The organism is Paenarthrobacter sp. NPDC091669 (genome assembly GCF_044756725.1).
GTDB classification, from domain to species: domain Bacteria; phylum Actinomycetota; class Actinomycetes; order Actinomycetales; family Micrococcaceae; genus Arthrobacter; species Arthrobacter bambusae_C.
The window spans coordinates 1-54983 of the sequence record NZ_JBIVTK010000005.1; the positions used below are offsets into that span (position 1 = coordinate 1).

At 63.9% G+C, this 54983-nt stretch carries 58 protein-coding genes and 1 riboswitch (1 of these 59 running past the window's edge); of the genes, 31 read left to right on the forward strand and 27 right to left on the reverse strand.

Annotated features, from left to right (window positions below; translation table 11 throughout):
* Nucleotides 1-41: 41 nt before the first annotated feature.
* Together ACIQLI_RS09735 and galE are read right to left on the reverse strand one after the other, a co-directional pair.
* Nucleotides 42-341 (reverse strand): SIP domain-containing protein, encoded by a 300-nt coding sequence (locus ACIQLI_RS09735; protein ID WP_400387597.1) that lies wholly within the window; start codon nucleotides 339-341, stop codon nucleotides 42-44.
* A gap of 517 nt (nucleotides 342-858) precedes the next feature.
* A complete protein-coding gene (gene galE / locus ACIQLI_RS09740; protein WP_400387599.1) occupies nucleotides 859-1911 on the reverse strand; it encodes a UDP-glucose 4-epimerase GalE in 1053 nt (350 codons plus the stop codon).
* Between the two features lie 80 nt (nucleotides 1912-1991).
* Between galE and ACIQLI_RS09745 the strand changes: the two genes are divergently transcribed.
* Both ACIQLI_RS09745 and ACIQLI_RS09750 read left to right on the forward strand, forming a co-directional pair.
* Complete coding sequence (locus ACIQLI_RS09745; RefSeq protein ID WP_400387601.1) at nucleotides 1992-2618, forward strand: TetR/AcrR family transcriptional regulator; 627 nt, start codon at nucleotides 1992-1994, stop codon at nucleotides 2616-2618.
* Between the two features lie 88 nt (nucleotides 2619-2706).
* A complete protein-coding gene (locus tag ACIQLI_RS09750) occupies nucleotides 2707-3318 on the forward strand; it encodes a hypothetical protein (protein WP_089595694.1) in 612 nt (203 codons plus the stop codon).
* A 7-nt stretch (nucleotides 3319-3325) separates the two neighbouring features.
* Here the strand turns inward: ACIQLI_RS09750 and ACIQLI_RS09755 are convergent, their stop codons facing one another.
* Both ACIQLI_RS09755 and dapD read right to left on the reverse strand, forming a co-directional pair.
* Entirely contained in the window at nucleotides 3326-4168 is an 843-nt protein-coding gene (locus tag ACIQLI_RS09755) for a hypothetical protein (protein WP_400387604.1), read from the reverse strand.
* 13 nt (nucleotides 4169-4181) lie between these two features.
* The gene (gene dapD, locus ACIQLI_RS09760; RefSeq protein WP_400387607.1) at nucleotides 4182-5207 is read right to left on the reverse strand and encodes a 2,3,4,5-tetrahydropyridine-2,6-dicarboxylate N-succinyltransferase; all 1026 of its coding nucleotides are present in this window, start codon (nucleotides 5205-5207) and stop codon (nucleotides 4182-4184) included.
* An 85-nt stretch (nucleotides 5208-5292) separates the two neighbouring features.
* Between dapD and dapE the strand changes: the two genes are divergently transcribed.
* Nucleotides 5293-6417, forward strand: a complete 1125-nt coding sequence (gene dapE, locus ACIQLI_RS09765) for a succinyl-diaminopimelate desuccinylase (RefSeq protein ID WP_400387610.1) — start codon at nucleotides 5293-5295, stop codon at nucleotides 6415-6417.
* Nucleotides 6418-6493: 76 nt separating this feature from the next.
* Here the strand turns inward: dapE and ACIQLI_RS09770 are convergent, their stop codons facing one another.
* The 4 genes from ACIQLI_RS09770 to ACIQLI_RS09785 form a co-directional block, all read right to left on the reverse strand.
* Nucleotides 6494-7387, reverse strand: a complete 894-nt coding sequence (locus tag ACIQLI_RS09770; protein ID WP_354228022.1) for an amino acid ABC transporter permease — start codon at nucleotides 7385-7387, stop codon at nucleotides 6494-6496.
* Complete coding sequence (locus ACIQLI_RS09775) at nucleotides 7384-8034, reverse strand: amino acid ABC transporter permease (protein WP_354228024.1); 651 nt, start codon at nucleotides 8032-8034, stop codon at nucleotides 7384-7386. Before ACIQLI_RS09775 ends, ACIQLI_RS09770 begins: the two co-directional genes overlap by 4 nt.
* Before the next feature lie 91 nt (nucleotides 8035-8125).
* Entirely contained in the window at nucleotides 8126-9001 is an 876-nt protein-coding gene (locus ACIQLI_RS09780; RefSeq protein ID WP_026539963.1) for a glutamate ABC transporter substrate-binding protein, read from the reverse strand.
* Nucleotides 9002-9076: 75 nt separating this feature from the next.
* Nucleotides 9077-9832, reverse strand: coding sequence for an amino acid ABC transporter ATP-binding protein (locus tag ACIQLI_RS09785; protein ID WP_026539964.1), 756 nt, complete (start codon nucleotides 9830-9832; stop codon nucleotides 9077-9079).
* Nucleotides 9833-9995: 163 nt separating this feature from the next.
* Between ACIQLI_RS09785 and ACIQLI_RS09790 the strand changes: the two genes are divergently transcribed.
* From ACIQLI_RS09790 to ACIQLI_RS09805, 4 genes are all read left to right on the forward strand, one after another.
* Entirely contained in the window at nucleotides 9996-10835 is an 840-nt protein-coding gene (locus tag ACIQLI_RS09790; RefSeq protein WP_354228029.1) for a TIGR00730 family Rossman fold protein, read from the forward strand.
* Nucleotides 10836-10861: 26 nt separating this feature from the next.
* Nucleotides 10862-11188 carry a DivIVA domain-containing protein gene (locus ACIQLI_RS09795; RefSeq protein ID WP_400387616.1) on the forward strand — a complete coding sequence of 109 codons (327 nt, stop codon included), beginning with the start codon at nucleotides 10862-10864 and terminating at the stop codon, nucleotides 11186-11188.
* A 77-nt stretch (nucleotides 11189-11265) separates the two neighbouring features.
* Complete coding sequence (locus ACIQLI_RS09800) at nucleotides 11266-12483, forward strand: hypothetical protein (protein ID WP_400388176.1); 1218 nt, start codon at nucleotides 11266-11268, stop codon at nucleotides 12481-12483.
* A 227-nt stretch (nucleotides 12484-12710) separates the two neighbouring features.
* On the forward strand, nucleotides 12711-12878 hold the full coding sequence (locus ACIQLI_RS09805; protein WP_089595685.1) for a DUF3117 domain-containing protein: 168 nt from the start codon (nucleotides 12711-12713) through the stop codon (nucleotides 12876-12878).
* Between the two features lie 63 nt (nucleotides 12879-12941).
* Here the strand turns inward: ACIQLI_RS09805 and ACIQLI_RS09810 are convergent, their stop codons facing one another.
* Nucleotides 12942-13574 (reverse strand): O-methyltransferase, encoded by a 633-nt coding sequence (locus tag ACIQLI_RS09810; RefSeq protein WP_354228033.1) that lies wholly within the window; start codon nucleotides 13572-13574, stop codon nucleotides 12942-12944.
* 238 nt (nucleotides 13575-13812) lie between these two features.
* Between ACIQLI_RS09810 and sigE the strand changes: the two genes are divergently transcribed.
* From sigE to ACIQLI_RS09825, 3 genes are read left to right on the forward strand one after another with little or no spacing between them, the layout of a single operon-like run.
* Nucleotides 13813-14436: an RNA polymerase sigma factor SigE gene (sigE, locus tag ACIQLI_RS09815; protein WP_400387621.1), complete on the forward strand. Its 624-nt coding sequence runs from the start codon at nucleotides 13813-13815 to the stop codon at nucleotides 14434-14436.
* A 7-nt stretch (nucleotides 14437-14443) separates the two neighbouring features.
* Entirely contained in the window at nucleotides 14444-15358 is a 915-nt protein-coding gene (locus ACIQLI_RS09820; protein ID WP_400387624.1) for a hypothetical protein, read from the forward strand.
* Between the two features lie 31 nt (nucleotides 15359-15389).
* On the forward strand, nucleotides 15390-15794 hold the full coding sequence (locus ACIQLI_RS09825) for a Sec-independent protein translocase TatB (protein ID WP_354228038.1): 405 nt from the start codon (nucleotides 15390-15392) through the stop codon (nucleotides 15792-15794).
* Nucleotides 15795-15831: 37 nt separating this feature from the next.
* Here ACIQLI_RS09825 and ACIQLI_RS09830 read toward each other — a convergent pair whose 3' ends face one another.
* Genes ACIQLI_RS09830 through ACIQLI_RS09840 form a run of 3 tightly spaced genes read right to left on the reverse strand, consistent with a single transcriptional unit; the run spans nucleotide 15832 to nucleotide 18959 of the window.
* Entirely contained in the window at nucleotides 15832-16959 is a 1128-nt protein-coding gene (locus ACIQLI_RS09830) for an Mrp/NBP35 family ATP-binding protein (protein ID WP_400387627.1), read from the reverse strand.
* 4 nt (nucleotides 16960-16963) lie between these two features.
* Nucleotides 16964-17695 carry a DUF1003 domain-containing protein gene (locus ACIQLI_RS09835; RefSeq protein ID WP_400387630.1) on the reverse strand — a complete coding sequence of 244 codons (732 nt, stop codon included), beginning with the start codon at nucleotides 17693-17695 and terminating at the stop codon, nucleotides 16964-16966.
* Entirely contained in the window at nucleotides 17676-18959 is a 1284-nt protein-coding gene (locus ACIQLI_RS09840; protein WP_011775428.1) for a magnesium transporter MgtE N-terminal domain-containing protein, read from the reverse strand. Before ACIQLI_RS09840 ends, ACIQLI_RS09835 begins: the two co-directional genes overlap by 20 nt.
* Nucleotides 18960-19035: 76 nt before the next feature.
* On the opposite strand from ACIQLI_RS09840, the gene ACIQLI_RS09845 reads away from it, so the two are divergent.
* Nucleotides 19036-19872, forward strand: a complete 837-nt coding sequence (locus ACIQLI_RS09845) for a general stress protein (RefSeq protein ID WP_400387633.1) — start codon at nucleotides 19036-19038, stop codon at nucleotides 19870-19872.
* A gap of 101 nt (nucleotides 19873-19973) precedes the next feature.
* Here ACIQLI_RS09845 and ACIQLI_RS09850 read toward each other — a convergent pair whose 3' ends face one another.
* Nucleotides 19974-21548, reverse strand: coding sequence for an aminopeptidase P family protein (locus ACIQLI_RS09850; RefSeq protein ID WP_400387636.1), 1575 nt, complete (start codon nucleotides 21546-21548; stop codon nucleotides 19974-19976).
* Nucleotides 21549-21628: 80 nt separating this feature from the next.
* Between ACIQLI_RS09850 and ACIQLI_RS09855 the strand changes: the two genes are divergently transcribed.
* Together ACIQLI_RS09855 and ACIQLI_RS09860 are read left to right on the forward strand one after the other, a co-directional pair.
* Nucleotides 21629-22474 (forward strand): PHP domain-containing protein, encoded by an 846-nt coding sequence (locus tag ACIQLI_RS09855; RefSeq protein ID WP_400387639.1) that lies wholly within the window; start codon nucleotides 21629-21631, stop codon nucleotides 22472-22474.
* Between the two features lie 13 nt (nucleotides 22475-22487).
* Entirely contained in the window at nucleotides 22488-23096 is a 609-nt protein-coding gene (locus ACIQLI_RS09860; RefSeq protein ID WP_089595676.1) for a MarC family protein, read from the forward strand.
* A gap of 19 nt (nucleotides 23097-23115) precedes the next feature.
* Here the strand turns inward: ACIQLI_RS09860 and ACIQLI_RS09865 are convergent, their stop codons facing one another.
* The 4 genes from ACIQLI_RS09865 to ACIQLI_RS09880 all read right to left on the reverse strand — a co-directional run bounded on the left by ACIQLI_RS09865 (nucleotide 23116) and on the right by ACIQLI_RS09880 (nucleotide 28548).
* On the reverse strand, nucleotides 23116-23994 hold the full coding sequence (locus tag ACIQLI_RS09865) for a DNA-methyltransferase (protein ID WP_400387642.1): 879 nt from the start codon (nucleotides 23992-23994) through the stop codon (nucleotides 23116-23118).
* 8 nt (nucleotides 23995-24002) lie between these two features.
* Entirely contained in the window at nucleotides 24003-25721 is a 1719-nt protein-coding gene (locus ACIQLI_RS09870; protein ID WP_400387644.1) for a DEAD/DEAH box helicase, read from the reverse strand.
* A gap of 277 nt (nucleotides 25722-25998) precedes the next feature.
* Complete coding sequence (locus ACIQLI_RS09875) at nucleotides 25999-27495, reverse strand: RNB domain-containing ribonuclease (protein ID WP_400387647.1); 1497 nt, start codon at nucleotides 27493-27495, stop codon at nucleotides 25999-26001.
* 111 nt (nucleotides 27496-27606) lie between these two features.
* Entirely contained in the window at nucleotides 27607-28548 is a 942-nt protein-coding gene (locus tag ACIQLI_RS09880) for a TM2 domain-containing protein (protein WP_400387650.1), read from the reverse strand.
* A 156-nt stretch (nucleotides 28549-28704) separates the two neighbouring features.
* Here ACIQLI_RS09880 and ACIQLI_RS09885 point away from each other — a divergent pair, with 156 nt between their 5' ends.
* Complete coding sequence (locus tag ACIQLI_RS09885) at nucleotides 28705-29373, forward strand: ferritin-like fold-containing protein (protein WP_354228060.1); 669 nt, start codon at nucleotides 28705-28707, stop codon at nucleotides 29371-29373.
* A gap of 61 nt (nucleotides 29374-29434) precedes the next feature.
* Here ACIQLI_RS09885 and thiE read toward each other — a convergent pair whose 3' ends face one another.
* Nucleotides 29435-30118: a thiamine phosphate synthase gene (thiE, locus tag ACIQLI_RS09890; protein ID WP_354228062.1), complete on the reverse strand. Its 684-nt coding sequence runs from the start codon at nucleotides 30116-30118 to the stop codon at nucleotides 29435-29437.
* A 27-nt stretch (nucleotides 30119-30145) separates the two neighbouring features.
* Nucleotides 30146-30264: riboswitch (TPP riboswitch) on the forward strand.
* On the opposite strand from thiE, the gene thiO reads away from it, so the two are divergent.
* The 4 genes from thiO to ACIQLI_RS09910 all read left to right on the forward strand — a co-directional run bounded on the left by thiO (nucleotide 30259) and on the right by ACIQLI_RS09910 (nucleotide 32928).
* Nucleotides 30259-31524: a glycine oxidase ThiO gene (thiO, locus tag ACIQLI_RS09895; protein WP_400387654.1), complete on the forward strand. Its 1266-nt coding sequence runs from the start codon at nucleotides 30259-30261 to the stop codon at nucleotides 31522-31524. It overlaps the preceding riboswitch by 6 nt.
* On the forward strand, nucleotides 31521-31757 hold the full coding sequence (thiS, locus tag ACIQLI_RS09900; RefSeq protein ID WP_400387657.1) for a sulfur carrier protein ThiS: 237 nt from the start codon (nucleotides 31521-31523) through the stop codon (nucleotides 31755-31757). Before thiO ends, thiS begins: the two co-directional genes overlap by 4 nt.
* A 4-nt stretch (nucleotides 31758-31761) precedes the next feature.
* The gene (locus ACIQLI_RS09905) at nucleotides 31762-32559 is read left to right on the forward strand and encodes a thiazole synthase (RefSeq protein WP_400387659.1); all 798 of its coding nucleotides are present in this window, start codon (nucleotides 31762-31764) and stop codon (nucleotides 32557-32559) included.
* 33 nt (nucleotides 32560-32592) lie between these two features.
* Complete coding sequence (locus tag ACIQLI_RS09910) at nucleotides 32593-32928, forward strand: 4a-hydroxytetrahydrobiopterin dehydratase (RefSeq protein ID WP_400387662.1); 336 nt, start codon at nucleotides 32593-32595, stop codon at nucleotides 32926-32928.
* Nucleotides 32929-33017: 89 nt separating this feature from the next.
* On the opposite strand, the gene ACIQLI_RS09915 is transcribed toward ACIQLI_RS09910, so the two are convergent.
* The 3 genes from ACIQLI_RS09915 to ACIQLI_RS09925 are packed head-to-tail and all read right to left on the reverse strand — an operon-like array spanning nucleotide 33018 to nucleotide 34365.
* The gene (locus ACIQLI_RS09915) at nucleotides 33018-33320 is read right to left on the reverse strand and encodes a hypothetical protein (protein WP_400387665.1); all 303 of its coding nucleotides are present in this window, start codon (nucleotides 33318-33320) and stop codon (nucleotides 33018-33020) included.
* Between the two features lie 35 nt (nucleotides 33321-33355).
* The gene (locus tag ACIQLI_RS09920; RefSeq protein ID WP_026539987.1) at nucleotides 33356-33580 is read right to left on the reverse strand and encodes a DUF3107 domain-containing protein; all 225 of its coding nucleotides are present in this window, start codon (nucleotides 33578-33580) and stop codon (nucleotides 33356-33358) included.
* A 50-nt stretch (nucleotides 33581-33630) separates the two neighbouring features.
* The gene (locus ACIQLI_RS09925; RefSeq protein WP_089595665.1) at nucleotides 33631-34365 is read right to left on the reverse strand and encodes a TetR/AcrR family transcriptional regulator; all 735 of its coding nucleotides are present in this window, start codon (nucleotides 34363-34365) and stop codon (nucleotides 33631-33633) included.
* 6 nt (nucleotides 34366-34371) lie between these two features.
* On the opposite strand from ACIQLI_RS09925, the gene moeB reads away from it, so the two are divergent.
* Nucleotides 34372-35574 (forward strand): molybdopterin-synthase adenylyltransferase MoeB, encoded by a 1203-nt coding sequence (moeB, locus tag ACIQLI_RS09930; protein ID WP_400387669.1) that lies wholly within the window; start codon nucleotides 34372-34374, stop codon nucleotides 35572-35574.
* 76 nt (nucleotides 35575-35650) lie between these two features.
* On the opposite strand, the gene ACIQLI_RS09935 is transcribed toward moeB, so the two are convergent.
* On the reverse strand, nucleotides 35651-36973 hold the full coding sequence (locus ACIQLI_RS09935) for a glutamyl-tRNA reductase (RefSeq protein WP_354228077.1): 1323 nt from the start codon (nucleotides 36971-36973) through the stop codon (nucleotides 35651-35653).
* A gap of 158 nt (nucleotides 36974-37131) precedes the next feature.
* Here ACIQLI_RS09935 and hemE point away from each other — a divergent pair, with 158 nt between their 5' ends.
* From hemE to hemL, 9 genes are all read left to right on the forward strand, one after another.
* Nucleotides 37132-38247: a uroporphyrinogen decarboxylase gene (hemE, locus tag ACIQLI_RS09940; RefSeq protein ID WP_354228079.1), complete on the forward strand. Its 1116-nt coding sequence runs from the start codon at nucleotides 37132-37134 to the stop codon at nucleotides 38245-38247.
* Between the two features lie 5 nt (nucleotides 38248-38252).
* Nucleotides 38253-39722, forward strand: a complete 1470-nt coding sequence (gene hemG / locus ACIQLI_RS09945; RefSeq protein WP_400387673.1) for a protoporphyrinogen oxidase — start codon at nucleotides 38253-38255, stop codon at nucleotides 39720-39722.
* A gap of 72 nt (nucleotides 39723-39794) precedes the next feature.
* Complete coding sequence (gene hemQ, locus ACIQLI_RS09950) at nucleotides 39795-40496, forward strand: hydrogen peroxide-dependent heme synthase (RefSeq protein WP_089595661.1); 702 nt, start codon at nucleotides 39795-39797, stop codon at nucleotides 40494-40496.
* Nucleotides 40493-41716 carry a ferrochelatase gene (locus tag ACIQLI_RS09955; RefSeq protein ID WP_400387676.1) on the forward strand — a complete coding sequence of 408 codons (1224 nt, stop codon included), beginning with the start codon at nucleotides 40493-40495 and terminating at the stop codon, nucleotides 41714-41716. Before hemQ ends, ACIQLI_RS09955 begins: the two co-directional genes overlap by 4 nt.
* Nucleotides 41713-42711 (forward strand): hydroxymethylbilane synthase, encoded by a 999-nt coding sequence (gene hemC, locus ACIQLI_RS09960; protein ID WP_400387679.1) that lies wholly within the window; start codon nucleotides 41713-41715, stop codon nucleotides 42709-42711. Before ACIQLI_RS09955 ends, hemC begins: the two co-directional genes overlap by 4 nt.
* Complete coding sequence (locus tag ACIQLI_RS09965; RefSeq protein WP_400387682.1) at nucleotides 42698-43576, forward strand: uroporphyrinogen-III synthase; 879 nt, start codon at nucleotides 42698-42700, stop codon at nucleotides 43574-43576. Before hemC ends, ACIQLI_RS09965 begins: the two co-directional genes overlap by 14 nt.
* A complete protein-coding gene (gene hemB, locus ACIQLI_RS09970) occupies nucleotides 43573-44553 on the forward strand; it encodes a porphobilinogen synthase (RefSeq protein WP_354228090.1) in 981 nt (326 codons plus the stop codon). Before ACIQLI_RS09965 ends, hemB begins: the two co-directional genes overlap by 4 nt.
* Complete coding sequence (locus tag ACIQLI_RS09975) at nucleotides 44553-45629, forward strand: LLM class flavin-dependent oxidoreductase (protein WP_354228092.1); 1077 nt, start codon at nucleotides 44553-44555, stop codon at nucleotides 45627-45629. Before hemB ends, ACIQLI_RS09975 begins: the two co-directional genes overlap by 1 nt.
* Nucleotides 45630-45701: 72 nt before the next feature.
* Complete coding sequence (gene hemL / locus ACIQLI_RS09980; RefSeq protein WP_400387686.1) at nucleotides 45702-47021, forward strand: glutamate-1-semialdehyde 2,1-aminomutase; 1320 nt, start codon at nucleotides 45702-45704, stop codon at nucleotides 47019-47021.
* Nucleotides 47022-47119: 98 nt separating this feature from the next.
* Here hemL and ACIQLI_RS09985 read toward each other — a convergent pair whose 3' ends face one another.
* Complete coding sequence (locus ACIQLI_RS09985; RefSeq protein ID WP_400387689.1) at nucleotides 47120-47365, reverse strand: hypothetical protein; 246 nt, start codon at nucleotides 47363-47365, stop codon at nucleotides 47120-47122.
* On the opposite strand from ACIQLI_RS09985, the gene ACIQLI_RS09990 reads away from it, so the two are divergent.
* Nucleotides 47337-48410, forward strand: coding sequence for a glycoside hydrolase family 3 N-terminal domain-containing protein (locus ACIQLI_RS09990; RefSeq protein ID WP_400387691.1), 1074 nt, complete (start codon nucleotides 47337-47339; stop codon nucleotides 48408-48410). The genes ACIQLI_RS09985 and ACIQLI_RS09990 overlap by 29 nt on opposite strands.
* Before the next feature lie 63 nt (nucleotides 48411-48473).
* Here ACIQLI_RS09990 and ACIQLI_RS09995 read toward each other — a convergent pair whose 3' ends face one another.
* The 4 genes from ACIQLI_RS09995 to ACIQLI_RS10010 form a co-directional block, all read right to left on the reverse strand.
* Nucleotides 48474-49211, reverse strand: coding sequence for an amino acid ABC transporter ATP-binding protein (locus ACIQLI_RS09995; protein ID WP_207594071.1), 738 nt, complete (start codon nucleotides 49209-49211; stop codon nucleotides 48474-48476).
* On the reverse strand, nucleotides 49208-49972 hold the full coding sequence (locus ACIQLI_RS10000; RefSeq protein ID WP_105690693.1) for an amino acid ABC transporter permease: 765 nt from the start codon (nucleotides 49970-49972) through the stop codon (nucleotides 49208-49210). Before ACIQLI_RS10000 ends, ACIQLI_RS09995 begins: the two co-directional genes overlap by 4 nt.
* A gap of 12 nt (nucleotides 49973-49984) precedes the next feature.
* Nucleotides 49985-50935 carry an ABC transporter substrate-binding protein gene (locus tag ACIQLI_RS10005; RefSeq protein ID WP_354228103.1) on the reverse strand — a complete coding sequence of 317 codons (951 nt, stop codon included), beginning with the start codon at nucleotides 50933-50935 and terminating at the stop codon, nucleotides 49985-49987.
* Between the two features lie 323 nt (nucleotides 50936-51258).
* Nucleotides 51259-51969 (reverse strand): 3'-5' exonuclease, encoded by a 711-nt coding sequence (locus ACIQLI_RS10010; RefSeq protein WP_400387694.1) that lies wholly within the window; start codon nucleotides 51967-51969, stop codon nucleotides 51259-51261.
* A 66-nt stretch (nucleotides 51970-52035) separates the two neighbouring features.
* On the opposite strand from ACIQLI_RS10010, the gene ACIQLI_RS10015 reads away from it, so the two are divergent.
* Complete coding sequence (locus ACIQLI_RS10015) at nucleotides 52036-52452, forward strand: MGMT family protein (RefSeq protein ID WP_400387696.1); 417 nt, start codon at nucleotides 52036-52038, stop codon at nucleotides 52450-52452.
* Nucleotides 52449-54983: the 5' portion of an ATP-dependent helicase gene (locus ACIQLI_RS10020; protein WP_400387698.1), read on the forward strand. Its footprint extends 816 nt past the window's final position; 2535 of the gene's 3351 nt are visible here — the first part of the coding sequence; the start codon lies at nucleotides 52449-52451; its stop codon lies beyond the right edge, outside the window. Before ACIQLI_RS10015 ends, ACIQLI_RS10020 begins: the two co-directional genes overlap by 4 nt.

Below are 54983 nucleotides of genomic sequence, written 5' to 3' on the forward strand. Positions count from 1 at the left end.
GATCCTGCCCTGCAGGTCCCGAGTGCCGCGCCATCCCCGGTTCAGCGGCCGTACTCGAATGCGAGCGCCTGCAGCACCGCGGGATCTGTCACGTCTCGTCCCGCTGCACGTGCAGCGACGAATGCGGGCAGAGACGCCTCGAACGCGTGATCCCATTCCCGGCCCGCTGTCCAGTACGCACTCGCGTGGACATCGTCCGGGTGGAGGTAACCGTCGGAGAGGAGCCTACGACGCACGGCGGAAGCGGTGGAGTGTTCCGCTCCGATCCAGGCGGTATCGAACCCCTGCGCAGAAGCGGTGACGGCGTCGAGGAACTCGTCGACGGAGGAGAAGCAGGTCACTGATGCGCAGGCCGGCAGGCGCGCAAACCTGTCACTCCCACGCGATCACCGACGCGGAGAGTACGTATCCATCGCGAGAGCGCCCCGGTCGAGCGCCGCAGGATCTCGACGCGCACCGTCCCCGAAGAAGCGGCGGTGACGTGCGCGGTCACGCATCGGATCGGAGGTGCCTCCACGCCTGCCGGGAGCACGACGCGGCCGTCAGCACCATAGGACGGCAGCGGGACGGGGAGCCCGTCGGTCGCGGGAAGATGCAACTTGATCGCATCCACCGGTCGCATCCGCGCCTGCCGGAGTCCGTCCGAATGCAACCAGACACCCGTGTATGCCTCCGAGATCTGTCGCAGAGCGGTGACCGTCGCGAGATCACAGACGAATCGCCCGGCCGAGTCGCGCAGGATCGCGCGGAGTCGGGCACGTTGCGACGACGGCCGCGGGGGGGGGGGGCCGCCCACCCCCCCCCCCCCCCCCGCGGGGGGGGCGCCCGCCGTCGTTAATGACTGAGGAGTAGGTAACCTCAGCGGCCGGTCGCCTGGACGTTCGCCGCGGCCGGCTCGGCAGCGTTGTACCCGTAGGGGTTGTTTTTCTGCCAGCGCCAGTGGTCCTCGCACATCTGGTCCACGTTCTTGGTGGTGGACCAGCCGAGGTCGGCCAAGGCGGAGGAAGCGTCTGCCCAGAAAGCGGGGAGGTCGCCCGCGCGGCGGCCTGTGATCTCGTACGGAATCGGCTGGCCGACGGCCCTCTCAAAGGAGCGCAGCACTTCCAGCACTGAGGAGCCGCGGCCGGAGCCAAGGTTCCAGCGTCGGACGCCCGCGCGCGCGGCGATATAGTTCAGGGCTGCTACGTGGCCGTCGGCCAGGTCCACCACGTGGATGTAGTCGCGCTGTGCGGTGCCGTCAGGGGTGTCGTAGTCGCCGCCGAAGACCATGAGCTTCTCGCGGCGTCCCACAGCCACCTGTGCGATGAACGGCACGAGGTTGTTGGGAATGCCCTGGGGGTCCTCGCCGATGCGGCCGGACGGGTGTGCGCCCACCGGGTTGAAATAGCGCAGCAGTGCGATATGCCAGCGGTCGTCCGCGTTGCCCAGGTCCGAGAGGATGTCCTCGATCTGTTCCTTGGTGCGGCCGTAGGGGTTGTTGGCGCCGATTTCCATCTTTTCGATGTACGGGATGGGGTTGTGCTCGCCGTACACCGTGGCTGAAGAGCTGAAGACGATGGAGCGCACATTGTGCTTGTCCATGGCGCGGAGCAGGTTCAGGGTGCCAACGATGTTGTTGTAGTAGTAGGCGAGGGGCTCCTGGACGGACTCTCCTACGGCCTTCAAGCCAGCGAAGTGGATCACGGCGTCGATCTGGTGCTGGTCGAACACGGCCTCGACTGCGGGCTCATCCACCAGGTCAACCTTGTGGAACGCGGCGGTCTTGCCGGTGAGCTCCGAGACCCGGCGGAGGGATTCCTCGCTGGAGTTCACCAGGTTATCAAGCACGACGACGTCGTGGCCGGCTTCCTGAAGGGACAAAACGGTGTGGGAACCGATATAGCCGGTGCCACCCGTGACAAGAATTTTCATGATCACTACGCTAGCGGAAATTGGAGCCACGCCGCTCTGTGTTGAGCGGTGTTGAAGCACGTTCGTGCTAAAAACTACTGGTGCCCAAAATTGTTGATGCCGAAGCCCGGCGCCAGGAAGTTGTCCAAGCCGTATTCCGGATCATTGCCAGCGATGGCCTGGAACGGGCATCCCTCCGGGAAGTGGCGGATGAAGCCGGACTGGCAGTGGGCTCCGTCCGGCACTACTTTGCCAGCAGCGACGACCTCCTGGTGTTTTCCTTTGGCGCTGTGATTGACCGGATTGCCGGCCGGCTTGAGTCCTCAATGGCAGCTGTGGAACAGGAAGCGCCGGACAGCCCGGAACAGCAAGCTGCAGTATTGAACCTTCTGGGCCAATTCCTGCCTCTGGACGAGGAACTGGCCGTGGATGCGTGCGTATGGATGGCATTCAGGCATGCCGCCCGCATCAAACCCGTCCTCGCAGCCGAAGCCGAGCGAAGCCACCGCACTGTAGCGGCCGTCGTCGGGCGTCTGATCATGCACCTGAGCCCCGGGGGAGCCGATGCGCAACAAACCCTCGTCGCAGAGGCGGAGCGGCTCCTGGCGACCATGGACGGCTTGTGCATGCACGCGCTGTTGCAGCCCGAGTGGATGACTGCCGAGATGTGCAGCGATGTCCTCACAGCCCATCTGCGGTCCCTTGCCGGCATGCCAGCTGCCCACTGAGGGAGATGCAGGGAGCCACGCCCCTACCGTCCTGAGCCAACGGGAATAGACTGGGAGATGTCGGGAACCTGCCAAGGGAGGAATTCGGATGCACGAGTCAGGCGGCCCGGGATGGCGCATCACCATGGACACGTCCGGGCCGATGCTCATCGCCTTGTACTTGCGGGACGTCGCCGGATTGGATGGTGCCGGCAGACCGAGCCTGTCCCACGCAGCCCCCAAAGTCCGGCATGCCGACCACAGCCACCTGACCTCCGATGTCGGGGGTATCCACGCCCTCAAGACCGAGTGGGAAGCCTGGTGGGAAAGCCTGGTCAAGTCCTACCCCAAGCCGGCCTCGGAACTGGCGCCACCCAGTTTCAAGGCCTTCGGCAACTCGCCGGCGCTCCAACGTGTCCTACAGGCCCATTTCGGTTCGGCCCTGGGATGGGCCACCGACAGGATCGATGAGTACGCCGACCTCGAAGCTGCCCGTGAAGCCAACGGTGTGACCCAGGTCCTGAACGAGATGGTGGAGGACCGCCTGCTGGAAGTCGGGCGCAGTTCCCGCGATTTCGAACTGACCATCATTGAGCTGCCCTTGAACGAACCACGTGCCTGGTACCTGGAGCCCAGCACGATGATCATGAGCCACAGGCTGCTGTCCGAGCCCGACGTCTTCCGCAGCTACGTTCAGCCGGTGGTGGAGATCCTCGCCTGACGTAAAGTCACGTGGCGGGGGCTGAGACGGTGATGGTGACGGTCTCTGCAGGTGCCGTCGACGATTGCCATCCGTCACGTTTCTCCCGGTTCCAGGCGCGGCCGCCAACATCCACCTGGGTGATGGAGAGCGTCTTGGCGTTGGCCACGGCCCAGTGGGCCACGGCCCACGCCTGCGTCCCCGTGATGTCCAGCTGCACCGAGCGGCCCTGTACGGTAGCCGCTTGGGTGCCGAACGCCGTCGTAAGTTCATCGACGACGGCGGCAGGGTCACCCGCCGCTTCGGGCATGCGCAGTTCGCAGTTCAGCGCAGCCTCGGAGTGTCCCGTGAGTGCGGAAGCGAAGGCCCTGGCCATGCCTTCATGCTGGGCGTAGGCGCGGGGGAAGGCTGAGCGTTGGACCGCTTGGGCTGCCTGGGTGATCTCCATGGACTCGTAGCCGGGGACTTTGACCAAGCCGTCAAAGAACGCATTGGCGGCGTAGACGGGGTCCATGACCTGGGCTTCCGTGCCCCAGCCTTGCGACGGCCGCTGCTGGAAAAGCCCGCGGGAGTCGGGACCGGCGTCGTCACCGTAGTTGATGTTCCGCATCCGGGATTCCTGCATGGCGGTGGCGAGGGCAATGCTCGCGGCCCGGGGAGGCAGCCCGCGCTGGACGGAAATGGCGGTGATGAGGGAAGCATTCGCCGCCTGGTCCGTGGCGAGTTCATGGCTTTCAGAGCCGACGACGGCGACGCAGCGCTCCGTGACCAAGGTCTCGGAGCGCTGCAGCACTGCAACGATCGCGTAGATGGCACCTGCTACGAGGGCCAAAGCCAGCACCGCAACGATGGCGCGGCGGAACCGGCGCACGGAAGTCCTCCTGCTAGTTGGCGTGAAGGGCCTCGTTCAGCTCCACCGTCTGGCCCTTGCGCGGAAGGACTTCCACGCCGCCGGTGGTGGAGTTGCGGCGGAACAGCAGGTTGGGGACCCCGGAAAGTTCCACGGCCTTGATGATCTTGCTGGTGTCCTCGCCGTTCTCGTCCTTGGGACCCGGAACGCGGACGCGGGTACCGGCGGTGACGTACAAGCCGGCTTCCACAACGGAGTCGTCACCGATGCTGATGCCCACGCCGGAGTTGGCGCCGAGCAGCACCCGCTCACCCAGGGCAATTTTTTCCTTGCCGCCACCGGAGAGCGTGCCCATGATGGATGCTCCGCCGCCAACGTCGGTGCCGTCTCCGGCTACGACGCCGGCAGAGATGCGGCCTTCCACCATGGAAGTTCCCAGGGTGCCGGCGTTGAAGTTCACGAAGCCTTCATGCATGACGGTGGTGCCTTCGGCCAGGTGGGCACCCAGGCGGACCCGGTCGGCGTCGGCAATGCGCACGCCTGTGGGAACAACGTAGTCAACCATGCGCGGGAACTTGTCCACGCCGTAAACCACTACGTTGCCGCGCTTGCGCAGGCGGGCGCGGGTCAGTTCGAAACCGTCCACGGCTGCGGGACCGAAGTTGGTCCACACCACGTTGGGAAGCTTGCCGAAGACGCCATCGAGGTTGATGCTGTTCGGCTTGACCAAACGGTGCGAGAGGAGGTGCAGGCGCAGGTAAGCGTCGGCGGTGTCTGCCGGTGCGGCGTCGAGGTCGATCTGCGCGAAAACCACTTTCTGCTCCGTACCGCGGTCGGCGTCCTTGCCGTCGTTGGCCAGTGCAGTGAGCGCGGGGTCAGCGTTTTCAACGTCGCGCAGGGTCTCGGCCGCAACGCCCAACGCGGGAGCCGGGTACCAGACATCCAGCACGGTTGCTTCCCCGGAGGCCGGGGTAGCGATGGTGGCGAGGCCGAATCCGTAGGCTGATCGGAGGTTGGCGGGCGCGTCTGTGGGCACAGCAGAGGAAGCAGTTTCAGTCATGGGGCAAGTGTATCCAGCACCCGGAGGTCGGTTAAAACCCGTCTCATGCCATGGAGGTCGCATTTGCGGGCATTAGGCTGGACAGGTGACCCTGAACCCTGCTCCCGCCCTCCTTGACCTGCGCCAGGACGTTGCCCTGCTGACCGCCGCGATTATCGACTTCAACAGCGTCTCCGGCAATGAGACCGAGCTCGCCGACGCCGTCGAGTCCGCCCTGCGGGCCATGCCCGCCTACACGGTGGTCCGCGACGGCGACGCCATCATTGCCCGCACCGAACTTGGCCTCTCGGAGCGCGTCATCCTGGCTGGACATCTGGACACTGTGCCCCTGCCCACCGTGGAGGGATCGCTGGGCACCGTTCCGGCCACCTGGGAATCCGGTATTCCCGGTGAAGGCGTGCTGTATGGCCGCGGGACCACGGACATGAAGGGCGGCGTCGCGGTGCAGCTTGCGTTGGCGGCAACACTGTTCGACGACGGTCGGCAGCCGGACAAGGACGTTACCTTCGTCTTTTACGACCATGAGGAAGTAGAAGCGGTCAAGAGCGGCCTCGGAAGATTGGTCCGCAACCACGGTGACCTGCTGCAGGGCGATTTCGCGATTCTTTTGGAGCCGACCCACGGCACAGTGGAAGGCGGCTGCAACGGGACAAGCCGTTTTGAGGCCACCACGATCGGCGAAACAGCCCACTCCGCGCGGGCATGGATGGGCATCAATGCCATCCACGGCGCTGCCCCCATCCTGGCGCGGCTCGCCGCCTACGAGCCGCAGACCATCAACGTGGACGGCCTCGACTACCGCGAGAGCCTGAACGCAGTAAAGATCAACGGTGGAACTGCGGGCAACGTCATACCGGACCGCTGCGTGGTGGAGATCAACTACCGCTTCGCCCCGGACAAGACACCGGACCAAGCCGAAGTCCACGTCCGTGAATTGCTGGAAGGATTCGACGTCGTCCGCACCGACGCCGCTGCCGGCGCTCGGCCCGGATTGAACCACCCCGCGGCCGCGTCCTTCGTGGCCGCAGTCGGTGCCGAGCCCAAGCCCAAATACGGCTGGACCGACGTCGCGCGGTTCAGTGAACTGGGAATCCCGGCGGTGAACTTTGGACCTGGCGACCCCCTGCTGGCGCACAAGGACAACGAACACGTCGACGCCGATGCCATCCGTGAGTGCCTGCGGGCACTGAGGACGTGGCTGACGCCGTAGTCCGGGAGATTCTGCCCGGTAATGGGAGAAGGTCCGCAACCTGGTGGCTGCGGACCTTCTCCATGATGGTGCAGGACTACGCTTTGTTCGGGCCTTCGATGGAGTCCTTGGCGATGGGGTCGTTACCGCCCACCACGAGCCCAGTCCGGAGGCTGGGGGGAGCCACGCCGCCGGCGGCCTTCTTGGAACCGCGGCGCTCAATCATGATCGCAATCCGTGACACGGTCAGGTTGATCAGGATGTAGATCGCTGCACCGACGAAGAAGGCCGGGAACAGGAAGTCCGGACCCAGGAAGTCGGCCATGATCTGGATCTTCCGCAGGAGTTCCTCATAGCCCACGATGTAGCCAAGCGAGGTGTCCTTGAGCAGGACCACCAGCTGGGCGACCAACGAGGGCAGCATCCGGCGGACTGCTTGCGGGAATTCGATGGACATCCGCGACTGGAAGCTCCGCAGGCCAATGGCCAGGCCGGCTTCGCGTTGACCCTTGGGCAGCGACTGGATGCCGGCACGGAGGATTTCGGCGAAAATGGCGGCGTTGTAGAGCGTCAAGCCCACCACCACGGCCTGGAACTGACCGGTTGCGAAGACCAGCAGCACGAACAACATCATGAGCACCACCGGCATGCCGCGGAGGAACTCGAGGACCACCTGGGTGGGAATGCGGATCCAGGCGATCAGGGAGATCCTTAGCAGGCAGAGCGCGATGCCCAACGGGAAGGCAATGACTGCTGCGACTGCGGCCGCGGCCAGCGTGGACAGGATGCCTTGGCCGATCAGGCTCCAAACATCCGGAGCCATGGGGCCGTAGAAGATCACCCAACGGTCGGCGTCGAAAATTCCCTGCTGCGCGAGGGTCATGACCGCAATGGCGAGGATGCCAAGGATGATCAGGATGCCCGCTGCGGAGCCGATGAGCGAATAAAGGCGGGCCTTGGGCCCGGGGACGTCGTACAGGACCGAAGTCATCGGGCAATCGCCACCTTTCGTTCAACAAAGTGCGCCAGCAGGCCCAACGGAACCGTGATCAGGAGGTAGAAGAAGGCCACCCCGAGGAGGATCCAGAGGACTTGGTCACCGTAGTCGTTGGAGAGCTTGCGACCGTAGCCAAAAAGCTCGAGGACGAAGAATGCGCCGGCCACCGAGGAGTTCTTCACCAATGCGATCAGGATGTTGATCAACGGCGGGATAACGGTACGGACGGCCTGGGGAAGGACAATGAAGCCCAGGACCTGGGTAAAGGTCATGCCGATACTGCGGGCAGCCTCTGCTTGGCCCACGGGCACGCTGTTGACACCGGAACGGACGGCTTCGGCGATGAAGGCGGCCGTGTAACTGCTCAGCGCGATGATGGCGGCAACTTCGAATTGCTCGAACTTGACGCCCAGCCGGGGGAGAACGATGGCTGCGAAGAAGAAAATAATGGTCAACGGGGTGTTACGCGCGACTTCAACATAAAACATGCTGAAACCGCGGAGTGCAGCCACGGGGGAAACCCTCATGGCCGCCAGGAGTGTGCCGACAAGGAGGGCAATGATTCCTGAAATTACGGAGAGATAAAGGGTTCGGAGAAATCCGTCCCAGTATTCGGGGAGGCTTGCTATGACGGCGTCCATGGCTTCCTTTGGCTGCAGCTAATCAGGGAACAGGGTCCTGGAGTCGTCAACTGCCGCCGCCCGGTGGGCGGCGGCAGTCAACGGATCCCGACTAGTAGCGGTTGATCGCAGGAAGTTCAGGAGTGGTCTTGATGACCTTGCCTGCAGTGGCTTCCCAAGCCTTCTTGTAATCGCCGTCCTTCTGGAATGCCTCGAGCTGGTCGTTGATCCAGTTGCGGAAGACGGTGTCGTCCTTCTTCAGGCCGATGCCGTAAGGCTCCTTGGTGAAGGTTTCATCCGAAGCAAGCTTGAAGGCATCCGGTTCCTTGTCCACGTAGCCGGCAAGGATCACGTTGTCCGTGGTGACTGCGACAACCTGCTTGTTGCGCAGCGGCTCCAGGCAAGCGGTGTAGGTTGCAGCGGGAACAACTTCAGCGCCGTACTTCTCCGCGATGGTCTTGGCGGGGGTGGACCCGGTGACGGAGCAGACCTTCTTGCCCTTGACGTCTTCAGGCTTGGTGATGGAGTTGTCGTCCTTGTTCACCAGCAGCGCCTGGCCTGCTTCGTAGTACGGTCCCGCGAAGGCGACCTTTTCCTTGCGGGCGTCGTTGATGGTGTAGGTGGCGATGACCAGGTCAACGCGGCCCTGCTCGATGAACGATTCGCGGTTCTGGGAGACGGTCTCTACCCATTCGATCTTGTCCGGAGCGATTCCCAGCTTGGCGGCGATTGCCTTGCCCATTTCAACGTCGAAACCGACAGGCTTGCCATCCAGGCCCTTCTGGCCGAACAGGGGCTGGTCAAACTTGGTACCGATGGTGATCTTCTGCGCCTTGTTCAGCTTCTCCATCGTGGTGCCGGCTTCGAAGCTGGCCGAGGCAACAGGAGTGGTGGTGGTGCTGCCGCCGCCGCATGCGCTCAGCGAGAGGGCGAGGGCTGCGGAAGCGGCCACCAGGAGTGATTTCCTCCGGGTAATGAAAGCCTTCATGACATTCCTTTCATAGATTGGCCGTCTTACGGCCTGGGTGCGGTCTTTAACGGCCTGGGTGCGGGCGGTAAAGAGCTAGTGGGTCAAAAGCTTGGACAGGAAGTCCTTGGCACGGGTGCTCTTCGGGTTGGTGAAGAATTCCTCGGGGGTAGCGTCTTCCACAATCTGGCCGTCAGCCATGAACACCACGCGATCGGCAGCCTTGCGGGCAAAGCCCATCTCGTGGGTGACCACGATCATGGTCATGCCTTCTTTGGCCAACTGGATCATGACGTCAAGGACTTCGTTGATCATTTCGGGGTCCAACGCGGACGTCGGCTCATCGAACAACATGACCTTCGGCTTCATGGCAAGAGCACGTGCAATGGCCACGCGCTGTTGCTGGCCACCGGAGAGCTGGGCGGGAAGCTTGGGAGCCTGGTGCCCAACGCCAACGCGCTCAAGGAGAGCCATGGCTTCCTTGTCGGCCGTGCCCTTGGCCACACCCTTAACCTTGATGGGTCCCAGCGTGACGTTCTCAAGAATCGTCTTGTGGGCGAACAGGTTGAAGGACTGGAAGACCATTCCGACGTCGGCACGCAAGTGCGCGAGGTCCTTGCCTTCTTCGGGAAGCTTCTTCCCGTCGATGGCGATGTCACCGTCGTCGATGGTTTCCAAACGGTTGATGGCACGGCAGAGTGTGGACTTACCGGAACCTGAGGGCCCGATTACCACTACCACCTCACCCTTCTTGACCTGAAGGTTGATGTCCTTGAGGACATGGAGTTGACCGTAATGCTTGTTGACGCCATTCAGGGAGACGAGGGCATCGCCGGACGCTTGAGTAGTCATACGACGAATCTAGCGAACAAAGAAGCAAATATGACCACGGTCACGGCAACTTCCCCAAGATCGTGACTGAACAGAAACCTGCCCCACAGCGATATACCAGACTGCAATGCAAGAACCGGGTCGCAGCAACGGAGCAGGCGGCTGTAAGCGCTAGCCTTGTGCGATGAGCATCAGCCAGCACCCAGTACCCCACCCGGATGCCAACGGCCAGGTCAGGGCCACCCAAGTCCCCCTGCCCTCGGACATCGCGCCGGCCAAGCACAAGGGCTCCTTGGAGCTTCGCCGCAAACAAGCGGATACGGGGATGTCCGACCAACATTTGCTGGACACGAGTGGTGCCGGACAGTTCATCCACACTGATCCCTGGCGTGTCCTGAGGATTCAGAGCGAATTCGTGGAGGGCTTCGGCGCGCTTGCTGACCTGGGACCGGCCGTCAGCGTGTTCGGCTCTGCCCGGACCAAGCCCGGAACCGAGTACTACGAAATGGCAGTGGACGTAGGACGCAAACTCGCTGAAGCGGGCGTTGCCGTGATCACCGGCGGCGGTCCTGGCTCCATGGAAGCTGCCAACAAAGGTGCCGTGGAGGGCAACGGAATCTCCGTGGGCCTGGGAATCGAACTTCCCTTCGAGCAGGGACTGAACCAGTGGGTGGACCTGGGCATCAACTTCCGCTACTTCTTCGCCCGAAAGACCATGTTCGTCAAGTACGCACAGGGCTTTGTGGTCCTGCCCGGCGGCCTGGGCACCCTTGACGAGCTTTTCGAAGCCATGGTGCTGGTGCAAACCCGCAAGGTGACCTCCTTCCCCATCGTTCTTCTGGGGGTCAGGTTCTGGGGACCCATGATCGAGTGGATCCGGGAGACCCTGGTGGCGGAGGGCATGGTGTCCGAAAAGGACCTTGACCTGATCCAACTGGTGGATGACCCCGCGGATGCCGTGCACCGCGTTTTGCACGGGGCGCCGCTCCCTCCCACTCCCAACGGAAACCAGCGCCCGGAATAGCCGGCCGGTTCTGGCACGATGGTCCTGTGAGCTTTTTCCTGGTGTTTCTCGCGATTGTCCTCATCGGCGCTGTGCTGTACCTCGGAGCCGGGATTGTCCGGGGACGCTCCATCGGCGCCGGCCTTGACGACCCCGTAGCGAACCTGCCGCCGGTGGTGCTGTCGTCCAAGGCCAAACCGTCCGACGTCGATTCCCTGCGTTTCGCGCTGGGGTTGCGGGGATACCGCATGGACCAGGTTGACCAGGTCCTCGATGACCTGCGTGATCAGTTGCAGGCCAAAGACCGCGAGATTGAACGACTCAACGCGCTGGCGCGACTTGAGGACGGCGAACCCGGCCGGATCAAACCGTGAGTCCCCAGACCAGGAGCAAGGCCGGGCAAGGGCCCACGGAACGGATTTCGAACTCTGCCTCAGCCCTGGCCGCACGGATGTCGGCGTGGCCATGGTGGCTCCAGGTTTCCTTGGTCTTCGTGGTGGCCAGGCTCGTCAGTGCGTGCATCTTCATGGCCGCAGCCATCCACCAGGGCACCAACCCGTGGTTTCCGCCGGCGCCGGATTACTGGAACTTCATCACCATCTGGGACGGGCGCTGGTACCAGGAGGCGGCAGACAAGGGCTATCCTGCAGAGCTTCCCGTGGACGCCAACGGCGTAGTCAAGGAAAATGCCTGGGCGTTCTACGCGCTGTTTCCCTTCCTGGCCCGGGGCCTGTCCGCCATCACCGGGATGGGGACTTTGCCCGCCCTCACGGCCATCGCAATGACGGCGGGCCTCGGTGCAGCACTGGTCATCTACCTGCTCTTCCGGGAGTTCGCAGGCCGGCGCAGCGCCATGTGGGGCGTCATTTTCGTTTCGACTTTCCCGGTGTCTCCCATCCTGCAGGTCCCCTATGCCGAATCCCTGAACCTGCTGCTTCTGGCATCGTCACTGCTCCTGGTGGTCAGGCGCCGCTACTTTACAGCCATTCCCGTGGTGCTCCTGATGTGCCTGTCCAGGCCCACCGGGGTTCCGTTCGCCGCCATGCTGGGGCTGCTGTTCCTGTGGCGGTTGTGGCAACGGTTCCGGCAGTCACCAATGGCACTGCCGGCTGATGGCACTGCCGGAAATGCCGGCAACGCAACGGGCCCGACGTCGACGCGCAGCCTGGTATCACTGGCCGCCCTCGTGTTCGCTACGGGTCTTGCGGCTCTGGCATGGCCTGCCATTGCCTGGGCCGTGACGGGGGATCCGGCGGCCTACACCCGCACTGAAACGGCATGGCGTGGTCATGACCTCGTGCCATTCAAGCCCTGGTTTGATACCGGCCGGATGTTGTTCGGGCCGGTGCTGGGAATACTGGCCCCCTTCGTTTTTGCCGGACTCTTTGTGCTGGTGATGGTGTCCAGGCCGGTCCGGGCCATCGGAACGGAGCTGCGACTGTGGTGTGCCTGTTACATGGGCTACCTGTTGGTCTTCCTGCACCCGCAAACCAGCACGTTCCGTATGCTCCTGCCGCTGTTCCCGCTGGCGCTGGGGGCAGCCCTGCTGTCCAAATCCAAGGCATACCGTGGCACCGTGGTGGCCATGTTCATCCTGCTCCAGATTGTCTGGGTGGTATGGCTGTGGGCGTGGGCCCAGCTGCCCGGAGGAGGCGACTATCCGCCCTGACGTGCAGCTTTGCCGGGGAGGGGCAATATGTACAAAGACCGGACAAATGGCGCGCTGATTCGCTACGGACGGTTAAGTACGGGATAATGGTCCAAGAGCAAGGACAAAGCACCTAAAAGTGCCCGGCCAAGGCGGCCTCCCAAGCGTTGCCGCCGGCTGCAATTGCTACGCGGATCCAGCCCGGCCGGGTTGGGCGTGACTTGGGACAAATGGAGGGGATTTTCCTAATGGCGGCGATGAAACCACGTACTGGCGACGGCCCGATGGAAGTTACCAAAGAGGGACGCAGCCTGATCATGCGTGTGCCGCTCGAAGGCGGGGGACGGCTTGTGGTCGAGCTCAACGCCGCTGAGGCGGAGAACCTCAAGGAATGCCTCGTAGGCGTGACCGGATAGATTTACCAAGCAGGGCCCGGCTGAGCCGGGGCCCTGCTTTTTGGTTTAAGAAAGGCTGGTGCCTTACCTTTTGACGGCCACCAGCAGGCCATCACCGGTGGGCAGCATCGCCGACGCCAGCCGATCATCGTCCCGGATTGCCTTGCCGATCTGGCGCAGCACCACGGTGGTGGAATCGCGTGCCGCCGGGTTGGCCACACGGTCCTTGTCCAGGGCGTCATTGATCACCAGCGTGCCGCCGGACTTGAGGAGGCGGACGGCCTGTTCCACGTACTTGGGGAAGTTGGGCTTGTCGGCGTCGATGAAGACGAGGTCATAGGCCGAATCCGTCAAGCGTGGCAAGACGTCGGCCGCCCGGCCTGAAATGGTGCGGGTGCGGTTTGCCGGGCTGCCGGATTCCAGGAATGCCTCCCTGGCCGCTTTGAGGTGTTCAACGTCAACGTCGATGGTGGTCAGGACTGCCTGGGGGCTCAGGCCGCGGAGCAGGCAAACACCGGAGACTCCGGCTCCCGAGCCGACTTCAACCACTGTCTGTGCCTTGGATGCGGCAGCGAGGACCGTGAGTACTGCGCCCACGCCGGGGCTGATGGGGGTGACTCCCAGCTCGAAAGACCGCTCCCGGGCGCGCAACAAGACGTCATCCTCAGCAGGCAGATCTTCTGCATAGGACCAGCTGCTTGACTTGTCGGCACTCATGAAGGGTTTCGCTTTCCGCGGGTAGGGGTGTTTGTACCAAGACTACTGTGTAAGCACACGTAAACCCGCTGTTGGGCAGCCCTCCTGCGGCTGTGTCCAGCGCAGTCTTCAGCCCTGCGGGAAAAACCTGCCCCAGTCAGGAAATTCCCAGACAACCTTGGGATGATAATGGTCCGATCATCCATGAGGTGGCCGGCGCCGAGGGATTCGGTGAACCACAGTTTGAGGGGAGTGGACGATGCCGGCATTGCATGCTGCGCCAGTCCAAACATCGGAGAGCATTGACGGCGTTGCCGACTGGGTCATGCCCAGCTGGGAGGAAGTGGTTGCCAACCACTCCGCCAAGGTATATCGCCTCGCCTATCGCCTGACGGGAAACAAGTTCGACGCCGAGGACCTCACCCAGGAGGTCTTTGTCCGGGTGTTCCGGTCGCTGGAGAATTTCAAGCCGGGAACCTTGGACGGCTGGCTGCACCGCATTACCACCAACCTGTTCCTGGACCAGGCCCGGCGCAAGAGCAGGATCCGTTTCGATGCCCTCGCTGAGGACGCAGAGTCCCGCCTGCCCGGCCGGGAACCCGGTCCGGAGCAGAGCTTCGAACACAACAACCTTGACCTGGATGTCCACCGTGCATTGGAAGAACTGCCGCCGGACTTCCGTGCCGCCGTCGTGCTGTGCGATCTCGAAGGCCTTTCCTATGACGAGGTTGCAGAGGCGCTGGGCGTGAAGCTCGGAACCGTCAGGTCCCGCATCCACCGCGGCAGGACCATGCTGCGGGAGAAACTCGCCCACCGCGATCCCCGTCCGGCCGAGGCCCGCAAGCCGCGCCTGAAGATGCCGCGCATCGCAAGCATCCTTTAGGACGTCGATGCCTCGACATCCTCGTCGTCCGGGACTGTTGTCCCGGCGCAAACTGGCTGCCCTGCGCCATTCCCGCAACCCGGACCACGTTCAGGACTGCGCCGATTGCAGCAACGCCCTTCGCCGGGAACGGCAGTACCTTGAACGTCTCCGGGGTGCTTCCGTGCCTGAAGCCAGCCAGGACCTCGCCGCGCGGCTGATCCAGCATACTGAGCGCCTTGCCAACGAGCCTGGCCAGGACTTTGCCGCCAGGCCTTCGTCCAGCGGCATCCGCCGGGGGCTTCGCCTCGCGGGCGTCGCAGCCGGCACCTTGGCTGTCAGCGCCGGTGCCTTGGGGGTGTCCGCGTACGTGGTGGCTGGTGACGACGTCCCGCAGGTCCGGTCCGGAACCAGCGACGTCGGTGCACTTGCCGGAGCGTGGACAGGAAACCCGGTGGAAAGCATGGCCGGATCTGTCTTCCGGGCCGGCAGCACTGTCAGCCTGAGCTCTGCCCAGCTGGACGCACTGCGGGAAGAAGGGTGGGCGTGCCCCGAGCTGGCAGGAATGGGCTTCACGGTGGTCTCGGCCCACGGCACAATGTACAACGGGCATCCGGCGGTGGAAATAAGGCTGGAAAGCAACGGACACTACGCCACCATCGTGGAGGAGCATCTCCCGGCTGATCAGCCAGTTCAGGGACCAACGACGTCGGCGCGGCTTTCTGTCACGCAGGGGAGCCCGTGGAAGGCCGTGTACACCATGCCCGCTGCAGTGATCAGCTATGCGTCCGACCTTCCTGCCGACACTGCGGATGATGCCGTCCCTGAAATCGTCCGGGCAGGCGAGTCCATGGGAGCTGATCAGCCCGTCGAAGGCGCCGAAGCCTGGTACGCGAGGCTGCTGCGCGGACTCCAGACCCTTCTCCGGCCCGCCGGTTTATGAGCGGCACCACAGACAAGGTAATCTTCGTAGCGTGCTTGGAATCAACGGCCCGGAGTTCATACTCCTTCTGATTATCGGCGTACTCGTCATCGGTCCCAGCCGTTTGCCCGAATACACTCAAAAGCTTGCCAACCTGGTCAAGGAAGTCCGTCGGATGGCGTCGGGTGCCCGTGAGCAGATCAAGGAAGAAGTCGGCATCGACATCGATGACGTCGACTGGAAGAAATATGATCCCCGGCAATACGATCCCCGGCGCATCATCAAGGATGCACTGCTGGATGACGACACCAAGCCCGTGAGCGCAGGAGCGCCTGCCGTTGCCGCAACAGCTGCTGCCGCGGCTGCGTCGGTGGAGACCAAGCCCAAGGCCCCCACCCGGGTCATCGAGCGGCTGGCAGAGGGCGAAGCTGCCCCCTTCGATACCGAAGCAACCTGACCCGGCTGGTATCGCCGCCCTGGACAAACCGCGCGTGTCAGCGGGGTTCGATCCCCAGCGAGAGTCCTGACAATCCCCGGGGCCGTGACGCCAAGGCCGAGGCCACGTCCTGCATAGCCTTCGCGGCGGCAGTTTCGGGTGCTGACAGGACCACGGGTTTCCCGGCGTCTCCGCCTTCCCGCAGCCGGATGTCCAAAGGAATCTGGCCCAGTAAAGGAACCTCGCTGCCCACGGCAGCGCTCAGTCGCTCAGCCAGGATGGCGCCGCCGCCACTTCCGAACAATTCCATCCTGCCGCCGTCGGGCATTTCCAGGAATGACATGTTCTCGATCACGCCGGCCACTTTCTGGCCTGTTTGCGTGGCAATCGTTCCAGCGCGCTCAGCGACGTCGGCGGCAGCGGCCTGCGGCGTTGTCACCACCAAAATCTCGGCGTTGGGCAGCAGTTGGGCCACGGAAATGGCGATGTCGCCCGTGCCGGGAGGCAGGTCCAGGAACAGGGCGTCGAGGTCGCCGAAATAGACGTCCGTGAGGAATTGTTCCAGCGCCCTGTGCAGCATGGGACCGCGCCAGGCCACGGGCTGGTTGCCTGCCACGAACATGCCAATGGAGATGACCTTCACGCCGTAGGCCACCGGCGGCAGGATCATGTCATCCACCTGGGTGGGCTTTTGGGTGATGCCCATCAAGGCTGGCACTGAGAAGCCGTGGACGTCGGCGTCAACGATTCCCACCCGAAGACCCTGGGCAGCCAATGCGCAGGCTAGATTAACGGTGACCGAGGACTTTCCCACACCACCTTTTCCGCTGGCTACGGCGTAGACCTTGGTCAGGGAGCCCGGCTTGGTGAAGGGTATGCCGCGCTGGCCGCCTGGGCCGCGGAGCTGTTCCTTAAGCGCTTCACGCTGTGCCGGGGTCATGACTTTCAGCTCCACGTCCACGGACTTGACGCCCTCCACCTGCGACAAAGCCGCAGTGGCGTCCTGCGTGATGGTCTCCCGAAGGGGGCAGCCGGCAATGGTCAACAGGACGGCGACATGGACTGCGCCGGCGTCGTCGGAAGACACCGATTCCACCATTCCGAGCTCCGTGATGGGGCGGCGGAGTTCGGGATCGATGACTGTAGCCAAGGCAGCGTGGAGCGCCTCGGCAGATGCGGTGCTCATAGGGTCAGGCTCGGCTTTCAGGAGTTTCAGGCGACGGCTTTGCAGTGGAGTGCTGCGGTCCTGTGGCCCGCGGCTGGCGGACCTTGGGGATCTGCTGTGTGCGGGGGCCACGGGACTTGTCGCGTTTCTCCTTCAGTTTCTCCTTGACCTTCTCGCCAGGGGACTCTGTGCCGTCCGCAGTGGATTCGCTCTCGCGAAGCTCTTCCTGTGCATCGATGATGTCCTCCAGCAGGCTCCGGAGTTCGGTCCGGACATAATCACGGGTGGCTACTTCACGCAGGGCGATGCGGAGAGACGCCAGCTCCCGCGTCAAGTACTCGGTGTCGGAGAGATTGCGTTCGGCACGCTGGCGGTCCTGCTGGAGCGAGACGCGGTCCCGGTCATCCTGCCGGTTCTGGGCCAGCAGCAGGAGTGGTGCCGCATACGAGGCCTGAAGGGACAACATCAGCGTCAGCAGGGTGAAGCCCAGCTCCATGCGGTCGAATTGCCAGTCCGTGGGCGCGAAGGAGTTCCACGCCAGCCAGAACACACAGAACACCGTCATGTAGACAAGGAACGTCGGCGTGCCCATAAACCGGGCGAAGCCTTCGGTTGCGTTGCCGAAGGCATCCGGGTTGGGGGAGAACTTCGGCAGGATCCGTTGCCGGCCGCTCAGCGGGGTGTCGAGGCTGCTGCTTGCGCGTCCTGCCGGCTTGGGGGATCGTGCGGCGTTGTTATCAGCCAATGCGGCCTCCAAGTTTCCTTATTGGGGCGTCGTCCTCGTGGGCGCGCCAGTCATCCGGCAACAGGTGATCCAGCACGTCATCAACAGTCACCGCCCCCACAAGGCGGCCGTCGTCGTCAACGACTGGAAGGGAATTGAGGTTGTAGGTGGCAAGCGTTCGGGCGACTTCGCTGATGTGGGCTTGGTCCGAAAGAGGTTCAAGATTCTTGTCAACGAGGTTGCCCAGCGGCTCGGGCGGCGGGAAACGCAGGAGCTGCTGGATATGCACGACGCCCAGGAAACGCCCCGTAGGTGTCTCCAGGGGAGGCCGCGCGATGAAGATCGACGATGCCAGCGCGGGGGAGAGCTCCTCGCGGCGGACGTGGGCCAGCGCTTCGGCAACGGTTGCTTCCGGCGGGAGGATGACCGGGACTGGAGTCATCAGGCCGCCGGCGGTGTCTTCGTCGTACTCCAGGAGACGTCGGACGTCTTCGGCTTCCTGGGGTTCCATGAGTTGCAGCAGCTCTTCCGCCTGGGCAGAGGGAAGCTCGGCGAGGAGGTCGGCGGCGTCGTCCGGGTCCATCTCTTCGAGGACGTCTGCGGCCCGCTCCACGTCGAGGGCGGAGAGAATCTCCACCTGGTCATCTTCAGGCAGTTCCTGGAGGACGTCAGCCAAACGCTCATCCTGGAGCTCGCTGGCCACCTCAAAACGCCGCTTATCGCTCATCTCCTGAAGGGCTTCAGCAAAGTCGGCGGGCTTAAGGTCTTCGTGCGTAGCAACGAACTGCGTGGCAGCCTGAGGCTCGTTGTGGGCGCCGGTCTGGGCGTCGGCCCAATCGATGATCAGTGTCTCGTTGCGGCGGAGCCTGCCAAACGGTGACAGCGAGTGTCCGCGACGGACGAACAGCTTGCTGACAAACCAGTCCTTGGACCGGTGCTGATCCATGGCGATGTCCTCGATGGTGGCGTCTCCGCTGCCATCGGCAAGGGTGACGCGGCGGTCGAACATCTCGGCAACCACCAGCGTCTCGGCGCCCCGCTGCTCGAAGCGGCGCAGATTGACCAGGCCCGTGCAAATGATCTGCGTCTGGTCAATGGACGTAATGCGGGTCATGGGGACAAAGACACGCTTTTTACCCGGCACTTCCACCACTATGCCCACCACGTGTGGCGCCCCGCGGGTCCCGCGGGAGAGCACCACGACGTCGCGCAACCGGCCCAGACGATCGCCCAAGGGGTCGAAGACGTCCAAACCGAGCAGGCGCGCGACAAAGACGCGTGAAGGATGTGTGCTCATGTTTACAGGCTACCGAGTCTGCTCTCTTTTAGCTGAATTCCAGCCTGTTCACATGTCCATGAGACACAATGGGGCTATGTCTAACATTTTTGGTGCCCCCAAAGCCGTTGAGGAAGCCCGCAGCGTCCCGCAAGGTGACACGGTGGGCTCATACACCTCGTATTTGGATGCCCAAAAGGCGGTGGATTACCTCGCAGACCAACAGTTCCCTGTGCAGCTGGTGTCGATCGTGGGCAACGACCTCAAAATGGTAGAGCGGGTGACCGGCAGGCTCAGCTATCCGAGGGTGGCATTGTCCGGTGCTTTGAGCGGCATGTGGTTCGGCCTCTTTGTTGGCGTGATGCTCTCCTTCTTCACCCCGGCAGGTGGGCCGTTCTCCATCATCACTTCAGTGCTGATGGGTGCTGCGTTCTTCATGCTGTTCGGGATCGTCACGTACGCCACCCAACGCGGAAAGCGTGACTTCACTTCCACCAGCCAGGTGGTGGCCACCAACTATGACGTCATCGTTGCCGTTGAAGCAGCCCACGAAGCCCGCCGGCTGCTCCAGCAACTGCCGATGAACCCGTCGCAGGCGGCCACGGCGCAGCCCGCCAACTACAACCCCCAGAACGCCCCGCATCAGCAGCCCGGCCAGGCGCCTGAGCGGCCTTCCACCTGGAACGACCCCTACGGCCAGCGCGGACCCGAATCCACCGCGGGCGCTCCGGAGGGACAGAACGCACCGGCAGGGAACCCGGCGCCCGCTCCCCAGCCGGCACCGAACCCGGCACCGGCAGCCGTACGCTACCCCGACCTCCCTGATGGCCGTCCGCAGTACGGCGTCCGCGTCACCGACGGCCAGAACGCACCGCAGAACGCGCCGCAGGATGACGGACAACAGCCCAGCTCCGAGGGTTCGTCCAAGCAGTAGACTCTCTGCCACTGATTTCAGCTGACCAGCACAAAGGGAAGGCCACCGGATCCCCGGTGGTCTTCCCTTTGCGCTGTGCTGGTGGTTGAAAGCGGAGCCGCTTAGACCTGCGCGTCCTGGTAGATGCCTGCCATCCATGACTCGACGTCCCCGGACTTGCGCGGCAATGCGGCGCTGAGGTTCACGGGGCCGTCGGCAGTCATGAGGATGTCGTCTTCGATCCGGACGCCGATCCCGCGGTATTCCTCCGGAATGGCCAGGTCCTCGTTCTTGAAGTAGAGGCCGGGTTCGATGGTGAACACCATGCCCTCGGTGAGGATCCCATCGAGGTAGAGTTCGCGCTTGGCCTGGGCGCAGTCGTGGACGTCAAGGCCAAGGTGGTGGCTGGTACCGTGCGGCATCCAACGGCGGTGCTGCTGGCCTTCGGGGCTGATGGCTTCTTCCACGGAAACGGGCAGCAGGCCCCACTCGGCGAGACGTTCGGCCAGGACCGTGGTGGCTGCGGTATGGATGTCGCGGAACTTCACGCCCGGCTGGGCAGCTGCGAATCCGGCGTCGGCGGCGTCCAGTACGGCTTCGTAGATCTTGCGCTGGATATCGGTGAACGTACCGGTGGCAGGCAGGGTGCGGGTGACATCCGCGGTGTACAGGGAATCGGCTTCCACGCCGGCATCCAGGAGCAGGAGTTCACCGGCGTTGACCGTACCCGAGTTGCGGTTCCAGTGGAGGACCGTGGCGTTGTTGCCGGACGCTGCAATGGTGTCGTAACCGAGCTCGTTGCCTTCCTCACGGGCGCGAGCGAAGAAGGCGCCTTCAACAACACGCTCACCACGGTTGTGGGTCAGGGCGCGGGGAAGGGCGCGGACGACGTCGGCGAAGCCTTCCACGGTGGCCGCGACGGCGATCTTCATCTGCTCGATTTCCCACTCGTCCTTGATCAGGCGCAGTTCGGAGAGTGCTTCACTGAGCTTTTCGTCCAAGGCATCCAGCTCACCGAGGTCCAGCGTTTCGGGATCCTTGGCAGTGTTGTACCGGGCGGTGTCCACCAGGGCATCGATGTTCTCGTCCACCTTGCGGACCAAACGAATGGAGATGCCACCGATTTCCGGTGCTCCCACGTTCTTGGTGATGGCCATTTCCAGTTCGGAGATGTGCGCGGTGGGCAGGCCAAGCCGGGCTTCGAATTCGGCCAGGGTGGGGCGGGCGCCAATCCAGAACTCGCCTGCGCGGGAGTCCGCATAGAACTGTTCGGTATCGCGGCCGGCCAGCGGGCGGAAGTACAGCGCGGCGGTATGGTGGCCGCCGTCGTCGCCCTTTCCTTCAGCCACCGGCTCCAGGATGAGGACGGCGTCAGGCTCGTGGTCCAAACCCAAACCGGTGAGGTGGGCGAATCCGGAGTGCGGGCGGAAACGGTAGTCGCAGTCGTTGGACCGGACCTTCAGCGGACCAGCCGGGATGACCAGACGTTCGCCTTTGAACTGTTCTGAAATAGTACGACGGCGGCGGGCGGTGTGGTCTGCAACGGCATCACGTGCAGGGGTCACCTGCGGGGCGGGCGCCCAGTTGCTGGCCATGAATGCCTTGAAGGCATCTGATGTGGGCCGTTGCGAGCGGTTGTTGACACGCTCCTGCAGTGGCTGGGAGGACGAGTTTTGGGTGTTTTCGGCATCGTTCACCGTTACATCGTCCCACCAGTTCGTTGAGGAGGCCAACGGCGCAACCCGCCAAGGTGGTCCGCATCCCCTAGGCTGGGAAAGTGAGGATAGACCTGCATGCGCACTCCAATGTTTCCGACGGAACCGAGACCCCCGCCGGGGTGATCATTTCTGCTGCTGCGGCAGGCCTGGACGCGGTGGCGCTGACGGACCATGACTCCACGGATGGCTGGGATCCTGCTGCTGCGGCCGCCCGTGAACACGGCATCGCCTTTGTTCCGGGAATGGAGATCTCCTGCCGGACGGAACAGGGCATCAGTGTCCACTTGCTGAGCTACCTGCATGACCCCCACCATGCGGGTCTGCTGGAAGAAATCACCAAATCCAAGGATGCCCGCCTTACCCGCGCGGAACACATGGTCACCCTGTTGTCCGAGGATTACCCCTTGACCTGGGACGACGTCATCCATCACGTAGCTCCGGGCGCCACCGTGGGGCGTCCCCACATTGCGGATGCCTTGGTCGCAGCCGGCGTCGTGGCAGACCGCTCGGAGGCATTCACCTCCATCCTCACCTCACACTCGCGATACTTCGTGCAGCACTACGCACCCAACCCGGCGGTCGCCGTCGAGCTTGTCCGTGCCGCAGGCGGCGTTCCCGTCTTCGCCCATCCGGTGGCGTCCTCGAGGGGACGCATCGTGGGGGAACGGACCTACCGGGAGATGATTGACGCCGGCCTGATGGGGCTTGAGGTTGAACATCGTGACAACCCAGAGGAAGGACGCGACTTCCTGCGCATGTTGGCTGCAAAGCATGGCCTGCTCATCACTGGATCCTCCGACTATCACGGAGCGGGGAAACCGAACCTGTTGGGTGAGAACACCACCTCGCCCGCGGTGTTGGCCCGGATTGAGGAGATGGCAACAGGCAGCACGGTGGTTCGTTGAGAGGGGTCCTTTAGTGGATTTGCAACTGCTCGCCTCGGTGATCGTCACCTTGTTCGTGATCATGGACCCACCGGGTACCGTCCCGATCTTTATGTCCTTGACGGCCCAGATGGCGGCCAAGGACCGGAACCGCTCCGCTTTCCAAGCACTGCTGGTGGCCACCGGCGTCATTGTGGTGTTCGCCATCTTTGGCCAGTCAATCCTCAATTACATGCACATCTCACTGGCGGCCTTGCAGGGCGCGGGTGGCCTGCTGCTGGTCCTCATTGCCCTGCAGTTGCTGACCGGTTCCACCAGCGGCGAAGAAAGTGCGGCCAAGTACAAGAATGTGGCGTTCGTTCCGCTGGGGACGCCACTCATGGCTGGACCTGGTGCGATCGTTGCCGTGATGGTCTTCGTCCAGCAGTCCAGCCAGCTGTCCGAGTACTTGGCCGTGGGGTTGGGGATTGCCGTGGTGCTGGGCTCGTTGTACCTGGCGATGCGCTTCGCGGGCGTGGTGCAGCGTGTGCTGGGCGAAAACGGCGTGGAGCTTGTCACCCGGATTGCCGGTCTGCTTTTGTCGGCCATTGCCGTGCAGATGATTGCGGACTCCGTGACGGCCTTCGTGAAGGGCGTCGCCTGAGCACGCCTGGCAGTGCAGGCTAGAGGCTGGTTGGTTGGATCTCGTGGAACACGGCCTTGCTGCCCAGCCGTTTCCGCATGACCTCGATGGCCTGTTCGTTCTGGTCGACACACACGAAGTTGCGGCCGAGTTTCGCTGCAACGGCTCCGAGGGTCCCTGATCCGGCGAAGAAATCGAGGCACCAGTCACCTTCGCGGCTGGATGCTGAAACGATCCTCCGGACCAGGCCTTCGGGTTTCTGGGTAGGGTAGCCGGTCTTCTCACGGCCGGTGGGGGAAACGATGGTGTGCCACCAAACATCAGTGGGCAGCTTGCCGAGCTCGCGCTTGGCAGGAGTCACCAAGCCGGGGGCCATGTACGGTTCCCGGTCCACCTCTGCGTTGTCGAAGTGGTACTTGGTGGGGTTCTTCACGTACACCAAAATGTTGTCGTGCTTGGTGGGCCAGCGGTTCTTGGCGCGTGCGCCGTAGTCGTAGGCCCAGATGATCTCGTTGAGGAAGCACTCCCTGCCGAAGATGGCGTCCAGCATCACCTTGGCGTAGTGCACCTCGCGGTAATCGAGGTGCAGGTACAGGGTGCCGTCGTCTGACAAGAGCCGCCACGCTTCGACGAGTTTCGGCTCCAGGAAGGACCAGTAGTCGCTGAAGGCGTCGTCGTAGCTGTGAAGGGCACCCTTGATGGTGTCGTAGGAGCGGCCCTTGAAACCCACGCGATCGCCGTCACCGTCCGCGTTGCGGACCATGCGGGTTTCCTGGCGGCGCTGTACCCGGCCTGTGTTAAAGGGCGGGTCGACGTAAATGAGTGTGAAGGCGCCGTCCGGCAGCGTAGGGAGGAACTTCGCGTTGTCCGCGTGCACCACCATATTGCCGCCGTCCGGCGCCCAAACAGTTTCAGCCATTGAGGGTTTTAGGCCTCGGCGCTGCCGGACTGGGCAGCTGTGGTCTCACCGGAAACCACTTCGCCGTTGCGGCGGCGGGTGCGGGTACGACGCGTCCTGGCAGGCTTCTCTGCGTTGTCGGCAGTGGCCGTGCGGGATTCCGACGCACCGGCAGCGGGGGCTGCTTCGGCATCGGAGGTACGACGGCGGCGCGTACGGTTGCGTCCACCCTCGCCCTTGGATTCGTTGGAGTCCGAGTCGCTGGACTTGGCCTGCCGTCCGCGGCCGCCACTGTCGCGTCCGCCATCGCGGCCACGGCCGCCATCGCGACCGCCGTCGCGGCTTGAGCCTGAGCGTGCGTTCTTCTTACCGGTCTCGCCGAGGTCCTCGAGAACCTCCGCGTCGACGCCGGCGAGGACACGCTTGTTGCGGGGCAACCTGCCCTTGGTGCCCTCGGGGATGTCGAGGTCTTCGTACAGGTGCGGCGAGGACGAGTACGTCTCCACCGGTTCCGGAACGCTCAGTCCGAGTGCCTTGTTGATCAGGCCCCAGCGCGGCATGTCGTCCCAGTCGACGAACGTGACAGCGGTGCCCTTGTTACCCGCGCGGCCGGTGCGGCCCACACGGTGAAGGTAGATCTTCTCGTCTTCAACACACTGGTAGTTGATGACGTGCGTGACGTCGTCCACGTCAATGCCGCGGGCGGCAACGTCGGTAGCCACCAGGACATCGACCTTGTTGTTGCGGAAAGCACGGAGAGCCTGCTCGCGGGCGCCCTGGCCGAGGTCGCCGTGGATGGCGGCAGCGGCAAAACCGCGGTCGACGAGTTCCTCGGCAACCTTGGCAGCAGTGCGCTTGGTCTTGGTGAAGATGATGGTGCGGCCGCGGCCGCGTGCCTGGAGGATGCGGGCCACAACTTCAGACTTGTCCATGCTGTGCGCACGGTAGATCAGCTGGCGGATGTCGCGCTTGGTCAGGCCTTCGTCGTCCGGATCTGCAGCGCGGATGTGGGTGGGCTGCGTCATGTAACGGCGGGCCATCGCGATCACGGGGCCGGGCATCGTCGCTGAGAAGAGCAGCGTCTGCCGAACGGCGGGGGTGCCGGCGATCAGGGTCTCAACGTCCGGAAGGAAGCCGAGGTCCAGCATTTCGTCAGCCTCATCAAGAATCACCATCTTGACGTTCTTCAAGCTCAGGTGCTTCTGCTTGTAAAGGTCGATCAAACGGCCCGGGGTACCGACCACGATTTCGACGCCCTTCTGCAGGGCATCGACCTGGGGCTCGTAGGCGCGGCCACCATAGATGGTGGCAATGCGGGCGTTGCGCTTGCGTGAAGCGGTCTGGAGGTCGTTGGCAACCTGCACCGCGAGTTCACGCGTCGGGACGATCACCAGGGCCTGGGGTGCACCCGGGACGGCAAGCTTCTCGTAGCCGGCGTCGTCGCGGCCGGCTACGCGCTGGAGCGCGGGGATGCCGAAGCCCAACGTCTTACCGGTGCCCGTCTTGGCCTGGCCGATGATGTCATGGCCGCTCAGGGCCACCGGCAAGGTCATTGCCTGGATGGGGAAGGGGTGCGTGATCCCGGCATCGGCCAAGGACTCAACAATGTCAGCGCGGACGTTGTAGTCGGCGAACGACTTTTCTTCGATCTCGTGGGGCTTTTCATCCGAGACGATCGTTTCCTCGGGTTCGAGAATTTCGGTTCCGGTGGGGTCGGTCAGGACTTCATGGGTGTGCAATTCACTCACAGGGAGTTTCCTTATTCATTTAGGCATTGGCGCTGCGTGCTCAACGGGGGCGGTGAAGCCGTACCGGAGCACGAACTGGCGCGCAAGCATATCCAGTGGAAGCCGATCGCGGGCTATCTAAGTACTGGCACTGGTGACCAGTTGGTACATCTCAAGATCGCGTAGGGGCGGGCTTGTTGACTTCAAAAATTAACTGAATCAACGACCGGGCATCCATTACTACAGGCCCAGTCTATCCTCTGGGAGCCATAAAGCCCGGATCATGGGTTCAACGGGGTCAGCGCCGCAGCTCGAACCTGATCTCCCGGCTGGCAATATCCGCCGTGACAAGGCGTACCCGCACCTTGGTCCCGGACTCCAGCTCGCCGTCGCAGCGTGCGGTGACGGCCGGTTCTGCGATCTGGACGACGCCGTACGGACCGCTCCCGTTTCCGTTGGCTTTATTGCCATTGGCTCTGTTGCCGTTGCTGTTTCCATTCGAAGGCCTGGACCCTGAAATCACCACGGCGTCGAACTCCTGGCCCACGTGGTTGGCTATCAGTGCGGCTTCCACGGTGTCCAGTGCCGCACGCTCAAGCCGTCCAGCCACTTGGTCCGAGGCCGCCATGATCTCCGGCAACGAGGGAAGGGCATCACGGGCCCAGCGCGGAATGTCCTCGTTGTTACTGAGGGCCTCGCAGATGACCAGGACAAATCTGTCAATGAGGCGTCGCAGCGGTGCTGTGGTGTGGGCGTAGGGAGCCCCGATGGCCGCCTGGATCACTGTGTCAGGCACCTCGCCGTCGAAGGGCGTGTAACCGGCGCCCCTGAACAGTGTCCCGGCAGAGTGCAGGATGGCCAGCTGCCTGGGGTCGGACGCATCCAAAGTCCGCAAGTACTCGCCGTAGCTGGCCTGGCCGTCCCACGGTTTGCCCAGCGCAGTGGTTTGCCGCTTGAAATGCTGCAGTGAGCGTTCGTCCGGGGCGGGCATGGTGCGGAGGATGCCCACTTTCCCTTCCAGCATCAGTTGTGCGGCCGCCATTCCGGTCATCAGGGAGATCTGTGCGTTCCAGTCTTCCACCGGCAACGACGGGGCTGCAACGATCCTGTACCCGCCGCCGTCGGTCGCCTGCACGATTTCCTGCTCCGGCATGTTGAGGCTGGCGCCGCCGCGCAGCCGTTCCAGCTCGACGCGCTTCAGTCCCACTTCTTTGAGGAGTTGGAGAACAGGCGGGGCAGTGCCGTCGTCGATCTGTTGTTGAGCACCCTTGTAGCTCAGCTTGGCCCGGCTGCGGACGGTGGCCCGGGCTACGGTCACGGACACCACCTCTGCATCGGCGTCGAGGTCGAAGTTCCACACAAAGGCACTGCAATCCTGATCGGCCAGCAGGCTTCCGGCGTTTTCACTGATGACCTCGGGGTGCAGCGGGATCCTGCCGTCAGGTGCATAGAACGTTTGTCCGCGGAGCCGGGTCTCGGCATCCAATGCTCCTCCGGGCGTCACAAAGGACGGCACGTCGGCGATGGCGTAGAGGACTTTGTAGCCGTCCCCGGCACGATCAATGAAGAGGGCTTGGTCCAGGTCAGTCGACGTAGCGGGATCAATGGTGACAAAGGGGACCTCACGCAGGTCCTGATCCGGCAGCTTGAGGTTTTCCACGGCACGCTCTGCCTCTTGTACTGCTTCGGCAGGGTACGCGGTGGGGAGTTCCAGTTCCGTCCGCAAGGCCGCAAGTGCTTCAGCGAGCTGGTCCGACGAATCGTCGACGTTGGGTGCTATCCGATGATGTGACACGAAAATCAGGGTAGCCCGAAACCGGCGGATAGTCTTGGCCGCCGCACGCAAAAGCCCGCTGCCCCAGAGGGCAACGGGCTTTCATAAAGCTGGTTTTGACCAAACAGGCGGTCAGCTGGCCGGCGTCAAAGTGAAGGTAGCTGCCTTGTCCCCGAAGTCGTTGTTGATGACCACTGTGGTGGGACCGTTTTTGATGTCGAAGGCGATGACGCCCTGCTGTACGTCTCCTGCGGCGACATCGCCGGAGACCAGACCGCCCAGACCGTCGTCAAGGAAGATCCGGTCGCCCTCTTTGCCCTCAGCGTCGAAGGCGTCGAAGTTGCTGGGCGCGACGAAGCTGGAGCCGGCGGTGGTCTCCCAGGAAACCTCCAGCAGGAGGAACCCGCCGTTGAGCGGCTTCATGTAAGCCATTTCCGGGATTTCGGTGGTGTACCCGGTGTTAAGGATGGTGACGTTGACGGTGTTGCCCTCGGACACCGTGACCTCGAAGGAGTTCCCGTCACCGGCAGGGCCCTGTGACGGGGCCGGGGCTTCCTGCGAAGCCGACGGTGCGGCGGGGACGGGCGTGGCCTGTCCTTGGACCGCAGCGGCCACCAGCGTCAAAGACAACACAGTGGACACGATTCCAACAACCAGGCCGGCGAACCAGACGACGAGCGTGATGATCCAGGCCTTCTTCTTGTTTTCCGGATAACCCTGCAGGGGTCGGCCCTCTTTGTCCCGCGCGTTGCCGGTCAGCGTGATGATCAGGTCCACGATGGACCAGATGCCCAGACCGCCCGCAGTGAGCAGTTTGGCAATGCCGGTGCCGATCTTGCCCAGGTAGAAGCGGTCAACACCGAGGCCACCAAGGAGCAAGGACAGAAGCCAGGTGACCATGAAGGACTTGGCCGGGGCGCCCATGCCGGGTGCACCGTAAGGGCTGGAACCCGGTCCCGGCTGGTACGTCTGCTGCCCGCCTTGGTACTGGTTGCCGAAAGCGCCGGGTGCAGGGGGAACTGGCGGAGCCCCGTTCCCGTTGTTGGGCGCGGGTGGGTAGCTCGGGTTACTCATGGGACATCCTTCAGGGGAGTGGGTGCGAGGAGGAGGACATGCGGCCTTGGGGCAGGCCTGACAGTCAACTCACTTCCAGCCAGCCTAGTAGGACCAACGCCGCTAACAGCTAATCTCCGCGGGCGGGGTGTGGAGGGCCGGGGATAGTCTTGGATCATGGGCACTTCCCGGGACGCCGCACCTTCTGCTGGAGAACTCGCCGCGGAACTCCTGGGTGCCATGGCCTACGGCGAGTTGTCCGCTTTCGGCCGGCTTTCGTTCGATTCCCGATACGCCCCCACGCTCCATGACCGGTCAGTGCTGGCAAAAATCGCCGTCGGCGCGTACGGAAACTTCGCGCTGCTGAGCGATCGGCTCGCGGAAATGGGCCTCGATCCCGAGGAAGCCATGCTGCCGTTCCAGCGTTCCTTTGATCACTTCCATGAACGCACCAAGCCCGGGGACTGGTTCGAATCCGTGATGAAGGCGTACGTCATCGACACCGTCTCCTCGGACTTCTACCGGGCTGTCGCTGCTTTCCTCGATCCAACAACACAGCAGTTCGTGGACCGGGTTGCCGCTCCCGACCAAGCAACCGAGGTTCTTCGAGTCCTTTTGCGGCGGGCCTTGGCCGATGACCCTCGACTGGCCTCACGCCTGGCGTTGTGGGGCCGCCGGCTGGTGGGGGAAGCACTGACGCAGGCGCAGAGGGTGGGCATGGAGCACCCGCAGTTGGGGCCAACGCTAAAAAGCGGTGGCGATGCCCGCGCCGCAGTCAAGAGACTGACCGGCGAGCTCGCCGAGCGGCATTCACGCCGGATGACGGCCCTGGGCCTCACCGCATGACGGCTTGACCAGGCCTCACCCTGAACGCCGTGAACGGCTTTAACGGCTTTAACGCCCAGGCTCAGGCGGCGTCCAGCGCCTCCAGCAGCGACTTGGCTGCCGTCGTCGGATCCGCAGCTTCGGTGATGGCACGGACCACGACGATCCGGCTGGCTCCCGCAGCCAGTACCTGCTCCACGTTGCTGAGATCGATCCCTCCGATGGCGAACCAGGGCAGGTTCACGGCACCGCCGGTGGTCTCATCTGCACGCTTGCTCGCTTCTGCGGCATATGTGACCAGGTCCAGTCCCACGGCTTCGCGGCCGGGTTTGGTCGGGGTTGCCCAGACCGGGCCTACACAGAAGTAATCCAGGCCTCCCTGTCCTGGTGAGGCTGCGATGGCCGCATTGACCTGTTCCGGGGAGTGGGTGGAGAGACCGATCGTGACGGGCTCCGGAAGCAACCTTCGGGCCACCGTCAACGGGAGGTCTTTTTGCCCGATGTGGAACACCGGAGCCCCGGAAACATTGGCAACGTCGGCGCGATCGTTGACAGCCCAGAGCCGTCCGTGACGTTGCGCAACTCCTTGCAGGACCGCCAGCAATTCCAACTCCTCGGCAGCTTCCAGGGTTTTGTCGCGCAGCTGGATGATGTCCACGCCACCCTCAAAAGCGGCGTCCACGAAGTCTTCAAAATCGCCTTGCCGCTTCCGGGCATCAGTGCACAGATACAGGCGGGCAGTGGCAAGGGCATCAGTCGGGGTCATGGAAACCAGAGTAGTTCCTCTAAACTGGGCACGTACTGCGGGAGCCGCGACGTTCGTTATATGACCGTCCGGCTGAGAGGGCTTCAGCGCCGACCGCTTGACCTGATCCGGCTAGTACCGGCGTAGGGAAGGAAACCGGAATGGCAGATCCCCGCCAAACCTCCATGCATGCCGACGTAGCTGTCATTGGTGGCGGCGTCATCGGTCTGGGCATCGCTCACGAAGCACGACGACTTGGCCGCTCAGTGGTGCTGATCGACCCCGCACCGGCCTCGGGAGCCACGTTCGCTGCCGCAGGAATGCTTGCCCCCGTCAGCGAACTGCACTACCAGGAGGAAGACCTCCTCGAGCTGATGCTGGAATCGTCCCGGCTGTGGCCGTCCTTCGCCGCAAGCCTGAGCCACGGAGGAGAAGACACCGGATACCGCACGACGCCGACACTCGCCGTGGGTGCCGACGCCGCGGACCGCAGGGCGCTTGCAGATCTTCGTGCGGTGCAGCGTGCCGCAGGCCTGGGAATTGAGCCGCTTTCCCTGCGCGACGCCCGGGATCGCGAACCCCTCCTCAGCCCCCAAATTTCCAGTGCCTTCGACATTCCCGCCGATCACCAGGTTGATCCCCGGAAGTTGGCGGCATGCCTGCTGTCTGGAATGGCACGCCACGCGGCCAGCGACTCCACCTGGGTTTCGGGCGCCGATGATGGGTTCGCCGTGGCTTCCACGGCGCGCCGTTTGCTCTGGGACGGAGGGCGGGTTTCAGGAGTTGAACTCGAGTCCGGTGCCGCTGTTCACTCCACCGAAACGGTGGTCGCCAACGGACTGGGTGCGGCAGGCCTGGAGGGGCTCCCCGACAGGCTCAGCCTTCCCGTGCGGCCGGTGTATGGCGACATCCTCAGGCTTCGGGTGCCTGAACACCTCAGGCCACTCCTCACCTCCACCGTCCGCGGGATGGTCCGCGGAGTGCCCGTCTACATCGTGCCCCGGGACGACGGCACGGTAGTCATCGGGGCCACCCAACGCGAGGACGGACTATCGGCGTCCTCCAACGTGGTCTCAGCCGGGGGCGTCTACCAGTTGCTGAGGGACGCCCAGGCCTTGGTCCCCGCAGTGGCGGAACTTGAACTGCTCGAAGCAACGGCCCGGGCCCGCCCCGGCACTCCGGACAACGCCCCGTTGCTTGGACGGGTCGCCGGTACCAGCGGGGATGTTGATGGCCTGGTGATCGCCACGGGATTCTTCCGGCATGGTGTCCTCCTGACGCCTGTGGCGGCGCGGATCGTGGGCGGGCTGATCCACGGCTCGCCGGACCCCCGCTGGGCCCCGTTCCGCCCCGATCGCTTCGAGACCACGACATTCCCAGTGCGGGCGCTCACGCCGGCACACGCACCCAGCAAGGAAACAGCATGAACATCAAACTCAACGGATCCGATCACGCCGTGCCGGAGGACGCTTCGGTCAGCACCCTGGTCACGGCCGTCACCGGCCGCGTCCTGGACCACCGCGGACAGGCAGCCGACGGCGGCAAGCTGGGTGTCGCCGTCGCCCGCAATTCCGAGCTGGTGCCGCGCAGCCAATGGTCCGCAACGGCGCTCGCCGACGGAGATGAACTCGAACTTGTTACCGCAGTCCAAGGAGGCTGACAGCATGACGACAGCAAACACAGAGGTCATTACTGACGCCCTGGTGATCGACGGCGTCCACTTCGGCTCCCGCCTGATCATGGGCACGGGAGGTGCCCCGAGCCTGGACGGCCTGGGCGCGGCGCTCCTGGCGTCCGGGACTGAGCTCACCACAGTGGCCATGCGGCGCTATTCACCCGCCGAAACAGGATCCCTCTTCCAACTCTTGGTAGATCACGGCATCCGCGTGCTGCCCAACACCGCCGGTTGCTTTACGGCCAAAGACGCCGTGATGACGGCTGAACTGGCGCGGGAGGCCCTGGAAACCGACTGGGTCAAGCTGGAAGTCATCGCCGACGAACACACGCTCCTTCCAGACGCCGTGGAACTGGTTGAGGCAACGGAACAGCTGGTGAACCGTGGATTCAAGGTCTTCGCCTACACCAACGATGATCCCGTCCTGGCCCTGCGCCTCGAGAACCTGGGTGTCACTGCTGTGATGCCCCTGGGCTCGCCGATCGGAACCGGTCTGGGCATCCTGAACCCGCACAACATTGAACTCATCGTGTCCCGGGCCTCAGTCCCCGTGGTGCTTGATGCCGGAATAGGGACGGCCTCCGATGCCGCCCTCGCCATGGAATTGGGCTGCGACGCCGTGCTTCTGGCTACCGCTGTCACTCGGGCGCAGAACCCGGTGCAGATGGGTGGGGCCTTCAAACACGCCGTGATCGCCGGTAGGCTGGCCAAGCAGGCGGGACGTATTCCGCGGCGTGAGCACGCTTTGGCGTCGTCGGCCATGGAGGGCCGGGCAGAGTTCCTCTAGATGTCCGCCGTGTCGTCGCGAGGAGGAGCAGCAGTGGCAGGGAACCGTGACCACCTGACCCGGGCGGATGTCGACGATGCCCTCCGGGAGCTTCCCGACTGGAAGTACCAGGACGGCCTGGTCACCGTCTATAAAACCCCGACGGCGGCCGAAGCGCTGGCGCTCATTGCGGCGGTCGGTGAGATCGCCGAACAGCAAAACCACCACCCCGATCTGGAATGGCGCTACAACAGGGTTTACTTGCGGTATGTGTCCCACGACGCCGGCGGGACAGTCACCCCACGCGATATTGCCGCTGCGGCCTCCGTGAGCGAAGCCGCGGCAGGGCTGGGCGCAGCCGCCCAGCCGGAGCGGTATCCGGAACCCTGAGCCCAGCTGACCCCGAACCGTGGTGGCAAGGCGTTAAACGACAGTGACCATCGCCCGAGGGCGACGGTCACTGTCGTTTGTTCGTGTTGCTAGAGCCTAAGCGCCTTGGTGAGCGCCGCGGTATCGTGCCGGGTGCGGGTCCGGCCGAGGAAGACCACCACGGCTGCGGCGGCGGCAGTTCCCAGGACGATGGGCAAGACCCAGGGAATCCAGGTTGCCCCGGGCTGGTAGCCCAGACCGACACTGATGAACGCAATCCAGCTCAGGGTGCCCACAGCCACCGAAACACCGGCCGGCAAAGCGATGCCGTACTTGCCGTGCCTCTTGTCGTTGGCCCACACGATGAAACCGGTGGCTACGGTGGCCAGAACCACCACGACGAGTGAAAGCATGAAGACTCCTTTGCGGACTGCGTTAAGGGGAGGGCCTAGAGGGCACCGAAACCGACGCGGCGGACTTCCTCTGCGCCGATCTCCACGTAGCCCAGGACGCTGCCGGGAACAATGATCTGGCGGCCCTTCTCGTCGGTCAGGCGCAATTCCGAGCCCTTGGACACGGCCTCCGCCACGATCTTGGCCACGGCGTCTGCATCCAAAGCGGATTCGAGCACGATTTCACGGCCAACGTTCTGAATGCCGATCTTTACTTCCACAGCAAGGCCTCCAAGCCAATCAAGTATTAAGTCAGTCCTCTATTTGTAGCCTAGGACTCTTTGGGGAATCGACTGATTCCGCGCCAAGCTAAACGATAGATCAGATCACTGGCCACATCGAGGTCAAGGTTTCCGTCCGTTTCAAGCCAGTAACGTGCGCTGACCTGCGCCATTCCGGCCAGACCACGGCCCAGGAGTTGCGCCTCCAGGGGAGGCAGCTTGGTGTCCTCGGCAATGACATGGGCCACCGCATCCGCGAACGTTTTGTTGAAAGTCTCCAGGCGGGAGCTCACATCGGGATCGTTGATGAGGTCCGATTCGAAGACGAGCCGGTGGGCTTGATCGTCATCTGCGATGAACCGGTAGTAGGCCCGCATCACCGCTTTCACGCGTTCCTTGTTATCCGAGGTGGAGTTCAAGGCGCTGAGCATCAGCTCAGTCAGCGTGGCCAGGTGGCTATCCAAAAGGGCCATGTACAGCTCACGCTTGGACGGAAAGTGCTGGTACAGCACTGGTTTGCTCACATGGGCGGCCTCGGCGATTTCGTCCATGGCCGCGCCATGGAAACCGTTGGAGACGAAGACTTCCAACGCCGCATTCAACAACTGCGCCCGGCGCTCGTCGCGCGGCAACCTTGGTGAACGCGTTGAAACAGCCCGTTCCTGCTTGGCCGGTGCCCCATCGTGTGCCCTTGTGCCGTCAGCCACAGTCTGCCGCCTTTCCTTTGCAGTTATGACCACTCTACCGGTGGGTAATATGACCGGGCGGCATCGGCAGGCATACATTGGGGTATGGCCTCAATTGTTGCTGCCCGCCCCGCTGCGCCCGCTGTCCTGCCGCCCCTTGTTGAACCGGCCGCCGAACTCACGCCGGCCGAGGTGGAGCGATACTCCCGGCATCTCATCATTCCCGAAATCGGCGCCTTGGGCCAACGCAGGCTTAAGAATGCCAAAGTGCTCGTCATAGGCGCCGGCGGACTTGGTTCTCCGGCCCTGTTGTACTTGGCGGCGGCCGGCGTCGGCACACTCGGAATCGTTGACGATGACGTGGTGGACCTCAGCAACCTGCAGCGCCAGGTCATCCACGGCGTGAAGGACGTGGGCATCCCCAAGATCGAGTCCGCCCGCAACGCCATCAACGAACTCAATCCGCTGGTCAAGGTCGTCCTGCATGACATCCGGCTGGACTCATCCAACGCCTTGGAGTTGTTTGCGCAGTACGACCTCATCCTCGATGGCGCTGACAACTTCGCCACGCGTTACCTGGTCAACGACGCCGCCGCCATCCTCGGCAAGCCGTACGTGTGGGGTTCCATCTTCCGCTTCGACGGCCAGGTCAGCGTGTTTTGGGCCGGGCACGGCCCCACGTACCGGGACCTCTATCCTGAAGCCCCTCCCGCCGGTTCGGTGCCGTCCTGCGGCGAAGGCGGAGTGTTTGGCATGTTGTGCGCGGCGGTTGGTTCGCTCATGGTGACCGAAGCCGTGAAGCTGATCACCGGCGTCGGGCGTTCACTGCTGGGGCGGGTGGCGCTCTTTGACGCACTGGGCGGCAGCTGGCGCGAGATCAAGGTCTCCAAGGACCCGGAAGCCGAACCCATCACGGAGCTGACGGACTACGAAGCTTTCTGCGGTGTGACGCCACCGGCAGCGACCGACCAGGAACACACTGTGTCCGCCAAGGATCTCGCCGCGATGCTCGCAGAGCGTGAGGCGGGGGAGAGGGACTTCGACTTGGTGGATGTCCGGGAATCGGGCGAGCACAGCATCGTCAGCATTGATGGTTCCGTCCTCATTCCGCAGGGCCGTATTCTCTCCGGCGAAGCGTGGGTGGAGTTGCCCCAGGACAAGGACATCGTTTTCCACTGCAAGGCCGGCACGCGCTCGGCTGCAGTGTTGGAGGCCGCACGGAAAGCGGGTTACACGCGGGTCAGCCATCTCGACGGCGGTATCCTCGCCTGGGTCCGCGACGTCGAACCGGCGAAGCCCGTTTACTAGCTCGTTTCCCGCCACCATCCGTGCCGGGCAAGCTCACCATGAGCTGCTTGGGGCTGGAAGGCGTGGCCCCGTCTGCTCAGGCGCTCTCTGAGCGGAGTTGCTGGTGGTCCACGGGGCATTCGGCGGCCGGGGCTGCAGCCTGGGGCTGTTCCACCTGGATTCCGTAGAGTGCCTCGAGGGCTGCGACGTAGTCGTCCTGTTGTCCGTTGGCGGCAAGTTCGCGTGCACGGACGGTGGGGATGTGGAGGAGTTGCTTGACCATGCGGCGGAGTGCGAACTCCACCTCCTCGGCGGCAGCCGTGCAGCCGTGACGGGCGCGGACCTTTTCCATCTCGGCGTCCAGGACGTTCATGGTGTGGCGGCGAAGCGCCACAATGGCCGTGTCCACGGAACGCGCTTCGCGTTCGGACTCGAAGGATGCGGCAGCGCCGGTGACGATCGCGCTTGCCTGGGAAAGCGACTCTGCTTGTTCCTGGGGCGCAGCGAGCCGGACCGACTCAAGCGTCAGGAGTTCAACGCCGTCGAGTTCGCCCACGGCGGGGTCGAAATCATGGGTGAGGGCGAGATCGATGGCGATCAACGGCTTGCCCGATTGTGCACGGACACGCGCGAGGTCTGCGGCCTCCACACGGTTGTCCGATCCACTGCAGCCGATCATGACGTCAGCTGCGGCAACAGCGGCGGGCAGAGTATCGGCGTCGAGCGCTGTTCCACCGCGGGTCGCGACGAAACCTTGGGCGCGGCCGGACGAGGAGTAGACGGAAACCTCGGTGCAGCCCCGGTCACGAAGCAATGACATGGTGGCGCCTGCGTAGGCGCCGGTGCCGAACACCACAACTTTCTTGGTGGACCAATCGTCGTTCTCGGCGAGGTCGGTTGCGAGGTCCAGGGCGACGGAAACAATGGAGAGCCCGCGCGAGCCGAGGGCGGTCTGCGCGCCAACGTCCTTGGCGGTCTTGGAAGCTGCCTGGAACAAGCGGACCAGCCCGGAGCTCGCCGTACCTTCCTGCTGGGCGGTGATCAGTGCCCGGCGGACCTGGCCGGCGATCTCACGCTCACCGACCACCGCGGAGTCCAGTCCGGCGCTCACTGCGAAGAGATGCCGGGTGACCTCGGGGCCGGTGTGCGTTGCGAAGGAACGGGAAACCAGTTGCTCGTTGAGTCCGCTTAGTTCGCTGATCTGGGAGACCAAGGCGGATCGTGCTGCCTCGAGGTCTGCGCCCTGGGCCGTTTCCCCGTAAACCTCATAGCGGTTGCAGGTTGCAAGGACCACGGCGCCGGACACCACGGAGGCGTCCGTCAGGGCTGCCGAGGCAAGCTCAGAGGAACCGTTGCTCAACTGAGCGACGGTTTCGAGGTCGATGTCGGCGTGTGTAGCCACCAATGAGAAAAGAACCACAGCACCCCAATCATAGCTTTTTCGTAGCCCGGTAGAACAATATGGCACCGTGGCGATCCACACGCAGGGGAGTGATCGCCGCCACAAAGGCCCGGGAAGCGCTCAACGTGACAGCTTGTCGTTATCTTTTGCCCCGGATTTTCGGCACAATCGAAGGCATGACTTCTAGCTCGGCAGCATCCAAGAGTACGGCCTCCAACGCCCCGGCGGGAACCCTCGACGCCAACCACCCGCTGAAGGACGGCCGGACCTCGGACTCGCCGTTGATTACGGCCTACCGCGGCGGCACGCCGTCCCGCAGGCCCGTATGGTTCATGCGTCAAGCAGGCCGTTCCCTGCCGGAGTACCTGAAGGTACGCGAAGGTGTCGCGATGCTGGACTCCTGCCTGCGTCCGGAACTGGCGGCGGAAATCACGCTTCAGCCGGTTCGCCGCCATGACGTTGATGCGGCCATCTTCTTCTCCGACATCGTCATCCCGTTGAAGCTGGCCGGTGTGGGCGTGGACATCGTTCCCGGCGTTGGACCGGTCCTGGACAAACCTGTCCGCACGGCCGCTGATGTGGCAGCCCTGCCCACGCTGACGTGGGAGGCGCTGGAACCCATCCGCGAAGCCGTCCGCTTGACTGTTGCTGAACTTGGCAAGACCCCGCTTATCGGGTTCGCCGGTGCCCCCTTCACCCTGGCGGCCTACATGGTTGAAGGCAGGCCGTCCAGGGACCACCTTGGGCCCCGGACCATGATGCACGCCGATCCTGAAACCTGGGCGGCGCTGGCCAACTGGGCCGCCGACACCTCCGGAATGTTCCTCCAGGCGCAGCTCGAGGCGGGTGCTTCAGCCGCGCAGCTCTTCGACTCGTGGGCAGGCTCCCTGGGCCTGGCTGACTACACCAAGTACGTAGCGCCGGCGTCCGCCCGGGCACTGGACCATGTTCGTGGCCTGGGTGCTCCGTTGATCCACTTCGGCACGGGTACCTCCGAGCTCCTGGTCGCCATGCGCGACGTAGGGGTGGACGTGGTGGGCGTGGACTACCGACTTCCGTTGGACGAGGCCAACCGCCGCTTGGGTGGCACCGTCCCGCTGCAGGGAAACATCGATCCCGCGCTTCTCTCCGCTCCGTGGGAGGTCCTTGAAGCCCACGTCCGCGAGGTCATTGCGGCCGGAGCGCACGCTCCGGGCCATGTGCTGAACCTGGGTCACGGAGTGCCTCCGGAAACGGATCCCACCGTCCTGACCCGTGTCGTGGAACTCATCCACTCCATTCCCTCGGAGTAGTGCCGATGCGCGGGGGACATCCAACGCCCAAGACGCCGGCCGACGGGCCATCCGCCGTTGTGGTGGGCGGTGGCGTCTCAGGCCTGATCGCTGCCCGTGAACTTGCCATGGCCGGCTGTGCCGTCACCATCCTGGAAGCAAGTGACGCCTGGGGCGGCTGCGTGGGAAGCCATGTTGTTGCCGGGCTGCACCTGGACAGCGGAGCGGAATCGTTCGCCACCCGGTCGCCGGCTGTTGCCAACCTCGCCCGTGAGCTTGGCCTGGCGGACAAGATTGTTGCCCCGCACCCCGGAGGTGCCTGGGTGCAATTACCCGACGGGCCGCAGGAACTGCCCAAAACGGGAGTCCTGGGCATCCCTGCCAATCCCTGGGATCCGGAAGTCCGCCGTTCCTTGGGACTCGCCGGAGCCATCCGTGCCTGGTTGGATACCTGGCTTCCCGCGTCCTTTGGCACGTCCTCGGAGGTCACCAGTGTCTCCGCGCTGGTCCGGAGCCGTATGGGTAAGAGGGTCCTTGACCGGCTGGTTTCCCCAGTGGTGGGCGGTGTCCATTCGGCCGACCCCGATCTTCTGGATGTCGACATGGTTGCGCCCGGCCTGCGGGCGGGTATTCGTCAGCATGGTTCACTGGCTGCCGCAGTGGCGGCCCAGCGCAGGGCTGCCACCGGCTCTGCTTCCGGTCCGGCCAAGGCTGGATCCGCCGTCGCCGGCTTGAAAGGCGGCATGCATTCGCTGGTGACTGCGCTCGTGGCAGACCTGCGCGGACGCGGCGTCGGTCTGATGGCCGGAAAGCGTGCGGACGCAGTGGCAAGGACCCCGGATGGCTGGCGGGTCACCGCCGGAGGTGCCACGTACGACGCCGGCCGGTTGGTGGTTGCGCTCGACGGCCCGGCCGCCGTCGGGCTTCTTGAGCAGTCCTTGCCGGAACTGTCCGGCTTGCGTCCGGCCCCCGGGCCGCTGGTGAGCCTGGTGACCATGGTGGTGGATCTTCCCGAACTCGACCGCAGGCCCCGCGGGACCGGAATTCTGGTGGCACCACAAACTCCTGGGATCAAGGCCAAGGCCTTGACCCACGCAACGGCGAAATGGGACTGGTTGGCGGATGAGGCCGGCCCGGGGACGCATGTCCTGCGCCTGTCTTATGGCCGGCGAGAAGGAGCTGCCGGGGGAACGGACCTCGTTCTCGATGACGAGTCACTCCTGTCCGCGGCGCTGGTGGATGCCTCCGCATTATTGACGGTGCCGGTCTCACCGGCGGACATCGTTGACTGGGACGTGGTGCGGTGGGCCGGAGCCTTGCCGTTCGCCGCCGTCGGTCATAAACAGCGCGTCGGTCAAGTACGCGCTGTGTGCGCCGCGACCCCGGGCTTGACGGTCGTTGGAGGCTGGCTGGCGGGGAATGGCCTGGCTGCGGTGGTGGCCGACACCCGGGCACAGTTCGCCACAGCCGGAGCTGAGGGTCCCTCAAAACTGTGATTTGCATCACTTCTACGCGTTGTAGAACTGATCCGTTTCGACTTAGGGGCTGGCACGGGGCAAACTTGAACCATGAGCCACACTTCTGCCGAATCTGTCACTAAAACTGCTGAAACCGAAGAACAGTTCTACACGCTGTGGACGGTCTTCAAGCGCTCGGCCGACGTCCTGCGCAGCGGCGATGCTGCCCAGGAATTCGAAGCCCTTGCGGAGAAGCTCGCCGAAGGTGGAGTCATCCTCCGCGGCAGCTACGACGTCTCGGCGATGCGCTCGGACGCGGACATCATGGTGTGGCTCCACGGACCCAAGCCGGAGGACCTGCAGGCCGCCGTCCGTTCCATCCGCCGCAGCAAGCTTTTCGCCGGCACCGACATCGTTTGGTCGGCCATGGGCGTGCACCGCGAAGCTGAGTTCTCCAAGAGCCACGTGCCGGCCTACGCGCGCGGAGTCGAGCCGAGCACCTGGCTCTGCGTCTACCCGTTTGTCCGCTCCTACGAGTGGTACCTGCTTCCGACGGACGAGCGCGGCAAGATGCTCCGTGACCACGGCCTGCTGGGCCGCGAATTCCCGCAGGTCATCTCCAACACTGTTTCCTCCTTCGCGTTGGGTGACTGGGAATGGATCCTTGGCCTCGAAGCACCTGAATTGGTGGACCTGGTGGACCTTATGCGCCACCTGCGCGCCACCGAAGCGCGCCATCACGTTCGTGAAGAAATCCCCTTCTACACCGGCCGCCGTGTCACGGCTGCCGAGATTGCCGAGGTTCTCGCATGACCGGCCCCGTTGTCTCCACAGCACTGAACGCCGTCACCGAGCGTGGCCGCCAGGAAGCAGCGCGTTACGACGCCGTGCTGCTGGCGTCCTTCGGCGGTCCCGAGGGCCAGGATGACGTCATTCCGTTCCTGCGAAACGTCACCCGTGGCCGCGGCATCCCCGATGAGCGGCTCGAAGAGGTCTCGCACCACTACCGCGCCTTCGGCGGCATCAGCCCCATCAACCAGCAGAACCGGGAACTGAAGGCCGCCATCGAGGCCGAACTGGCCCGCCGCGGCATCGAACTGCCGGTCCTTTGGGGTAACCGCAACTGGGATCCTTACATCGCTCCCGTGCTCCAGGACGCCTACGACGCCGGTCACCGCCGGCTTCTGATGCTCACCACCAGCATCTACTCCTGTTACTCCAGCTGCCGCCAGTACCGCGAGGACATCGGCGTTGCACTGACGGAAACAGGGTTGGACGGCAAGCTCCAGGTGGACAAGATCCGCCAGTATTTCGACCACCCAGGCGTCGTCCAGCCCTTCCTGGAGGGTACGTCTGCGGGCTTGGAAGAGATCCGTGGCAAGCTCACCGCTGCTGGCGAGGCTGATCCCGATTCGAAGATCCGCGTCCTGTTCGCAACGCACTCCATCCCTACGCGGGATGCCGAGGCCGCTGGCCGGTCCGGGGACGAGCCCCGCGAATTCGCCGAGGGCTCGGCCTATGCTGCCCAGCACCTGGCCAATGCCAAGGCCATCATGGATGTTGTGGCGCCCAACGTCGCCTGGGACTTGGTGTACCAGTCCCGTTCCGGCGCCCCGCATATCCCGTGGCTTGAGCCGGACATCAACGACCACCTAGAGGAAATCGCCCCCGAAGGCGTCCGCGGCGTCGTCATTGTTCCCCTCGGCTTCGTCAGCGATCACATGGAAGTTGCCTGGGACCTTGACACAGAGGCCCTGGAAACCTGCAAGAACCTGGGTGTCGAAGCTACCCGTGTTCCCACCCCGGGTACGCACGCGGCTTTCGTGTCCGGCCTGGTGGACCTCATCTGCGAACGCACGGTGGAGAACAACATCGCCGAACGCCCCCACGTCACGGACCTTGGGCCCTGGTATGACGTCTGCCGCCCCAACTGCTGCGAGAACTTCCGTGGGGCGAAGCCCGTCATTTCAGAAGTTGGCACCACGGTGGGCATCGGCCACGACGCCTACCCGGCTGCGGAGGCTGCCAAGTGACCGTTCGCATCGGCACCAGGGCCAGCAAGCTGGCACTGACGCAGACGCAGCAGACCGCGGATAAGTTGTCCGCGGTTGGCGGCTTTCCGGTAGAGCTGGTTCACATCAAGACCGAGGGCGACGTCAAAACCGGCTCCCTTTCCCAGATGGGCGGAACGGGCGTATTCGTCGCCGCCTTGCGTGATGCGTTGCTGGCCGACACTTGCGATGTGGCCGTGCACTCCCTCAAGGACCTGCCCACCGGTGCAGCCCTTGGCCTGAGCATTGCCGCAACGCCCCAGCGGGTGGATGTCCGTGACGTTCTCTGCGCACGGGACGGAATGACGCTCTCTGAGCTGCCAGGCGGGGCCAAGGTCGGCACAGGCTCACCACGCCGCGCTGCCCAGCTCCGGGCAGCCCGGCCGGATATCGAGGTTTTGGACATCCGCGGCAACGTGGATACCCGCCTCGGCCGGGTTCCCGGCCTGCCGGGCAACATCACGGATGAGGTTGTGCCGGGCAAGTCCTGCGACCTTGACGCCGTGGTGTTGGCCGCCGCTGGATTGGAACGAATGGACCGGTTGGACACCGTCAGCGAGTTCTTCGAAACGAACATCATGTTGCCCGCACCGGGGCAAGGTGCGTTGGCCATCGAATGCCGGACTGAGGACGCTCCGCGCCAATCAGGGTCCACTGCGGGTTCAAACGGCGTCCTGGCCCAAGCCTTGGCGGCATTGAACGACGACGACACCCGGCTGGCGGTAACAGCCGAGCGTGCCGTATTGGCCAGGCTCGAGGCAGGCTGCGCCGCTCCAGTGGGTGCCTACGCCTTCCGCAAGGGCAGCATGCTGTACCTGGAAGCCGTGGTCTGCGCAGTGGATGGCACCAAGACCGTCCGTGAGAAAAAGGCCACCGATGGGCTGACGGAAGTTGGCGCCACGTTGCTCGGCATCGAGGTGGCTGAGTTGTTGCTCGCTGCCGGCGCCGCGGAGATCGCGGACCTTGCCGCGTCCTAAACCGCATGATCCCCGAGGACTGACCGGTCGGCGCATCCTGATCACCAGGAGCGCCGACCGTGCCAAGCCGCTGGCGTCGTTGTTGACCGGCCTCGGAGCCGCACCTTTGGTGCTGCCCCTGATCGATTTTGAACGGGCAAAAGACCAAGCGATCCTGGACGATGTCCTTGACCGCCTGGCCGACGGTGAATTCGATTGGTTGGTGATCAGCAGCATTACCAGTGCCCGTGTCCTTCTTGAAAAGGCTGCAGAGCGGGGAACAAACCCGGCAGGCTTGGTTCCGGAGGCTACCCGCGTGGCCACCATCGGCCCGTCCTCGTTGCGGGTCCTGGAATCCATTGGCCTCTCCGTCCACTTGGCGCCGACGCAGCTTCAGTCTGCTGACGGCCTGGTGGAACTGTGGGAGTCCGCACCGGCCCGGGTACTCCTTCCCCAGGCCGATATCGCGGCCCCCGGCTTGCGGGAAGGCCTGGCGTCAAAAGGTGCTGACGTGACCTCTGTGGTTGCCTACCGCACTGTGGACTACCCGGCCGTGGCTGAACTCCGCCTGACGGCGGAACTGCCCGCCGCCGTCGAGGCTTCCGAGGACCGCGTGCCGCCAATGCTCAGCCCGGACGAGGCACGGGCTGCCCTCGACGCGGGCACAGTGGACGCCGTGGTGGCTGCCTCACCCAGCGCCGCACGCCGCATCGCCCACACCTTGCCGCCGCTGGGCAGATGCCGGTTGGTGGCGATCGGGCGTCCGACGGCGGCGGAGGCCTCGCGCCTTGGACTGACCGTGGCTGCCACAGCCAAAGAACCAACCCCGGACGGCATCGTGGCCGCCTTGGAATCTGTTTTCGCCAACGAAGGGAACCCGCAATGAGCTTTCCAAACCATCGTCCCCGCCGTCTGCGCACCACTCCCGCCATGCGCAGGCTCACCGCCGAGAACCGGCTGGCACCTGCAGACCTGATCCTTCCGGCGTTTATCCGCGAAGGTCTCACCGAACCGAGCCCCATCAGCTCCATGCCGGGTGTGGTCCAGCACACCACTGATTCCCTGAAGCGCGCTGCAGCTGAAGCCGTGGAGCTTGGAGTGGGTGGCATCATGCTGTTCGGCGTCCCCGCCGTGCGCGATGCGCAGGGCACGGCCTCCCTTGATCCGGAAGGCGTCCTGAACAAGGCCATCCGCGACGTCAAGACTGAGGTGGGCGATGACTTGGTCATCATGGGCGACGTTTGCCTGGACGAGTTCACGGACCACGGCCACTGCGGGGTCCTCGACGCTGATGGTTATGTAGACAACGACGCCACACTGGAGATCTACGGACAGATGGCTGTTGCCCAGGCCGACGCGGGCGCCCACGTACTGGGACCGTCGGGCATGATGGATGGGCAGATCGCCGTCATCCGCCAGGCGTTGGAGGAATCCGGCCACAAGAACACCGCTGTCCTCGCCTACGCGGCCAAGTATGCCTCTGCGTTCTACGGTCCGTTCCGTGAAGCGGTCGACTCCCAGCTCAAGGGTGATCGCCGCACCTACCAAATGGATGCGGCCAACCGCCGGGAGGCCATCCTGGAAGTGGAACTGGACCTTGAAGAAGGTGCCGATATGGTGATGGTCAAGCCTGCCATGAGCTACCTGGATATCCTTGCCGATGTCGCAGCGATGAGCCCGGTGCCGGTCTCGGCCTACCAAATCTCCGGTGAGTACGCCATGATCGAAGCTGCTGCGGCCAACGGCTGGATCGACAGGCGCGGTGCCATCACTGAATCCGTCCTGGGAATCAAGCGTGCCGGAGCCGATACCGTGCTGACCTACTGGGCCTCCGAACTGGCAGGCTGGCTGAAGGAGTCCTGATGACATCCGTTTCTTCCGACCCCGTGGCGCCGGTAGCAGCCAATGAGATCCTCCTGGGCCTGAACACTTTTGGCGATGCCGGCGTAGACGCCGACGGGAATCCCAAGGAACATGCCCGCGTCCTCCGCGAGCTGCTCGAAGAAGCGAAGCTGGCCGACGCCGTCGGAATCCATGCCTTCGGGGTGGGAGAGCACCACCGCCGGGACTTCGCAGTGTCCGCACCCGAGGTCTTCCTTGCAGCCGCCGCCGCAGTGACATCCCGGATTCGCCTGGGCTCGGCCGTTACCGTGCTGAGCTCGGATGATCCCATTCGTGTTTTCCAGCGCTTCTCCACTGTGGATGCGCTGTCCAACGGCAGGGCTGAAGTGATGCTGGGCAGGGGCTCGTTCGTGGAATCCTTCCCGCTCTTCGGCCTCGACCTGGCTGACTATGAAGTCCTTTTCGAGGAGAAGCTGGAGCTCTTCGACAAGGTACGTGCCCAGAAACCGGTCCACTGGGAGGGCCGTACCCGCCCCAATGTCAACGGACTGCAGGTGTACCCAAAATTGCAGCACCATTTGCTGCCTGCCTGGATTGGCGTTGGCGGAACACCCGAGTCCGTGCTGCGCTGCGCCGAATACGGCTACCCGATCATTTTCGCCATCATCGGGGGAGAACCCCGCCGCTTTGCCCCTTTGGTGAACCTGTACCGCGATGCGATGGCGAAGTACGGTCACCCGATGCGCCAGATCGCAACCCACTCTCCGGGTTTCATCGCCGATACGGACGAGGCCGCCCGGGAGGAACTCTTCCCGCACTGGCTGGACCAGCGCAACAGGATCGGCGCAGAGCGCGGCTGGGGTCCGGGAAACCGCAGTGAATTCGAGGCCATGTGCGGCCCCGAAGGCGCACTTTACGTGGGTTCGCCGGAAACCGTTGCTCAGAAGATCGTGCTGCTCAAACGCACCTTGGGTGTGGACCGCTTCGACCTGAAGTACAGCAACGGGACCCTGCCCCACCAATCCATGATGCGCTGCATCGAGCTCTACGGCACCGAGGTGGCCCCGAGGGTCGCCGGGCTGCTTGCTTCCGAATAGGCGCACCGCCGCAAACCGGCCGCTCCTGGATCACTAACCGGCTGCTCCTGAATCACTGAAAGAATAGGAACCATGACTTCCAACACCCCTGTGTCCGATCAGCTCTTCGACCGCGCCCGGTCCCTCATGCCTGGTGGCGTGAACTCCCCGGTCCGTGCCTTTGGATCCGTAGGTGGCAACCCGAAGTTCATGGTTTCGGCCAAGGGCGCCTACCTCACGGACGCCGACGGCAAAGAATACGTGGACCTCGTCTGCTCCTGGGGGCCCGCGCTGCTGGGCCATGCCCACCCTGCCGTACTCGACGCCGTGCACGCTGCCGTGGACCGGGGCCTGTCCTTCGGTGCTTCCACTCCGGATGAGGCCAACCTGGCCCAGATCGTCAAGGACCGCGTGTCCGCCGTCGAGCGCCTGCGCATGGTGTCCACCGGCACCGAGGCGACCATGACCGCCGTACGCCTTGCCCGCGGCTTCACCGGCCGCAACCTGATCATCAAATTCGCTGGTTGCTACCACGGCCACCTGGACGGTTTGCTGGCAGCCGCCGGTTCCGGCGTTGCCACCCTGGCCCTTCCGGGCTCGGCCGGCGTCACCGAGGCAACAGCGGCTGAAACCCTGGTCCTGCCCTACAACGATCTCGCCGCCGTCGAGGCTGCTTTCGCTGCCCATGGCCAGAACATCGCTGCCGTCATCACGGAAGCAGCACCCGCCAACATGGGTGTTGTCACTCCGGGAGAGGGCTTCAACGCAGGCCTGTCCCGCATCACCAAGGAGCACGGGGCCCTCCTGATTGTGGACGAAGTCCTGACCGGTTTCCGCACGGGCTACTCCGGCTACTGGGGCCTGACAGGCCGCCAGGAAGGGTGGGCGCCTGACCTGCTCACCTTCGGCAAAGTCATCGGCGGCGGAATGCCGACGGCGGCACTCGGCGGCCGTGCCGACGTCATGGACTACCTTGCTCCCGTTGGCCCGGTCTACCAGGCGGGCACGCTGTCCGGAAACCCCGTGGCCATGGCCGCCGGCCTAGCCACACTGACCCATGCGACACCGGAGGTCTACGCCTACGTAGACGCCCGCTCGCTGGAACTCTCCGCGGCACTTTCGTCAGCTCTGGATGCTGCAGGCGTTGACCACTCCATCCAGCGGGCAGGGAACCTGTTCTCTGTTGCCTTCGGTACCTCGGCCCACGGCGTGCACAATTACGACGACGCGCAGGCTCAGGAGAGCTTCCGCTACGCACCGTTCTTCCACTCCATGCTGGACTCGGGCGTTTACCTGCCGCCGTCGGTCTTCGAGGCATGGTTCCTGTCTGCTGCCCACGACGACGCAGCAATGAACCGTATTTTTGAGGCTCTTCCCGCAGCTGCACAGGCTGCTGCCGGCGCCACGGCCTGACCCTGCTGATGCCCCGGGCTGGTGCGGAAAGCACTTGGCCGGGGCATTGCTGTGCCCGCACGGGGTAGGCTCGCAGGTGGAAACCCACCCCCAACGAACTAACGGTTTACCATGCGCAAGACCCAGAGAATTGCATCCTTCGGTGTAAGCATCGCGACGGCTGGAGCTTTGCTCGCCATAGCGTCCGGTTGCTCAAGCGGCAGCGGAAGCACCGTCCCACCCTCAACGGAAGCGACGCCGTCGCCCGCTTCCTCTTCGCCGCCAGGCACTACGCAGCCAGCCACCGCATCAGCTGCGCCAACAAAGCCATCCACGGTGCCTTCGCCCTCCGCTGCACCTGCCACCAGCGCTCCTACGGCTGCGGAGCAACAGCTGGCGGCGCTAAGTCTTGAACAAAGGGTAGGCCAACTGTTCATGGTGGCGGCCAAGGCCACCGGCGCCGAGCCGGGAACCATGCAGGCGTTGAAGGATTACCACACGGGCAACGTCTACCTGAGCGGGCGCAGCAAGGCAGGCAGTGCTGCCACCGCTGGCGTCGTGTCGTCGTTGACGGGAACGGTTTCCAGTGCCACCACCGGCGGGGTGCCCCTCTTCGTGGCTACCGACCAGGAGGGCGGGTATGTCCAGGTTCTTTCGGGTCCGGGGTTCTCGACAATTCCCACCGCATTGGTGCAGGCAGGGGCCGGGCAGTCAAAGCTCCGTGCCGATGCTGCAATCTGGGGCAAGGAGCTGCGAAGCGCCGGCGTCAACGTCAATCTTGCGCCCGTGCTGGACACAGTCACCAGCCCGGAGTTTGCACCGTCCAACGCCCCGATCGGCCACTTCCAACGCGAGTACGGCTATGCACCCGGCACGGTATCGACCCTTGGAAATGCCTTTGCCGATGGCATGAAGGACGCCGGCGTAGCCCCTGTAGTGAAACACTTCCCAGGCCTGGGCAGGGTAGTGCCCAACACCGATGTCACCAGCGATGTCAGGGATACCTCCACCACCCGGAACGATCCCGCCCTGGAGCCGTTCCACGCTGCCATCACGTCAGGTACGCAGTGGGTCATGGTATCGAATGCCTACTACGACAAGATCGACCCCGCGAACATCGCACCCTTCTCGCCTACGGTGATGGACACCATGCTGCGTGCAGACGCCGGCTTCACGGGGATTGTTCTTTCCGACGACCTCTGCAGCGCCGCGCAACTGGAAGCCTGGTCCGATGCGGACCGCGCCCTGAACTTCTTTGGGGCCGGTGGGACCATGCTGGTGTGCGCAGATCCTGCGAGCATTCCTGCCATGCACCAGGCCGTGGTGAAGAAAGCCACTACAGATGCTTCCTTCCGCGCCAAGGTGGATGCTGCCGCCCTGACAGTGCTGCGGGTCAAAGCAGGGCAATGATCACAGCAAAGAACCCCGCCTTCACAAGGAAGGCGGGGTTCTTTGGGCTGGCGCTTGTCCTGGCTAAAGGACGTCCGACAGGAAGCCCTGCAGGCGTTCCGTTTGCGGATTGGTGAACAGCTGTTCCGGGGGACCGGACTCCACCACCACACCGGCGTCCATGAAGGTCACGACGTCGGAGACGTTGCGGGAGAAGCCCATCTCGTGGGTCACCACCACCATGGTCATGCCGCCTTGGGCCAGATCCGTCATCAGGGCGAGGACGCCCTTGACGAGTTCCGGGTCCAATGCGGAGGTGGCTTCATCGAAGAACATGACCTCGGGCTTCATGGCCAGCGCGCGGGCAATCGCTACGCGTTGCTGCTGTCCACCTGAGAGGTTGGCTGGCCGGGCGTCGGCCTTGTGCTTCAAACCCACCAGGTCCAACTGGGCCAGGGCTTCATCGCGGGCCTGTTCCTTGGACATGCCACGGAGCTTGCGCAGGGCCAGCGAAATGTTCTCCGCCACCGTCTTGTGGGGGAAGAGGTTGAACTGCTGGAAGACCATGCCAATGCGGCGGCGCAGTTCGTCCGGGTTGTCCTTGAGGACCGAGCGTCCATCCAGCAGGATGTCCCCCTGATCCGGCTCGATGAGCCGGTTCATCACACGCAGGAGCGTTGATTTGCCCGAGCCCGAGGGGCCGATCACGGAGGCCGTGGTGCCTTTCTCGACGTGCAGGTCAATGCCCCGCAACACGTGGTTGCTGCCGAAGGACAAATGGATGTTCTTCGCCGTCAATGTTCCTGAAGCGAATTCGCTCATGCCTGGGCTCCCTTTCCTACCACTGCTGCTGCCTCATCCGGCTCCTTCTTCTCCGGCCGGCCGGAACGCATGCGGGCATCAATCCAGTTCACGAAGTGCGTGAGCGGGATGGTCAGCGCGAGGTAGAAGATGGCTGCAGCGACATACGGGGACAGGTTGCCGCTGTTGGCGGCGGCATCCTTGCCGATCTGGAAGATTTCACGCTCTGTGGCCAGAAGACCCAGCATGAACACCAGCGAGGATTCTTTGATCAACGCGATGAACTGGTTCACCAAGGCAGGAAGAACCCTGCGGATTCCCTGGGGCACCACCACGAGGCGCATGGACGAGCCGTAGCTGAACCCGAGGGCTCGGGTCGCTTCGAGTTGCCCCTTGTCCACGCTCTGGATGCCGGAACGGAAGATCTCGCCGATGTACGCGCCCGACATCAAGGACAGCGCCGCGATGGCCATCGGGTAAGGGCTGGTGGAGCCCGTCAGTTCACGAATGATGGGGCCGAAACCGAACCCGATCACCAGGATGGTCAGCACGGGAGGAAGCCCGCGGAGAATGTCCGTGTAGATGCGGGCTACCCACCGTGCTGCTGCGTTCCGGGAAATCCCCATCAGGGCGAGCAGCATCCCAAGTGCAGTCCCGATGATGCCCGAGACTACGGCAAGGACGATGGTGTTGGGCAGGCCGACGGCGAACATCTTGGGGAGGACTTCGCCTATTGCCTCCCAGTCAAAGAAGGACTCGGCCAGTTGATTGAGGATATCCATGGAACGCCTTGGTTACTTGGTGGGGATCTGGACGGCCTTGCTGCCCGGCTTCCAGCCCTGGGGGGTCTGCTCGGCAGCAGTCGGACGGTCCTTGTACCACTCGGCCGTGAGCTTGGCCCAGGTGCCGTCAGCAATGACAGCGTCCAAGCCGGAGTTCAAAGCGTCGATCAGCGGCTGGTTGTCCTTGTTCACTGCGTACGCGGTGAAGTTCTGGGTGTTGACAACCTTCTCTGCGATCTTGGTGTTGTCGCCTTCCTTGACCTGGCCCTCGGCCTGCTGGGAAGGAGCAACCCACGCGTCGATCTGGCCGTTCTTCACATTGCCGTAGACCGTGTTGTAGTCAGGGAAACGGACCGGCTCGATCTTGAGCGTGTTCGTCATGTAGTCATCCTGGACAGTGCCCTGGACGACGCCGATGCGGAGGCCCTCCTTGACGTCGGCGAAGCCGGTGACCTTGGAGTCGCTCTTGGTCACGATGGCCATGTAGCCGAAGTCGTAGCCGTTGGTGAAGCCGACCGTCTTGCGGCGGGCGTCCGTGGTGGAGATCGAGGAGGATCCGACGTCGAACTGCTTGTTGCCCACCTGGGACAGGAGCGCAGAGAAGTCGGTGGACGCGAACTCGACCTTGAGGCCCAGCTTGTCGCCAATGGCGCGCAAGAGCTCATTGTCGTAGCCGGTGAACTTGCCCGAAGGGTCGATGAAGATGTTCGGCGGGGCGTCCGAGAGGGTGCCCACGCGAAGGGTGCCGTCGGTGATGAGGCCCAGCTTGGACTTGTCGATCTTGTCCAGCGGCGTCACCTCAGCCGTGGTGAACGTGTCGAGCGATTTCTGGTCGCTGCCGGCCAGTGCATCAGTGGGCGAACCGCTGGGCTCGGAAGTTCCACCGCCGCAGGCTGCCAGGGAAATCACCAGGGCTGCGGCCACGGGGGCAACAGACAGCCACTTAGGGGCTTTGAATTTCATAAAGAAATCACTTTCATCGGGTCACGGAGACGATTCACGGTGGGCGGGGAATGTGGCAACCGAAAGAAGGTTCGCTGCCTTAGCAGACTTCAACCCGCCAAACTTAATTATGTCACCAGCCCGCCAGAGCATAGTGAATCGAAGAAATGGTGGTTAACACTCGATTTCGCCGAACATAGTTCCCGCATCGACTTCTTCGACCGCCGTACTATTCCGGCGCTGCCAAGGCTCGTGGAATCCAAGCGCGACGGAGGCTAAAACACGGGTTCCCGGGAATCATGTGACATGCGTCGCACAGCGAAGCCCGACGGGGCCTCCCCGGCTTAGAAACCGCCCCGGCTGGCGTCCTCGGGCGGCAGGACCGGCCACTCGCCCTCAATGACCGCAGTGGGTTTGCTGCGCCGCAAGTACTGCTGGAAATCGGCGGCCTGCGACGCCGCCCAGTCTACTTGCAGTTGGTGGAGGGTGGCTGCCGGCATCTGCAGCTTGGGGAACTTGCCGGCCATCGCGTCCAGGACACGGAGAGTGGCGAGTGCATCCGCGGCAGAGGTGTGGGCGTTGCTCAGATCCACGCCGTACTCCTCGCACAGAGCCGTGAGGGTGCGCTTGCCCTTGCGGTACCGGTCCACTTGCTTGTTCATGACGTAGGGATCCAGCACAGGGAACCGGCTTAGCTGCGGTACGCCATAGCGGGCGGACTCGGCCGCCAGTACCGTGAAGTCGTAACTGGCATTGAAAGCGATGACCGGAGTTCCGGCGTCGAAAAGTTCCTGGAGAACCGCGGCAACTTCACGGGTAACCTCCGCGGCCGGGCGGCCTTCCGCGCGGGCCCTCTCGGTGGTCACACCATGTACTTCACTGGCCTCAAGGGGGATCTCAACACCCGGATCGGCCAGCCATTCGTGTTCGGCAATGAGCTCTCCGTTTGCATCAACAACTGTGATCGAAGCGGTGACGATCCGCGCCGACCGCGAGTTCTTCCCGGTGGTCTCGAGGTCGAATGCGGCGCGGGAGAGGGTGTTCCAGGAGCTCATATCTTCAAGCTACCGGCTGGGTCCGACAGTCTTTGGGCGCGACACTCCTGCCGTTACGCTGAACACATGCGGATGGAGTATGTGACGGCGGTTCTTGGCGTCGTGGACCTCGTACCACCGGGTTCGGCGGTTTCCTACGGCGACGTCGCAGAGCTCCTGGGTGCCGGCGGACCGCGCCAGGTCGGCGCAGTCATGAGCCACTACGGCAGCTCCGTGGCCTGGTGGCGCGTCCTGCGGGCAAGCGGGGAAGCTCCGCCCGGTCACGAGGTGGATGCCCTGAAGCATTACCTGCAGGAATCCACCCCGCTGCATGGTGCCTACGAGGCCTTCCTCAGGACGGGTGAAGGCCGTTGGCGGGTTGACCTGGCAGCGGCGCGATGGGCGCCTTCGGACGACGACTTCGATCAACTTGATGTGATCTCTGACCAGTTGGAGCGTCAACTCCATAAATTGTCGGTGCCCGATGATGAAATGACTGTGTGACCGCCACTCCTGCCAAAACCCGCCAAGCACCGGACGCTCTTCGCCTGCTGCCTCCGCGCGAGACCCACTATGCGGCACCCGTTCTGTCCCCGGATCAGCAAGCGGTCGTTTCCCTCCGGCAGGGGAGCGGCCCCGTTCTTGTGCCCGGGGGGCCAGGCACGGGCAAGTCAACGGTGCTCGTGGAATCCGCAGTGCGCCGCGTCCGTGAAGATGGACTGAATTCGGAGCAGATCCTCATACTCGCCCCCGGGCGCCACGCCGCCGCAGCTTTGCGCGACACTTTCACCGGACGGCTGGACCGCAGCCTCAGTACGACGCCGGCACGCACCTGGGCGTCGTACGCCTTCGACGTCATTCGGAGGGCGAAGGCCGAGGGCGTCATACCCTTGGCCAGACCCCCAAAGCTCCTCTCAGGTCCGGAGCAGGACCTCATTATCAAAGAACTCCTTGAAGGCCATGCGCGGCCGGGTTTCCAGCTGCCTTGGCCGGAGGATCTCAGTGCGGCCCTTCCCACCCGGGGCTTCCGCCACGAGATCCGCCAGTTGTTCGACCGCATCATTGAGTCCGGCCGTACAGCTGAGGATCTGGTGGGGCTCGCCTACAAGTGCGGACGTCCCGATTGGATGGCCGCAGCGGAGCTCTACAGCGAATACCGGGACGTCCTGGACCTCCGCATGCCCGAGGCCTTTGACCCCGCAGGAATCATCACTACGGCTCGTCAGATCTTCCAGGATTCGCCGGCATTCCTGGCCGCGGAACGTGAACGCCTCCAGCTGATCCTGGTGGACGACGCCCAGGAATCCAATCCTGCGATCTTTGAACTTCTCGCCGATATATCGGAGGGCAAGGACGTCGTGGTCACCTACTCCCCGGATACCGTAGTGCAGGGCTTCCGCGGTGCCCGTCCTGACCTTGTGGCCGAGTTGCCTTCTCTGTTGAGTGGCCTGCAGGGCACGGTCACTGAACGTCCGTTGTGGTTCACCCACCGGCACCTGCCCGTGGTAGCCGAGGCCTGGACACGCGTCGCGTCACGTATTTCCCAGCGTTCCGGCGGTCAGCTGGCCAGGCGGCTTGAGCAACCCACAGGTCCGGACACTGAAGGAAAGACGCCTGCCAGCGATGGCAGGGTGGAAGGGCATGTGCTGCCGTCCGCGGTGCATGAGCTGCGCTACGTAGCCCAGCGGATTCTGGAAGCCCAGCTGAGGGAACACCGGGAGTTCAGCGACATCGCCGTCATCGTGCGGAACGGTGGCCAAATTTCACAGATGCAGCGCTACCTGAGCGGCCAGGGAATACCGGTGCGCGTTCCGGTGGCAGACTCGGCTGTCCGCGACGAAGTAGCTGTGCGTCCTCTGCTGGAGGCCTTCGCCATTGTCCTGGACCCGGCAAGGTTGACGCCGGAAACGGCTGTGTCGCTGCTGACATCGCGCATCGGCGGAGCCACCGCCATTGAATTGCGCAGGCTCAGGCAGTCACTCAGGCGCGAGGAACTCCTGGGTGGAGGCGGCAGATCCAGCGATGCCCTGCTGGTGGAAGCGCTGCTGGAGCCCGGAGCGCTGGCGTCGCTGGGAATTGAAGGCAGCGCGGCCCGCCGTCTTGCCCGCATGATCGCGGCAGGTTCCACAGCCGCTGCCGAGCCCGGTGCCAATGCGGAGTCAGTCTTGTGGGCTTTGTGGCAGGCCACCGGTTTGTCGTCGCGCTGGGCGGACATGGCGCTGGAGGGTGGCAACGCCGGCGCACGTGCGGATCGCGACCTCGACGCCATGATGGCCCTGTTCCATACGGCCGAGCGCTTCGTAGACCAATTACCCGGATCCGGTCCCGAGCAATTCCTGGACTATCTGTTGAACCAGGAACTTCCCATGGACACGCTTGCGGCACGTGCCCAGCTTGAGGCGTGCGTGGAGATCATGACCCCGGCCAGCGCAGCGGGACGGGAGTGGCCCGTGGTGATAGTGGCCGGTCTCCAGGAAGGCGTTTGGCCGAATACCCGCCTGCGTGGTGAACTGCTTGGCAGCACCGTCTACGCCGACGCCGTGGAGCACGGAGTGGACTACGCCGTGCGGCGGGGACCACTGAGCAAGCTCCGCGACATCCGCTATGACGAACTCAGGAGTTTCTCCACGGCGGTTTCCCGGGCCCGTGAAGTCTTGATCTGCACGGCCGTCTCCTCTGAAGATGACCAACCCTCGGCGTTCCTGGACTACGCAGCGCCGTTGGAGCCCGGCCAGTACAAACGCGACTACACTCCCGTGGACCGCCCCATGACACTCAGGGCGCTCGTCGCGGAGCTGAGGCAGCACGCGCAGTCGGAGGAGTCCATTGCCGGCGGCGTCAGCGTTACCGCTGCAGGGCAGGAAGCAGCGCGGATACTGGCCCGGCTTGCCAGCACGGATCCACCCGTTCCGGGGGCCCACCCGGACACATGGTGGGGTTTGGCACCGCTCAGTTCCAGTGAGCCTGTTGTCCCTCCGGGAGGTGTAGTTTCCGTTTCGCCATCCAAGGTTGAAGCTGTCCATAAGTCGCCACTG

Excerpts from the sequence above, each read along its gene's own strand:
- galE (WP_400387599.1), bottom strand. The coding sequence starts at position 1,911 with ATGAAAATTCTTGTCACGGGTGGCACCGGCTATATCGGTTCCCACACC.
- ACIQLI_RS09750 (WP_089595694.1), top strand. The coding sequence starts at position 2,707 with ATGCACGAGTCAGGCGGCCCGGGATGGCGCATCACCATGGACACGTCC.
- dapD (WP_400387607.1), bottom strand. The coding sequence starts at position 5,207 with ATGACTGAAACTGCTTCCTCTGCTGTGCCCACAGACGCGCCCGCCAAC.
- ACIQLI_RS09770 (WP_354228022.1), bottom strand. The coding sequence starts at position 7,387 with ATGACTTCGGTCCTGTACGACGTCCCCGGGCCCAAGGCCCGCCTTTAT.
- ACIQLI_RS09775 (WP_354228024.1), bottom strand. The coding sequence starts at position 8,034 with ATGGACGCCGTCATAGCAAGCCTCCCCGAATACTGGGACGGATTTCTC.
- ACIQLI_RS09780 (WP_026539963.1), bottom strand. The coding sequence starts at position 9,001 with ATGAAGGCTTTCATTACCCGGAGGAAATCACTCCTGGTGGCCGCTTCC.
- ACIQLI_RS09785 (WP_026539964.1), bottom strand. The coding sequence starts at position 9,832 with ATGACTACTCAAGCGTCCGGCGATGCCCTCGTCTCCCTGAATGGCGTC.
- ACIQLI_RS09790 (WP_354228029.1), top strand. The coding sequence starts at position 9,996 with ATGAGCATCAGCCAGCACCCAGTACCCCACCCGGATGCCAACGGCCAG.
- ACIQLI_RS09800 (WP_400388176.1), top strand. The coding sequence starts at position 11,266 with ATGTCGGCGTGGCCATGGTGGCTCCAGGTTTCCTTGGTCTTCGTGGTG.
- ACIQLI_RS09805 (WP_089595685.1), top strand. The coding sequence starts at position 12,711 with ATGGCGGCGATGAAACCACGTACTGGCGACGGCCCGATGGAAGTTACC.
- ACIQLI_RS09810 (WP_354228033.1), bottom strand. The coding sequence starts at position 13,574 with ATGAGTGCCGACAAGTCAAGCAGCTGGTCCTATGCAGAAGATCTGCCT.
- sigE (WP_400387621.1), top strand. The coding sequence starts at position 13,813 with ATGCCGGCATTGCATGCTGCGCCAGTCCAAACATCGGAGAGCATTGAC.
- ACIQLI_RS09820 (WP_400387624.1), top strand. The coding sequence starts at position 14,444 with ATGCCTCGACATCCTCGTCGTCCGGGACTGTTGTCCCGGCGCAAACTG.
- ACIQLI_RS09830 (WP_400387627.1), bottom strand. The coding sequence starts at position 16,959 with ATGAGCACCGCATCTGCCGAGGCGCTCCACGCTGCCTTGGCTACAGTC.
- ACIQLI_RS09840 (WP_011775428.1), bottom strand. The coding sequence starts at position 18,959 with ATGAGCACACATCCTTCACGCGTCTTTGTCGCGCGCCTGCTCGGTTTG.
- ACIQLI_RS09845 (WP_400387633.1), top strand. The coding sequence starts at position 19,036 with ATGTCTAACATTTTTGGTGCCCCCAAAGCCGTTGAGGAAGCCCGCAGC.
- ACIQLI_RS09865 (WP_400387642.1), bottom strand. The coding sequence starts at position 23,994 with ATGGCTGAAACTGTTTGGGCGCCGGACGGCGGCAATATGGTGGTGCAC.
- ACIQLI_RS09880 (WP_400387650.1), bottom strand. The coding sequence starts at position 28,548 with ATGAGTAACCCGAGCTACCCACCCGCGCCCAACAACGGGAACGGGGCT.
- ACIQLI_RS09885 (WP_354228060.1), top strand. The coding sequence starts at position 28,705 with ATGGGCACTTCCCGGGACGCCGCACCTTCTGCTGGAGAACTCGCCGCG.
- thiE (WP_354228062.1), bottom strand. The coding sequence starts at position 30,118 with ATGACCCCGACTGATGCCCTTGCCACTGCCCGCCTGTATCTGTGCACT.
- thiO (WP_400387654.1), top strand. The coding sequence starts at position 30,259 with ATGGCAGATCCCCGCCAAACCTCCATGCATGCCGACGTAGCTGTCATT.
- thiS (WP_400387657.1), top strand. The coding sequence starts at position 31,521 with ATGAACATCAAACTCAACGGATCCGATCACGCCGTGCCGGAGGACGCT.
- ACIQLI_RS09905 (WP_400387659.1), top strand. The coding sequence starts at position 31,762 with ATGACGACAGCAAACACAGAGGTCATTACTGACGCCCTGGTGATCGAC.
- ACIQLI_RS09915 (WP_400387665.1), bottom strand. The coding sequence starts at position 33,320 with ATGCTTTCACTCGTCGTGGTGGTTCTGGCCACCGTAGCCACCGGTTTC.
- ACIQLI_RS09925 (WP_089595665.1), bottom strand. The coding sequence starts at position 34,365 with ATGTATGCCTGCCGATGCCGCCCGGTCATATTACCCACCGGTAGAGTG.
- moeB (WP_400387669.1), top strand. The coding sequence starts at position 34,372 with ATGGCCTCAATTGTTGCTGCCCGCCCCGCTGCGCCCGCTGTCCTGCCG.
- hemE (WP_354228079.1), top strand. The coding sequence starts at position 37,132 with ATGACTTCTAGCTCGGCAGCATCCAAGAGTACGGCCTCCAACGCCCCG.
- hemG (WP_400387673.1), top strand. The coding sequence starts at position 38,253 with ATGCGCGGGGGACATCCAACGCCCAAGACGCCGGCCGACGGGCCATCC.
- hemQ (WP_089595661.1), top strand. The coding sequence starts at position 39,795 with ATGAGCCACACTTCTGCCGAATCTGTCACTAAAACTGCTGAAACCGAA.
- ACIQLI_RS09955 (WP_400387676.1), top strand. The coding sequence starts at position 40,493 with ATGACCGGCCCCGTTGTCTCCACAGCACTGAACGCCGTCACCGAGCGT.
- hemB (WP_354228090.1), top strand. The coding sequence starts at position 43,573 with ATGAGCTTTCCAAACCATCGTCCCCGCCGTCTGCGCACCACTCCCGCC.
- ACIQLI_RS09975 (WP_354228092.1), top strand. The coding sequence starts at position 44,553 with ATGACATCCGTTTCTTCCGACCCCGTGGCGCCGGTAGCAGCCAATGAG.
- hemL (WP_400387686.1), top strand. The coding sequence starts at position 45,702 with ATGACTTCCAACACCCCTGTGTCCGATCAGCTCTTCGACCGCGCCCGG.
- ACIQLI_RS09995 (WP_207594071.1), bottom strand. The coding sequence starts at position 49,211 with ATGAGCGAATTCGCTTCAGGAACATTGACGGCGAAGAACATCCATTTG.
- ACIQLI_RS10000 (WP_105690693.1), bottom strand. The coding sequence starts at position 49,972 with ATGGATATCCTCAATCAACTGGCCGAGTCCTTCTTTGACTGGGAGGCA.
- ACIQLI_RS10005 (WP_354228103.1), bottom strand. The coding sequence starts at position 50,935 with ATGAAATTCAAAGCCCCTAAGTGGCTGTCTGTTGCCCCCGTGGCCGCA.
- ACIQLI_RS10010 (WP_400387694.1), bottom strand. The coding sequence starts at position 51,969 with ATGAGCTCCTGGAACACCCTCTCCCGCGCCGCATTCGACCTCGAGACC.
- ACIQLI_RS10015 (WP_400387696.1), top strand. The coding sequence starts at position 52,036 with ATGCGGATGGAGTATGTGACGGCGGTTCTTGGCGTCGTGGACCTCGTA.